This window comes from Caulobacter sp. BE254 (assembly GCF_031457295.1).
In the GTDB taxonomy this organism is placed as follows: Bacteria; Pseudomonadota; Alphaproteobacteria; order Caulobacterales; family Caulobacteraceae; genus Caulobacter.
Map to the genome: position 1 here is coordinate 56,116 of NZ_JAVDWJ010000013.1, position 57,671 is coordinate 113,786.

Genomic DNA, 57,671 nt, shown 5'->3' on the forward strand with positions numbered 1-57,671 from the left:
TTCGAACGGCAGCGCCCGCAGGAAATCCACGGCGTCGAAAACCTGGCCGGGCGCCAGCGCGCCGGCGATCTGACCGTCGCTGGCCAGCAGGCGCTGGACGGCTTCGCAGACCAGCGGCGCGGTGAACCCGTAGATGTCGCGCCCCGTCGCGATCGCCCGTCGCGTCTGGCCCGCGCGGCGCACGATCGCCTCGACGACGAACCTCTGGGCCGACCGTCCGCTGTCGTCTGCGGCTTCCGGCGGCGGGGTCGTGGCGTCCCGGACGTCCTTCAGGGCCGTCTCGCTGAGGAAGGTGTCTAGCTTGGCGGTCTTCAGGTGGCGGGCGATGACCACGACCTCGGAAAACGGGACCTCGACCATCGCCTGGGCGCCGAACGGCGCGGGAAAGGCCCAGTCCATGCGCGGGGCCGGATTGGCCAACGGCGTCAGGCGTCCCGAGGCGATCACCTGACGCGGCGCGGTGTTGCGAGCCCCCGTGACGCGCGTGCCCTCGGTCGGCCACCAGCGGTCCAGGCCGATGCCGATCTGGACGTCGTCGGCCTCGCCCCAATCGCCCAGGGCCGCCGTGACCAGGAGGTCGGCCAGCCCGCCGTAGAATCCCATCGCCGGCAGGGCGACCAGGCCCGCGACCCGGGCCGGTTCGTCGAACCGGTCGAACACCGCCTGGGCGCTGGGCTGCTCGGCCGAGACGTCGACATAGTGGGCGCCTGCCCTCAGCGCGGCCGCGGCGACCGCCTCCGCGGTGTCCAGGAACGGCCCCGCGCAGTTGATCACCGCCGCCACGCCGGCGAACGCGCGATCGAGGGCGGCGGCGTCCTCGACCGTCGCCGTCCGGATCTCCACGCCGCCAGGAAAGGCCGCCCGCAGCGCCTCGATCCGTCGCCCCACCGCCACCGGCGCCAGGCCCCGCCGCAGCAGGTCCTCGACCACGAACCGTCCGGTGTGACCCGACGCGCCGAACACCGCCACCCGACGGACGGAACTCTCGAAACCAGCCATTGCATTTTCCTCGCTACAGACCTGTCTGTTGCTAGAGCTACAAACAGGTCTGTAGCGTGTCAAGCCGCGATCTGCTAGGAACAGCGCACAGGAGGTTTCGTGATGCAGCAGGACTCGGGGCGTTCGACGCCCAACAGCAAGGCCGGCGAGGCGACAGACGTGCGCGAACGCATTCTCGAGACCGCCTCGGGGCTATTCTACCGCGAGGGCGTGCGCGCGGTCGGGGTCGACCTGGTGGTCGCGGCGGCCGGCGTGGCCAAGACCAGCCTCTACCGCTACTTCCGCACCAAGGACGACCTGATCGCCGCCTTCCTGCAGCGCGAGGACGAGGACTTCTGGCGCACCTGGGACGAGGTCGCCGGAAAGCATCGCGACGATCCGGCGGGCGAGCTTCAGGCCCATATGGACTGGATCGGCGAGCGGGTCGGGCGGCCGAACTATCGCGGCTGCCCGCAACTGAACGTCGCCGCCGAGTTTCCCCAGGCCGACCACCCGGCCCGCCAGGTCGCAACGGCCCACAAGCTGGAGCTGAGGCGTCGGCTCTTCGACATCGCCGAGCGGCTGGGCGTCGCGCGCGCCGAGATCCTGGCGGGACAGCTGGCGGTGCTGATCAATGGGGCCTTCGTCAGTTCGCCGATCCTGTCGGCCGCCGAGGCGAAGGACCTGCTGCAACAGGCGGCCCGCGCCCTGGTCCAGGCGGCGCGCTAAACCGGGGACGCCTCTCGCCGTCGGCCAGCGCCAGCGAGCCTTGACCGATGCGGGCGGCGGCCGGCGTTATCGTCGCCGTGGAACTCATCGGGAGCGGTGGGGTTCCACTTGCAACACCAGCGCTTCCGGGTATGTCCGACTTAATGCCTTCTCGTCGCGTGACCGACCTGGCGCAAGCCGACCGCTTCCAGTTGCTGGTCGACGCGGTCAAGGACTACGCGATCTATCTTCTCGACGTCGACGGCCGCGTCGCGACCTGGAACACGGGCGCGCAGCTGTTCAAGGGCTACACCGCCGAAGAGATCATCGGCCGGCATTTCTCGACCTTCTACACCGAGGAGGACCGCGCGGCCGGCCTGCCCGAGCGCGCCCTGCGGACCGCCGCCGAGACCGGCCGGTTCGAATCCGAGGGATGGCGCCTGCGCAAGGACGGCACGCGCTTCTGGACCCACGTGGTGATCGACCCGGTGATCGAGGCGGGCGAGGTGATCGGCTACGCCAAGATCACCCGCGATGTCTCCGAGCAGCGCGCGGCCGACCGGGCGCTGTATGAAAGCGAGCAGCGCTTTCGGCTCCTGGTGCAGGGCGTCAAGGACTACGCCATCTACATGCTCGACCCAGAGGGCAACATCACCAACTGGAACGCCGGCGCCGAAGCCATCAAAGGCTACGCCGCCGATGAGATCATCGGCCAACACTTTTCGCTGTTCTATACGCCGGAGGATCGTGAGGCCGGCGCACCGGCCAGGGCCCTGGCCACGGCGCTCCGCGAGGGCAAGTTCTCCGGCGAGGCCCAGCGGGTCCGCAAGAACGGCGAGCGGTTCTGGGCCAGCGTCCTGATCGATCCGATCTGCGACGACGCCGGCCAGTTGCTGGGCTTCGCCAAGGTGACCCGCGACATCACCGAGAAGCGCCGGGCCGAGGAGGAGCTGGAGCGCTCGCGCGAGGCGCTGGTCCAGGCCCAGAAGATGGAGGCGATCGGCCGGCTGACCGGCGGCGTCGCCCACGACTTCAACAACCTGCTGACGGTGATCCGCGCCTCGGCCGACTTCCTGCGGCGACCGAACATATCCGAGGAAAAGCGGGCTCGCTATGTCGAGGCGATCGCCGAGACCGCCGAGCGGGCCGCGACCTTGACCGGGCAGCTTCTGGCCTTCGCCCGTCGCCAGCCCCTGCAGCCGGAAATCTTCGACGTCTGCGTGCGCCTGAGGGGCCTGCACCGGATCATCGGCAGCATGATCGGCTCGTCGGTGACCATCCAGAACGACCTGCCCGAGACCGAACACCTGGTCGAGGCCGACCCCACCCAGTTCGACACCGCGGTCCTCAACATGGTCATCAACGCCCGGGATGCGATGCCGCGTGGCGGGACGATCCGGATCGGCGCGAGGATCGTCGACGGCGTTCCCGCCGTTCGAGGCCACGCCGCCGCCAGCGGGGCCTTCGTCGCCGTCGACATCTCCGACGACGGCAGCGGCATGTCGCCCGAGACGCTCCAGAAGATCTTCGAGCCGTTCTTCACCACCAAGCCGGTCGACAAGGGCACCGGCCTGGGCCTCAGCCAGGTCTACGGCTTCGCCAAGCAGTCGCGGGGCGAAATCGACGCCGCCAGCCAGTTGGATGTCGGCACGACCTTCACGCTGTACTTGCCCAGCGCCGCCGGACAGGTCACGACCGTCGCAGCCTCCGCCGCCCAGCCGGCGGACATGTCGAACGCCCCGCGTCGCCGGGTGCTGCTGGTCGAGGACAACGAGGGCGTCGGCAAGTTCGCGGCTGGTCTGCTCAAGGAGCTGGGCCAGGCGGTCACCTGGGTCGGCGACGGGCAGGCCGCGCTCAAGGCGCTGAACAACGATCCCGAAGGCTTCGACCTGGTGTTCACCGACGTGGTCATGCCCGGGATCAACGGGCTTGAGCTGGCCCAACTGATCCAGCAGCAGCGTCCCGACCTGCAGATCGTGCTGACCAGCGGCTACAGTCACGTGATCGCCGAACAGGGCGCCCAAGGCTTCCCCCTCGTGCGCAAGCCCTATTCGATCGACAGCCTGCTGGCGATCCTGGCTTCGGGGCGGGACTCAAGGAGGGTCGAACCCTACCGCGGATAGCCGCCGACCTCGTTCTCGTCGTCGATCACCCGGCCGGTCCCGCGGCGCACCTCCTGGACGATGCGGCGATCGACGGCGTCGCGGTCCCACGGCCGGGCGCCGGCGTTGGCCAGCACCCTGGCCTCGACGCGCCGGGCGTCGATCGCCTTCAGGCCTTCGGGCCAGATCGGCGGCTTATCGAGCAGCCGGATCTTCGGCAGGGGTTCGGTGGGCAACACCCGGGCCGGCGGCATCTCGCGGCCATCGGCATAGGTCGCCAGATTGTCGCGCGCATAGAGGTCGAGGTCGCCCTGCCCCTCGACGATCAGGAACGGCAGAGCCGGATCGGTCGAGGCCCCGCCCTTGACGACGTTGCCGACCAGGGCCAGCCGGCCGGTCCGCCAGTCATGGCCTGCCCACTCCGAGGCGTTCAGCGCATAGTGCATGGCCCGTGTGCCCGGATCGTAGACCAGGTTGTTGACCGACACGGCCTCGACCGCGCCCTTGAACAGCTGGTTGCGCTCGCGGTTGTGGGCGTAGAGGTTGCCGACGATCAGCACCTGGGTGGCGTTGTCGTGGATCAGGCTGCCCTTGGAGTGCTCGCCCTTCACGTGGCTTGCGTTCGACAGGCCTTCGGCGACGATGTTGTTGCTGAAGGTGATCCGGTGCGAGGTCCCTTCCTGCCAGCCCTCGGGATCCTCGCCACCGGTGAAGCGCGGGCCCGAGGCCGACAGGTTCTCGTCGGTGGCCCAGCTGATCGAGCAGTGGTCGACGATTACGTCGTGGGCCTTCCAGCAGGTGATGCCGTCGACCTCCCAGCCGCTGCGCGAGGCCGCGCCGTCACGACCGGCTCGCACCCGCAGGTGGCGGACGATGACGTCATGAGCCTCGATAGCCAGGCCGCCCTTGATCAGGGTGACGCCCGGCGAGGGCGCGGTTTCGCCGGCGATGGTCAGGAAGGGCTCGGTGACCTTGAGACTATGCCGGCCCAGGTCGATGACCCCGGCAACGTCGAAGACCACTGTGCGCGGCCCCTTGGCCGTCACCGCCGCACGGAAGGACCCTGGCCCGTCGCCGGCCAGGGTGGTCACGCGGATGACCCTGCCGCCGTCGCCGCCCGGCGTTCCGCCCGCCCAGCCCAGGCGTTCGAACACCCGGGGCTTGGGCGCGGCCACGGCGCCGAACACCGGAAGCGCCAGGGCGCCGCCTAGCAGGATCGCCCGCCGCCCGATCTTGCTTGCGTCGTCGGTCATTCCAGCCTCCCTCAAGATCCCCGCGCCAGCCAGTCGACGGCGTTGGCCAGCCAGCGTCGCTGCAGCGGACCGGCCATGTCCGGCAGCCGGTGGACCAACACCCGCATGCCGCCCCGGCGCGCGACGAAGCTGGCCGCGCCGTTCTTGCGGTCGTGGTCGCGGCTGTAGGCGGCGATAACCTCAAGTCCCCCACCATCGACGACCAGCCCATTGGACGGCTGCCCCTCGACCTGATGCAGCACGCTCAGGCCACGGTCGACCGGCAGGCCGGCGAAGGTGGAATGGGCGCGGACATAGTTCCAGTTGCCCATCCAGGGCGCGCGCAGGCCGCCGACCTGGCCGGCGTAGGTGAACAGGCCCAGGCCCGACAGCTGCCGGGCCACGCCCTCGGCCAGGCCGTCCTCCTGCACCATGGCCAGCAGCGGGACCCCCGCCTTGACCGCCGCCAGGACCTCGGGCGGCAGCTCGCCCAGCACGACGACGGACTTGTCGCCCTTCCTGGGCTGGGCCTCCAGGCCGGTCTGCTCGCCGACCTGCCGCCGGACGATCTCGTCGCTCTTCAGGCCCGAGGCGACGATCCCGTCGTAGCGACCGCCCGGCTTGAAATCCTCGATGACCACGCCCGGAACGGCCGCCAGTTGGTCGCGCAGGCTGCGAGCGATCCCCGAGAGGCCGAGACGCGCCGTCCCGGCTGGCGTCGGCGCCGGTCCCGTCACCCAGATCTCGCGATCCGAGACGATGTCGCCGAGGGCGACACGGATCCGGTTCAAGCCCTCGCGGCGCAGCGGCGGGGTGCGGACGGTCTCGGCCACCAGATAGCTGAAGCGGTCGGGCGACTGGGCCGGAACTGGCCAACGGCCGAGGGGCTCGACGCCGCCATCCGGCCCGCCCCGGCTGAGCACCAGCTCGCCCGTCACCGCCTTGCCGGTGTCGTTCAGCAGATAGAGGTCCAGCTCGGCGCTGTCGCCCGCTGCATAGGCGAGCGCCCGGGGCTTGGCGATGGCCAGCACCGGCCGCAGGCTCTGGCTCAGCAGGGCCGGATCGGCCTTGAAGCCGCGCAGGTTGTCGACGATCCCCGAATGGTTCTCGATCGCCGTGCTCTCCCAGCCGGAGATGGCGGCGACGTCGACGCTGTCGCCGATCCGGATGTTCTCCAGATACTCACGCCAAGCCTCGTAGGCCTTGCGGCCGATCGACAAGAACAGGTCCTCGCTGGTCGGAAAGGCCTTCTGGAAACCCCAGCGCTCCAGATAGCCGTTGGTCGCCGCGACCACCGCCCTGTGATCCTCCAGGTCGTAGCTCTTGCCGCCCTTGGCCAGGATCTCGACCAGCATGGCCGGATGATTGTCGGCGACCGCGCAGCCCTGCATCTCACCGAACTCGACGATGAACGGCTTGCCGGTCTGGCGATGGATGTAGTCGTCCTTGCCCTTGTAGAACCTGTCGTACCACTGGTCGCCGGCCCCCTGGTGGTTGACCCACCAGCCGCCCCACGCGTCCTTGTCCGAGCGCCAGTAGCGATCGTCATAGGGCAGGTACATGGCCTGGGCCGCGCCGCGCACCACGAAGCCGTCGTTGAGGATCACCGTGCGGCTGGGGTCGAGGTCGTGGATCGCCTTCAGCACCGCCTGGACGTCGGGATTGGCCAGGTTGGCGCCGATCTCGTTCTGCAGGGTGTACTGAACCAGCGAGGGGTGCGAGCGGAAGGCCCGGGCCATGGCCTTGCACTTCTCGACCATGAAGTCGCGGCTGAAGGTGTCGGCGGGCGACAGGGTCTCGCCGGGCTTGAGGTCCTTGCCGATCGCGTGGCGGCCGCCGCCGGGCTCCATCACCCGCAGCAGGCCCATCTCGTCCATGGCCGCGAACACCTCGGGCTTGCCGACATTGCGGTGGAAGTGGAGCGCGTTCAGACCGAGCGTCCTGGCCGCCGTCACCTCGCGCCGGGCCAGTTCCGGCGTCGGCCACAGGCCGTTGAAGCCCCAATAGCCCCAGGAGATCGCCGAATAGAGCCGTATCCGCCGGCCGTTCAGGCGCAGCATCGCGTCGGTCCCCAGCCCCTCGGGGGCGAACCAGCGGAAGCCGAAGCGGACTTCGCGCGTATCCACCGCGCCCCTGCCCTCGGTCCAGCAGAACCGCAGGCGATGCAGGTGGGGCGTGTCCAGGTCCCAGAGCCCGACGTCGGGCGCGTGGACGGCGAACCGGGCGCGCAGGCGATGGCCGTCCAACCGCTCCAGTCCTTCCAGCCGGATGTTGGCGGCGACCGGCCGGCCCGTGTCGTCGACCAGGCTCGCCGAGGCTTTCGCCTTGAGACGGTCGAGCCCGGCGTCGGTCACCCCCCGCTCCAGCGCGATCTCCATGAAGGCGGTCACCCGGCGCGGCTCGGGGGTGTTCAGCACCCAGGCGTCCTCGATGCGGGCCGCCAGTGGATGGACGCTCAGGGTCAGCCCACGGTCCAGCCCGCCGAAACCGTGCGAGGCGAACAGCTTGGCCTTGCCCCACATCATGGTGGTGCTGTCGCGCCAGTCGAACCGGCCGCCGGGATTGGTGATGCGGATCGCCAGGCGGTTGGCCTGGCCCGGCCGCATGGCGGCGGTCAGGTCGCAGACGATCGGCAGCTCCGACAGGATCGAATAGCCGACCAACTGCTCGTTCAGGAACACCTCGGCCCGCAGGCGCGCGCCGCGGATGTTCAGCATCACCCGCTTGCCGTTGGCGGACGCGGGGATGTCGATGGTCCTGGACCACCACGACACGCCCTTGTAGGCGCCGTAGCGCGGCACGTCGTCGTCCTCGGCGTAGCGGTACTCGTCGGCGCCGTACGGCCGCGTCCCGAACTTTCCCCAGAAGTGCTGCTCGACCGTGGTCGGCAAGGTCACCGTCACGGCGTCGGACGAGTCCAGGGCGTTCCAGCCGCCGGTCGGCGGATTGACCGGCAGCGTCGCCAGGTCGAACTGGCCCGGCAGGTGGATGGCGTCGTCCTTCCAGGGCGCGGCCTGGTCGATCCACAGGTTCCAGCCGTCGTCGGGAACGGCCAACGGATCGGCCTCGGCGGCGGTGGCCAGGGCCGGCGCGAGGCTGGCGGCCACGCCCAGGCCGCCGGCGGCCAGGAAGCTTCGTCGGTCCAGGGGCATCGTCCGGCTCATCGGGCTTGACCTTCGATCAGGCCGGGAAACGGATCGCTCATGGCCGCCACCCGTCGGCGCCGGTCAGGAAGGCGTCGCGGCGCCAGGCCTTGGCCTGGTCGGCGGTCAGCTGGCGGCTGCGAGGCTCGCGGGTCGTGGGGCTGGCCCCCTGCCCCGTCGAGGCGAACTCGGCATAGGTGGCCGTGCCCAGGGTGTCGGTCTTGCCGGGCGTCCATTCGCGCCAACCTTCCGGATGCAGGGCCGCGTCGATGCGGGTGCGCAGGAAGATGACTGTGGCGTAGGGCCGCCAGGCGCGGCCGAACCACAGCTCGCCCACCTTCAAGTCGGCGGTGATCCGACAGCGATCGAAGACATAGGCGCTGTCCTGGTCGGGCCTGGACTTGCTCTGGGCCGTGATCATCACCGTCTCGTGGGCGATCCCGTGGATGTGGCAGCGGTCGAAGAAGGCCTTGGCGTCGCCGAAGATGAAGTCGACATGGCCCTCTATGTAGCAGTCGCGGAAATACTGCCGACTGGGGGCGGCCTTCTTGCTGGCGGCGTAGAGGGTGTCCTGGGCGCCCAGCAGGCGCACCTTTTCCAGCACCGCCCGGTCGGAGGTGATCGCCAGGGCCACGGCCTGGGACGGGCGGGCGTCCTTCAGGTGATAGTCGTTCTGGATGGTCAGGTTGCGCGCCCGGAAGCCGTCGCCCGACACGTTGACCGAGGCAGACTTGAACGTGCCGCCGGCGGTGATCGCCCCGTCGCTCCAGACCAGCACCACGTCCTGCGGCCGCTTGCCCTTGCCGACCAGCCGGACGTTGGGCTTGGCGATCTCGAGCTTCTCGCGATACTCGCCGGGCGCCAGCTCCAGGGTCCCGCCGTCGGCCGGCAGGGCGTTCACGGCGGCCTGGACGCTGGCATAGGCGCCGCCCTCGCCCACCCGCAGGGTCGTGGCCCGCGCGTCCAGGCCGACCATCAGGGCGGCGAGCCCGCAGACGATGGCGATCAGTCGGCTCACGCTCAGGCTCTCCGCAGAACGCCGTCGCGTGCCGTCAGGCGAACGCGCTGGCCCTTCTTGACGTCGAGATCGATCGCCGAGGCGCCGTAGCGGACATGGTGGCGGCCATCGGCGGCGGCGGTCAGCACCGCCGACTCCAGCTTGCCCCGCGTCCAGCTCACGTCGACGCCGACCGCGCCGCGGGCTCGCAGGCCCGTGACATGGCCGCTCGGCCAGGCCGACGGCAGGGCCGGCAGCAGGTAGATCTGGTCGTTGCGGCTTTGCAGGATCATCTCGGTCATGCCCGAGGTTCCGCCGAAATTGCCGTCGATCTGGAACGGCGGGTGGGCATCGAACATGTTGGGGTAGGTCCGCTCAGGCCCCAGCAGCAGCGACAGGATCCTGTGGGCTCTGTCGCCGTCGCCCAGGCGCGACCACAGGTTCAGCCGCCAGGCGATGGCCCAGCCCGTCGAGATGTCGCCCCGGGTGTTCAGCGACACCTTGGCCGCGTCGGCCAGCTTCGGCGTGGTGTCGACGGCGATCTGGTCGCTGGGGAAGACACCGTACAGATGCGAGACGTGGCGGTGATGGATGTCGGTCGCGTCGGCGTCCCAGTCCTCCTGCCACTCCTGCAGCTGGCCGTCCTTGCCGATCTTGTAAGGCGCCAGCTTCTCCCGCGCGGCCGTCAGCTCGACGACGAAGTCGGTGTCGGTCTTCAGGATCGCGGCGGCCTTGATGCAGGCGGTGAACAGGTCGCGGATGATCGCCTGGTCCATGGTCGGGCCGGCGACCAGGGACGAGCCGTGGCCATGGCTGTTCTCCGGCGAGATCGACGGATTGGTCACCAGCTTGCCCGACCTGGGATCTACCACCAGGGCGTCGAGGAAGAACAGGGCCGCGCCGCGCATCAGCGGATAGACCTTGGCCAAGTAGGCACGGTCGCGGCCGTAGTCGTAGTGGTCCCACAGGTGCTTGCAGAGCCAGGCCCCGCCCGTCGGCCAGACCCCGAACTTGGCGCCGTCGATCGGGCCGCTGGCCCGTCACAGGTCGGCGTTGTGGTGGGTCACCCAGCCGCGAGCGCCATACATCACCCTGGCCGTCCGGGCGCCGGTCACCGACAGGTCGCGGACCATCGCGATCAGCGGCTCCACGCACTCGGCCAGGCCCGTCGGCTCGGCCGGCCAGTAGTTCATCTCGGTGTTGATGTTGATCGTGTATTTGCCGCCCCAGGGCGGCGAGGTCTTGTCGTTCCAGATCCCCTGCAGGTTGGCGGCCTGGCCGCCGGGACGCGAGCAGGCGATCAGCAGGTAGCGGCCGTACTGGTAGTACAGCGCCGCCAGGGCCGGGTCGTCGGTGGTCTGCGAGGCCCTGATCCGCTCGTCGGTCGGCTTCAGCGCCGCCGTGGTGGTCCCGAAATCGACGTCGACGCGCCGGAACAGGGCCCGGTGGTCGGCTTGGTGGGTCGCCAGCAGCGCCGACCAGGGCTTGGATGCGGCCTTGGCCAGCACCGCGCGATTGATGGCGACCGGATCGCCGCCGACGTCGTCGAAGCGGCGATAGCTGGTGGCGGCGGCGATCAGCAGCAGCACCTCGTCGGCGCCGGCGACCGACAGCCCCCCGTCCCTGGCGCTCAGGGTCCCGCCCTTGTTGAGCACCTGGACGCGGCACTCGAACTGCAGCTGGGCGGCGATTCCCTGCTGGGTGTCGTTGGATCCGGCCAGCACCAGGGTGTCGCCGCCTTCGACGCTGGACACCGGCCTGGACTTCAGCGGGCTCTCGAAGCTCAGGTCGACCGAGATCGCCCTGCCCTTGTCAGCGCTCAGCCGTACGGCGATCACCCGGTCCGGATAGCTGCCGATGACCTGCCGCGTGTAGCGGGCTCCACCGACCTTGAAGCGCGTGGTGGCGATGGCGCCGTCCAGGTCGAGGTCGCGGACGTAATCGGTCGACTGGCCGTCCAGACCCGGAAAGGTCAGCTTCAGGTCGCCGATCGTCTGGTACGACATCTGCCGCTTGGGCGTGGCCATGAAGCGGGCGTCGGCCACCTCGGTGGCCTTGGCGTAGTCGCCCGCGTCGATCAGCGCCCGGATCTCCGGCAGGGCCTTCAGCGCCTCGGGATTGGCCGGGTCGTAGGGCCCGCCCGCCCAAAGGGTGTCCTCGTTCAGCTGCAGCCGCTCGGCCGCCACGCCGCCGAACACCATCGCCCCCATCCGCCCCGAACCGACCGGCAGAGCCTCGACCCATTCCTTGGCCGGCTGGCGATACCAGAGGCGCAGGGGCGAGGCCGGGGCGGCCTTCGTCTTGGACGCCAGGCCACCGGTCGCGGCGCCGGCCGCCAGGGCCAGGGTGGTTCTACGGGTCAGCCGCATGGCGGGGTCCTTCGTCACGCGAAACTAGGGGATCAGGAACCGGCGCACGGCCGGCACGACCTTGGCCAGGTCGGCGGCGACCAGGGCCGCGAAATAGTCGGCGCCTGCCTCGCCCAGGTGGGTGTAGTCGAACGACAGCTTGGCCTGGCCCATGGGCTCGACGGCGGCGTTGTTCTGGGCGGTCGGCGGAGCGGTCCCGGTCGGTGCGCCGGCCACGCCGGGCGCGGGCGTGCTGGCCGCGATCGTCGTGCCCGTCCTGGCCGCTTCCAGCACATGGGCGGGCGGCGGGCTCTGGGCGAAGCGCGTGGCCTCCGCCGCCCCCATGGCCTGGACCGCCGCGGAGCTGTCGGCGTGCAGGTCGACCAGCGGGGTCGCCGTCTCGGCCGCGACCTTGCGCGTCGCCTCGGCCCACGGACCCAGGTCGTCGACCAGCTTGCCGTCCTTGAACTGCCGCCGGGTCAGCGGGGTCACCAGCACCGGCTTGGCCCCGGCGGCGCGGATCTCGGCGACATAGGCCTTCAGGTTGGCCGGGAACTCGGTGGCCAGGTCCGTGGACCGGCCCGGCTTGCCCGGCTGATCGTTGTGGCCGAACTGGACCAGGACATAGGTGTCGTTGAACCCGCCCGACTTGATCTCGTTCAGCGCCAGGGCCCACGACCCTTCCGTCCGGTAGTTGCCGCTGCTGCGGCCGCCGCGCGCCAGGTTGATGCAGGCGGCGAACGAGGTCACGTGCTTGGCGCAGAAGCTGGGCCCCCAGCCGCCCTGCACGGCCGTGGTCGAGTCGCCGACCAGCACGATCTTGATGGCGTTGAAATGCGGCGGCGGGTCGGGAACCGGTGTTTGCGCCCGCGCGCCGCCGGCGGCGGTCAGCGACCCGGCCGCCAGCCAGGTCGCGAGGAGAAGGGCCTTGAAACGCATCCGTCGTCTCCGGACTGCCGACTGAACAAAGGAGGCGGACGGCCGGGGAAGGCCGGCCATCCGCCGAAGTGGCCGCGGGAGGCGGCTTGGCGACCGCGGACGCCTGTTCTTCGCGCGAACGGGCGACCCGCGGGTCGGCTGGCGATCGCCAACCGAAAGGGGTCAGTACTTGTAACGGACGCCGATCCGGTAGTTCGGACCCGTGCCGCCGTAGGACTGGACGACCGGGTCCGCGTAGCTGAAGCGTTCGGCCATCTCGTTGGTGATGTTCAGCGCCTCGAAGGTGATGCTGACCTGTTTGAGCGGCTGGTAGCGCATCGAGAAATCGACGTTGGTGGTCGCCTTGGCGCCGCTGAACTCGTTGATCAGCGGACTGTCGCAGGCCGAGCCATTGGCCTGCAGGCCCGGATCGCAGTTGCCGGCCGTGATCGGATAGGTGGTGTAGTACCGGCTGCGATGGGCCACCGAGACCCGGGCGTTGAACTTGTCGGTCTCGTAGTAGAGCGTGAAGTTCACGCCCTTCGGCGACGCGCCCAGCCAAGGCCCCTTGCCATGGACCGGCGCCTTGGTCACCGCGCCGGTGGCGGCGTTCACCGAGCCCGGATCGAGGATGTAGGTCAGCTCGGTGTCCAGCTTGGTCATGTTGAACTGGACGCCCAGGTTCTTGAAGTACCAGGGCAGGAAGGTCAGGTCCTGCTGGTAGTTGAACTCCCAGCCCTGCAGGATCCCGCCGGGCGCGTCGCGGACCTGGCGGGCGAGCACCGGGTTGTTGGCGTCGATATAGGCGCGGCGGAACACGTCGCCGCCGGTCGCGCCCGGGAACTGCGCCTTCAGCTGTTCGATCGCCGCCGGGTCGAGGAAGTCCGACAGCGGCGCCTCGTAGAAGATCGTCTGCGGGTACGAGGCGATGTCCTTGCGGAAATAGGCCAGGCTGAGCAGGCCGCCGGGCGTGAAGTACCATTCTGCGGCGATGTCGTAGGCCTCGCCGCGGAACGGCGAGAGCTTGGGATTGCCCACGGTCAGCGTCGCCCCGGTGCTCGAGCCGTCGCTGGGGATGCTGATGCCGGTCACCGCCGGCGACAGGTTGCCCAGCAGCGGCCGGGCCATGACCTTGGCCGCCGCGGCCCGGACGTAGAAGTTATGGAAGGCCTCGAACGTCACGTTGCCGGCCGGCAGGGTGTCGTCATAGCTGTTCTTGCCATAGATCGCCCGGCCGGCGGTGGTTTCGCCCTGGGAGTCGACGGCCGTGTGGGCCTGGCGGATCCCGACGTTGCCCGATAGCCGGCGACCGTCCAGGACGTCGTAGCTGAAGTTGAACTGGGCGTAGTAGGCCAGGTTCTCCTCGGTCACGCCGAACGAGGCCGAGCGGTTGCGCTTCCGGGTGATGCGGAAGTCACCGTACTTGTTGATGCAGTTGCAGGTGAAGCCGAAGACGTTGTCGAAGGCTTCCAGGCTGGGCGCGAAGAAGCTGGTGGTCGTGCCCTCGGGAACCTCCAGGCCCTGGCCGAAATCGATGACCTGGCCCAGCGACGCGATACTGACGCCGGCCTCGCGCTCGGTCGGGTTCAGGAGGTCGCTATTCCTTTCGAACTGGTTGGTGGTGAACTTGAACCTGCGCCCCGTGCCGCCGAACTTGATCGTCCAGTGGTCGTCCACCTCGTAGGTGAAGTCGGCCTTCAGGCCCTTGTAGGTGTTGACCGTCTCGCGCTCGTAGTTGCGCATGGCTGAGAAGCCCTTGACGATCCCCCACTTGTTGGGATCCGCGGCGTTGAAGCCGGCGTCGAACCTGGGCATGCCGGCCGCGCCGCGCTCGTCGAAGATGAACGGCTCGGGCGCGTCCATGTAGTTGAACTCGACCAGGGTGCCCGTGTTCTTGTTGGTGGACTCCGACAGGCCGGCGCTGAACTGGCCGCTGAAGCGGTCGCTGAACTCGTGGGTCAGGTCCGCCGACACCTGACGGAAGTCGGTCGTGTAGGCGCCGCGGTCGGCGGCCGAGCGCCAGTCGACATTGCCCAGCTTCAGATATTCGGCGTTCTGGCCCACCACCTCGGCGTCGAGCAGCTTGACCGACGGGCGGCCGATCAGGTCGCCGCGGAACGGCAGGCTCGAGCCCGGGCCGGCGTAACCGGGCGAGGCGGGATTGGTATAGTACTCGTAAGGGTCCAGGTTGTTTGGATTATAGCTGAACGTGTAGCCGCTGACCGGCGCGGTTCCGTTGAGCGACTGGCCGCAATCCTGGCCGGGGTTCAGGTCGGTTTCCTCGGCGAAGGTGCAGCTGCCGGGATAAAGCCCGCGGCGCTGGGCCTCCGTCAGGGTCGAGCCGTTGCGGGCGGTCGCCGTGGGCACGTTGCCGCCATAGGCATAGCTGGCGTTGGTGTTGTTGCGGTTCAGGCCGACCGGCGACAGGCCGTAGTTCGTGGTCACGCTCTTAAAGCGCGAATAGAGCGCGTCGACCGTCAGGCGGGTGCGGTCGCTGATCTGCAACTGGAAGGCGCCGGTCAGGCCCAGGCGTTCGGTGTCGACGTCCTTCTGGTTCAGCGTCGGCAGGGCCGGGAAGCGGATCAGCGAGTCGTTGCAGCCCGCCGTGGTGGGGGTCAGCGACGCCACGGGCTGGGTCGCCGCCGCCGCGCAATTCGGATAGAGCTTGGCGTAGGCGGCCGGGTCTGAACCCGTCATCTCGGCATAGGCGGCCGGATTGGCCATTGGGTTGTAGTAGTTGGCCGGGTTGGCCTTGTAGGTGTCGAGCGCGGCCCCGGTCAGGGTGGTGGGGATCAGGGCGCGGAACACCGTGCCGGTGGGCGCGGCGAAGCCAGCGCGACCGGGCAGTTCGTCGCCGGTCCAGGTCGAGCCGCGATAGGTATAGTCGGACGAGCCGGCGCCCCGTCCGTAGTTGTCGTCGACCGACTTGCGCTTGGCGTAGGCGCCCGACAGCAGCAGGCCCACCTTGCCGTCGAACCAGCGGTCCGAAGCCAGCACCGTGAAGCGCGGGCTGTGGGTCTTGCCGTTCTCGTAATAGGAATCCTCGGCCGAGGCCGCGAAGGCGGTCTTCTTGTAGTCGAACGGCTTGCCGGTGATCAGGTCCACCGTGGCGCCCAGCGAGCCTTCGTCGGCTTCGGCCGACGACGACTTGCGCACCCGCACCGAGCTGAACAGCTCCGAGGCGAAGGCGTTGAAGTCGAAGGCCCGCGAGCGGTTGGGGCTGGCGCCGGCGTCGTTGTTGGCGCCCGTGGACAGCGCCTCCATGTTGTTGATCCGCACGCGGCTGAAGTCGCCGCTCAGGCCGCGGACGCTGATCGTGCGGCCTTCGCCGTTGTCGCGGTCGATCGAGATGCCCGGCAGGCGCTGCAGGGATTCGGCGAGGTTCGAATCCGGGAAGTCGGCGATGTCCTCGGCGTTGATGGCGTCGAGCATGACGTCCGAGGTCTTCTTGGTCTCCATGGCGCTGCGCAGCGAGGCGCGATAGCCGGTGACGACCACCTCCTCGACGACGCTGGCGTCCGAATTGGCCGCCGCCTGGGTCGTCTGGGCCTGGGCGGCCGCGGCCGCCAATCCGATCGAGAAGCCGGCCGTCAGCGCCGCCGTCAGCGCTCGGCGGGACGAATGGCGAAGCAGGGCGCGGGTGTGCGGATGCGTGGACGTGGTCATGGACTTTTCCTCCCCAGTCGGTCCCGGGCGGTTCGGACCGCCTTTCTCTTTCCGGCCTCTTTGTCACCGGTGTCATAAGCATAGACATGGCAATAACCGCGAGAAAAGAGGAAAAGTTAGCGGTATCACCCGGAAAATCATGAATATTATTCCCCTCAAAAGGCCGGCGCGAAACGACGATTTCCGCGCGTTGATCCGCACAAGAAAAGTTCGCCCGCCCCCATTTTTTTCGCTTTCGGTTGATCGCCGGCCCGTTCCCTCCCATCGTCGCCGCCTCAAGAAAAAGACCGACGTGACTGGGGAGCACCGGTGTTCGAGGCGAAGACGCCCAAGCTTCGAATCGTCAGGCCGAGCCATGTCGCGCCGAAGGTCGCCGGGCCAAGGGACGGTGAAGGCGGCCGGTGGCGTGATCGCCCGTCCTATTCGGCGACCTACGCCCGCGAATGGCGCGACGTGTGCGCGTTCCTGCGCGCGCGGTTCGGTCCCGGACCGCCCGACCCCGAGGATGTCGCCCAGCAGGCCTTCTTCAAGCTGGGCGAATTGCAAGGCGCCGAGCGGATCGAAAGCCCCCGGGCCTTCGTGTTCCGCGTGGCGATCAACCTGATGCTGGACGAGCGCCGCAGCCAAGCCCGCGCCAGCCGCACCCTGGACGCTTCGGCGCCGCTGCTGGCGATCGACAGCGACGAGGCGCCCGACCTGGAGCGCAGCCTGATCGCCAAGCAGCAGATGGGTCTGCTGGAGAAGGTGGTGCAGGGCCTGCCCGACCGGCATCGCCAGTACCTGCTGGCCAACCGGCTGGAGGGCCAGAGCTTCGTGGCGATCGCCGAGCGCTTCGGCGTTTCGCAGTCGCTCGTCCGCAAGACCGTCGAGGAGGCGCTGGCCGTCTGCCAGCGCGCCCTGATCCATGGAACCGCCGATTACCGAGGACTGTCGCGTGAACGAAGCCGTCGATCCTGACTCGCCGATCGGCCAGACCGCCCGCGCCTGGGCCTTGGCGGTCGTCGGCGAGGACTTCCCGCCCGAGCGCTCGCGGCAGTTCGGCGCCTGGCTGGACGCCGACCCGGCGCATCGCCGCGCCTATGAGCAGGCCGAGACCGTCGTCATGATGCTGGGCGGCCTGCGGGCGCCGGCGGCCGTCGCTCCTGCCCGACCTCCGACAGCGCGGTGGCGCGTCCCGGTCATGGCGGCGGCCGGCGGCCTGCTGGCGGCCTGCCTGGCTCTCGCGGTCCTCGCCCTCCCCGGCCCGACCTACGAGACGCAACCGGGCCAGAGCCGCCAAGTCGCGCTGAGCGACGGCAGCCAGGTCACCCTCGCCCCGGCCTCGCGGCTGCGCGCGGCCTCGCGCTGGCGGCCGCGCGCCCTGGCGCTGGAGCGCGGCGAGGCCTTCTTCGTCGTCGCCCACCAGCCGAGCGGCCAGCCGTTCACGGTCCAGGCCGCGGACGCCCTGGTCCGCGTGATCGGCACCCGCTTCGACGTCCATCGCGGCGTCGACCGCGCCGTGCGGGTCGAGGTCGAGCAGGGCGTGGTCCAGGTCTTCAACCGTCCGGACGGCCAGGAGCGCGCGGTCACCCTGCGCGCCGGCCAGACGGCGCTTGCTGACGCGCAGGGCCTGGCGGTGGGCGTGCTGGCCCCGTCGAGCCTGGCGGGCGGCTGGCGCCAGGGTCGCCTGGCCTATGACGACGCCCCCCTGTCCGAAGTGGTCGCCGACCTCAACCGCTACAGCCGGCGTCCGCTGACGATCGGATCTCCCGCCGCGGCCCGGCTGAAGGTGACCGCCGCCTTCGATATCGCCCAGGCCGACCGCTTCGTCGCCGAACTGCCCCGCGTGCTGCCCGTTCGCCTGGTCCCGGACGGTCGGGGCGGCCGGGTCCTGGTCGCCGCCGATCCGGGACGGGCGTCGGAGCCTCATGCCCCGTGATGTCCGCGCCGGCGGGCGTGGCCTGCGGCTGACCTGCCTTGGGGCGATGCTGGCCGGGGGCCTCGCGCCGACGGCGGCGCTGGCCGCCGAGGCGCGGCCCGTGGACATTCCCGCCCAGCCGTTGTCGACCGCCCTGCTGGCCCTGTCGCGCCAGACCGGGACGATCATCATCGCGCCGGCGGGCCTGGTCCGGGACCGCTCGGCGCCAGCCGTGCGCGGCCGTTTGGAACCGGCCGAGGCGGTGCGACGCCTCCTGGGCGGCTCGGGCCTGGGCCTGTCGGTCAGCGCCGACGGGGTGATCAGCATCCGGGCCGCCGCGCCGCTTCCCGCCATCGCCCCTTCCCGCCCCCGGCTGCTGCCGCCGGAGGACAGCGAACCCGCCGCCCTGAGCACCGTACAGGTCGTGGCCCGCGACGCCGGCGCCGAGGCCCTGCGGATGAAGCGCCTGTCGGCCGAGAGCAGCGACATCCTGCTGGGCGACGGCCTTCGCAGCCTGGCCGAGCCGGGCCTGGGCGGCGCCATGCAGCTGCTGCCCGGCGTGGCCGTCACCAACGACGGCGGCGAGGGCCGGCAGGTCAGCGTGCGCGGGGTGGGCAGCGAGTTCACCCGCGTGCGCATCAACGGCATGGAGACCCTGGCGACGTTCGGCGGGGCCAACGCGGGCGGCGGCACCAATCGCGGACGGGCCTTCGACTTCAACGTCTTCGCCGCCGACCTGTTCGACCAGATCCGCGTGCGCAAGACGCCGTCGGCCGACGTCGACGAGGGCTCGCTGGGGGCGACCGTCGACCTGCAGACCCGCTCGCCCCTCGACGGGCCAAGCTCCCGGATCCAGCTGACGGTCGAGGGCGCGTACAATTTCGGAGCCGACAAGGCGGTCCCGCGCCTGTCGGCCATCGTCTCGCGCCGCAGCCGGGACGACCGGTTCGGCGTCCTGGTCTCGGCGGCCTACGCCAAGCGGACCGTCGAGGACGTCGGCGCCAACGCCGGGCAATGGCAGGCCGGCGACACGGCCTATCCGGGCTTTGGCGAAGCCGCGCCGGGCGCGCCGGACCTGGCCTTGCTGAACGCCGCCCTGCATCCGCGTATTCCCCGCCTCGAGGCCTTCCGGATCGAGCAGGAACGCCTGGGCCTGACCGGCAGCTTCCAATGGCGGCCGTCCGACCGCACCCAGGTCGCGGTCGATGTCCTCTATTCCGAGCTGTCGTCGGAGCGTCGCGAGGACCTGCTGGAGACCTTCACGCTGCGCACGGCGGGCGCCTGCCGCGCGCCGCTAAATCCCGACTGCGGCATCGCCGCCGTCCGGGTGCGGGAGGCCACGGTCATCACCCCGCGACCGGGCTTGCCGGTGCTGATCGCCGGGACGTTCGACAACATCGACGTTCGCGCCGAGTCGCGGCTGGACCGGCTCAAAACCTTGTTCCGCCAAACCACCCTGTCGGTCAGCCATCGCCTCTCGGATCGGCTGACTCTGAACGCCCTCGCGGGCTACAGCCGCTCGGATTTCAGCAACCCGCTGCAGGCCACGGTCCAGCTCGACCAGTATGACGTCCAGGGCTTCGCCTACGATTTTCGCGACCGCCGCCGACCGCTGATCGCCTTCGGCTCGGCCGACCTGACGACGCCGGCGAACTGGACCCTGGCCGAGCTGCGGTCCGACCCCAACTGGGTCGACAACAGCTTCAAGACCCTCGGCGCCGACCTGGAATGGACGCTCCGCGAAAGCCTGACGCTGCGGGGCGGGCTGCAGCACAAGACCTACCGCACCGAGGCGACGGCCACGGGGCGATCGAACGGCACGATCGCCAACCTCAACGCCGACATCCCACCGGAACTCGCGGCAATCCCGCCGTCAGCCTACCTGCGGCAAGCCTGGTCTGACCGCTTCGCCACCGCCGCCGGCACGCCGGACGCCTGGCTGGCTCCGGACGTCGCCAAGGCCTTCGCGCTCTTCCAGGCCGCCTGCGCTTCCAGCGCCTGCGGTGCGCTGGCGCTGGGCCCCGAACCGCTCATGGGCCTGAACTATGGGGTCGAGGAGCACGACAGCTCCGCCTACCTGCAGGCCGGCTTCACGCTACCCTGGGCCTGGTCGCCGCGCGGCGACCTGGGCCTGCGCTACGCCCACACCCGCCAGACATCCCGCGGCTACACCATCGACGCCGACGCGGCCGGCTTCGTGGCCCCGGTCGCCGCGACGCGGGCCTATGACGACCTGCTGCCGTCGTTCAACCTGGCCCTCGAGCCGCGCGAGAACTTGTTGTTGCGGTTCGCCGCCGCCCGGGTGATGGCGCGGCCGGACCTGCGCAGCCTGCGCCCGGGGCTCAATGTCGCGACGGGCGGCCTGCGGTCGGTCTCGGCCGGCGCCCCGTCCCTGCGCCCCGTGCGGGCCGACACCCTCGACGCCGCCGCCGAGTGGTACTTCGCGCCCCGCGCAGTCCTGTCGGCGGCCTTCTTCCATAAGACCATCCGCTCCAACGTCCTGACCTCGGCCACCGCCCCGACAGTGTTCGCCGACAACCCGTTCGGCCTGCCCGACAGCCTGGCGGTGATCGCCTGCGGACGGCTGCCCGGTTGCGCGCCGGAACTGCCGATCTGGCAGTTCGTGACCCGGACCGACCGCGGCGGCGGCCATCTGGACGGGGTGGAACTGGCGCTTCAGGCCCCGCTCGACCTGGCCGCCCCACTCCTGCGCGGCTGGAGCGTCCGCGCCGGCCTAACCTATACCCGCGCGCGCATGCGGTTCTGGGGCCTCGACGGCGCGCCGTTCAACGCCCACGACAGCCTGGGCTCGCCGCGCCTGGTGGGGACGGTCACCACCGCCTACCGCCGCAAGGGTCTGGACCTGCGCGCCACCCTGTCCCACCGCGGCCGCTACCTGACCGCCATTCCCGCCCCGACCGGGGCCGATGTCGACGGGGTCAACGCCTATACCAGCCTGGATCTGTCCGCCCGTTACCGCATCGCGCCGGGCTGGTGGCTGACGGCGGCCGGCGGCAACCTGCTGAACGCGGCCCAGCGGCAGTTCTCCGACACCAGCGGCCTGGCCAACTACCAGCACCACACCGGCCGCGAGGTCCGCCTGGGGGTGGAGATGCGCTACTAGCTCGCCCGCTATCCCGCCGAGTTCAGCCGGGCGGGGTTGAAGCCCAGGGCCGTGCCGATCTCCAGGGCGGCGGCCTTCACCCGCGGCGTCAACTCGGCCATCCGCGCCTCGTCCATATATTGCGGCACGCTGGACAGGCTGACGGCGGCGACGATCGCGCCGCTGGCGTCGCGGATCGGGGCGGCGATGCAGCGGATGCTGTCCAGGCCGTCGTCCAGGTGCAGCGCGTGGCCGACCTGGCGCGCCGCCTCCATCTCGCGGAAGAACGCCGCCGCCGCCGGCGACTGCGGATCGTCGACAAACAGCCGCGACCAGCGCTCGGGCGGCGCGTCGATCAGCAGCGCCCGGCCCAGGGCGGTGTCGCGGACGCGGTTGCGATCGCCGACCCGGTGGCGGACCTCTAGCCGGCGGCGCCCCGGCGCCTGGCCGACATAGAGCACCTCGTCGCCGGCGATCGTGCCCAGGTTCGTGGCGTCCTGGGTCTCGGCGGACAGGGCGGCCAGGATGGGCCTGGCGACCTCGGCCAGGCCCAACCGCTCGCGAGCCTGGTGGCCCAACTGCACCAGCCGCCCGCCCAGCCGGTAGTCCCGTCCCACCGACGACAGCAGACCGCGATCGACCAGCGCCGAGGCCAGACGATGGGTGGTGCTGCGGGTCAGGCCGACCCGCGCCTCGAACGCCTTGAGACTATGGGCGCCCTCCGCGACCGCCTCCAGGATGTCCAGCGCCCGATGCAGGGTCTGGCTGGCCCGATCCGAGGCGGCGGAGGCTTGAGGCGCGACTGTATCTGACAAGGCGGCATCCTATCCCGAACACGCTCCTAGATAGCACCGGAACGCCGATTCCGAAGATGTTCGTGGAGGATGCGGGTCCGAAATCTTCGAGCCGCCGGGCAAGCTGGACGCTGGGAACGCCCGTCCCTCCGATCGGTTTGAAAAGGGCAGACATGGAGGAAACCAATGTCCAAAGCCCCGCCCATTCCATCCGAGCAGCGCGCCTTCAAGGGTCAGAAGCCGGCGATCGAAGGCCAAGGCGGTCGCGACGACCTGCAGTCTCCCGATCCGGGCAACGCCGACGTGAACCTCAAGGCGCAGGGTCGCCACGGCAATCTGACCCAGAACACTTCTCGCTCCGGCAACGTACAGGATCGCTGACCATGCCCGACAAGAACCCCGCCGCCGACCGCTGGGGCGGCCCCGGCGCCAGCCACGAGAACGCCAAGCAGCCGCGCCCCGACCCCGTCGTCAAGGATCCGGACGATCCCGACCGCTACAGCCGCCACAGCAAGGTGTCGGGCGGCGGCGGCGAGTCCGACGTCCATCACGCCCACGCCGCCAACCGCAAGGACGACTTCGAGGCCAACGACGCCCAGAAGAAGAAGCACTGAGTCTCGAGAAGCGCCGCCCGTCCCGGCGAACAGGGGATGAGCGGCGCGCTTCGGCCTAGGCCGCGCGGCTCATCTCCGGCGCGAATTCCGGATAGTACCCGGCCATCATCCGCTCGGCGTAGCCCACCAGGTTGGGCAGGCTCTCGGCGCGGCGGCGCAGGGGCGAGTCGAAGAACGGCGTCAAGATCTGGGCCAGCATGGCGAAGACGATGGCGTCGACGCTGGTGGGCCGGTGGCCCATCATGAACGACTTGTCGCCCAGCATCTCCGACAGGGCCGTCAGCGACCAGGCGCCCAACTCCACGATCTCGTCGGGCGAGTGGCGGCCGATGCCGACGGCCTTGAGGTTGGACTGCACCGCGCCCAGCAAGCCGTCGATGGCGTCGGCGCGCGCTTCGCCGGGCAGGCCGTCGAACCAGCGGGCCGCCCCCTTGGCGAAGTTATCGTCGTCGAAGAACCGGAAGTGGCAGCTGGCCCAGCCCAGGTGGTTCTCGACCATCCGCTCGATCGCCCAGGCCTGGCCCCGCTGGGCCTTGCTGAGGCCGGCGTCCAGGTCGACGCCGTAGCTGCGCTCGATATAGGCGCGGATGAAGGTGGAATCGGCGACCTTGACGCCGTCGTCGTCGATCCACGGCAGTTGCCCCTTCGGCGAGGTTTCCGGATGGGCCGGGACCTTCTGGTACCAGAGGCCGGCCATCTTCAGGTGGATCTCGGTCTTGGTGACATAGGGGCTGCCTTCGGGGAGGCCGTAGGCGGGTCCGGCGGCGTAGAGCGTGATCATGGTGGTCTCTCCCTGCTGAGCCGCCCGCGTGTCCCTTGAAGACGCCGTGTTGCGACAATCAGACGCTACCGCCATGCTGCTGCCAGCATGCTGTCAGCATCGGTCGAGCAGAGTGGCTTCATGAGACGCGCCGAACGCCTTTTCCAGATCATCCAGATCCTCCGCCGCAGCCGCCAGCCGGTGACGGCCGACGCCATGGCGGTGGAGCTGGAGACCTCCAAACGCAGCGTTTATCGCGACATCGCCGCCTTGATCGGCCAGAGGGCGCCCATCCGCGGCGAGGCGGGCGTCGGCTATGTGCTGGAGGCCGGATACGACATGCCGCCCCTGATGCTGACACCCGACGAGATCGAGGCCGCCGTGCTGGGGGCCCAGTGGGTCGCCGGGCGCGGCGATCCGGTGCTCGCCACCGCCGCCAACGACCTGATCGCCAAGATCGCCGCCGCCGTGCCCGAACAGCTGCGCCCCTATGTGCTGACCCCCGCCACGGGGACCGGCATGAACTGGAAGGCCCTGCCCGACGGCATCGACATCGCCCAGACCCGAGCCTGGATCCACGCCGGCCGCAAGATCCGCCTGGACTATCGCGACGAGAAGGGCGCGGTCAGCCAGCGCGTCGTCTGGCCGGTGACCGTGGGCTATCTGGAAACCGTGCGCCTGCTGATCGCCTGGTGCGAGTTGCGCAACGACTTCCGCAACTTCCGCACCGACCGGATCGAGGGAGCCGAATTCCTCGACGAACGCCACGGCCAGCGGCCGGGCGTGCTGCGGAGCCGCTGGCAACGAGCGCTGGAGGAGGAACGCAAGCGCTGGGCGGCGAAGGGCGAGGGCTGCGGGCCGTAGGATACGAATGTCCGCTTCCGACCCGAAGCGGACGTTGGTGGGTGGCGCCCTGCAGCTATGTCGATCGATTCCTCGACGACGTTTTCCGACAGCTAGGGGCAAGGGCCAATTCGATGGCCAGTCAACACAGATCGGATATGGGTAAGGCCGAAAAATTGAAGATCAATGTCGGCGACACCATCAAGCCGTCCATCTCTGACAAGCCCGACCACGTATTCCGTGCCCCGACCTGGTATTGCGAAGCCGCCAAAATAAGTATTTTTTGCGCTGAACCGTCCATGAGAGTCGATTTTGAACCGTGGCTGGTTGTGCGGGGACCAAGAATATAGAGATCTCAGAATAATGCTTTTGCTATTATTCGTTACGCAATTTCTCGAACCATATTTGTGTCCTATCCAACTCTTGACGTGTCTGCCTATATCTGAGTCGCTGGCTTGAGCATTGGATGCGTCAACAATTTCATATGTGATTTCCCAATAACCTTCGAGCGTTGACCCGGCGCTTCGTGCAGCCGCGGCGTCACCGGCCGTTGCCACGATGAACGCCGCTGCCAAGCCCATCCGTGCTCCGACGTGCCTCATTGAGATCTCCCACAGGAGACAGTTACAGCTGTAAACTCTCGCGTCCACCGAAATTGGAGGTTCTAGTTCCACACATAGCGGACGTCCGGAGCGTCGCCTCAGCAAGCGGCGTCGCCGTTCAAACCCCATGCCGCTTGGCGAAGGTCTCGAACAAGGTGGGCCACGCCGCCACCGGCTTGCCGTCGATCGAGCGCAGGCCGAAGCCGTGGCCGCCCTCCTCGAAGACGTGCAGCTCGGCCGGGACCGCCTTGGCCTTCAGGGCGGTGAACATCATCAGGCTGTTGACCACCGGCACGGTCGTGTCGTCGGCGGCGTGCACCAGGAACACCGGCGGGACGTGGTCGGTGACGTTCTGGTCGGGCGAATAGAGCGCTACCTGCTCGGGCGTCGGCGACGGGCCCAGCAGTTGCTTGCGCGAACCGGGGTGCGCGGCCCCCCCGGCCATCGACACCACCGGATAGATCAGGGCCGACAGGTCGGGTCGCGCCGACAGGTCGTCGGCGGCGTCGACGCGGTCATAGACCTTGGCGTCGAAGCGGGTGGTCAGGCTGGCGGCCAGGTGCCCGCCGGCCGAAAAGCCCATGATCGACACCCGGGCCGGGTCGAACCTCATCGCCGCCGCCTTCGAGCGGGCCAGGCGCACGGCGCGCTGGGCGTCCTGCAGCGGCGTATCGGGGCCCGCGCCCCAGCGGTCGCCGGGCAGGCGGTAGAGCAGGACGAAGCAGGTGTAGCCGCGGTCGGCCAGCCAGCGGGCCGTCTCGAAGCCCTCCTTGTCGCTGACCACGCGCTCGTAGCCGCCGCCGGGCATCAGCACCACCGCCGCGCCATTGGCCTTGGCCGGACGAAACACGGTCAGGGTCGGTTTGCGGGTGTGGGTCGTGGCGCGGTCGGGCAGGCCGCCGGCGACGGTGCGGTCGATCAGGGTCTCGACGCCGGTGACGCCGGCCGAGCCGGGCGGGTCGCCGGGCCACAGGGGCAGGACTTCGGTCGGATCCGTCGGGGCCTTCGCGGCTTGGGCGGGCTTTGGATCGGCCAGGGCGGCGCCGCCCAGCAGCGATGTCAGCAGGCCGCCCGTCAGGCTGGCCAGGGTTCCCCGGCGATTGAACATGCGACCTCCCTAAGCGACGCGGCGCGAGCCTAGGGCGAGGCCGGCCTTCCGGCAAGCCACCGGTGTCATCCCCGACGGCTCAGGCCTTCGCGAACCTCAGGTGATGCAGCACGATCCCGCTGGTGGTGGCCACGTTCAGCGAGTCGAAACCGTTGGCCATCGGGATGCCGACGGTCCGCACGCGATCCAGGACGGCGCGCGACAGCCCCGGCCCTTCGGCCCCCAGCAGCACCGCCGCCCGGGCCGGCGGGGTCAGCGCCGCCAGGGTCTCGCCGGCGGCCGGACTCAGGGCCAGGCCCTGGAAACCTTGGCGGGCCAGCAGGGCGACCACGTCCTCGCCGCGCGCCAGCCAGGCGGTCGGAACGCTGAGCGTCGCGCCGATCGAGACCCGGATGGCCTTGCGGTAGAAAGGATCGCAGCAGTCGCCGTCCAGGATCACGCCGTCGACGCCGAACGCGGCGGCGTTGCGGAAGATGCCGCCCAGATTGTCGTGGTTGGCGACGCCCATCAGCACCAGCACCACCGCGCGGGGCCCCGTTCGCGCCAGCAGGGCGTCGGCCGACGGCGGCTCGGGCTTGGCCCCGACCGCCAGGACGCCGCGATGCAGGTGGAAGCCGGCGATGGCGTCGATCACCGCCTGGCCGGCCACGTGCACCGGAACCTCGGGCGGCAGGCCCGCCAACACCTCGCCCAGCTTGTCGATCCGCTTGCCGTCGATCAGCAGCGACCGCACCCGCTGGGGCGCATCGCGCACGAAGGCCCGCAACACGGTCTCGCCCTCGGCGATGAACAGCCCCTGGCGGCCGACCAGGTCGCGCTCCTTGATGTCGCGATAGGCCGCGACGCGCGGATCGTTCGGATCGTCGATGGGGATCAGGTCGGGCACGAGGCTCTCGAAAAAGACTACCGCACGCCCCGTATCGGAAGGATGGCCAGACCGCCAGCCGCCGCCAGCCCCGCCGCCACCAGATAGAGGGCGTGATAGTTGACGTGGGCCGGGCCCAGCACCCACATCGCCAGGATCGGGGCCATGGCCTGGGGCAAGGTGTTGGCCAGGTTGATCACCCCCAGGTCCTTGCCGGCGTCCTTCTGCGAAGGCAGCACCTGGCTGACCAGGGCGATATCGACGGCGTAGTAGCAGCCCACCGCGCAGCCGAAGATCACGAAGCCCGCCACCACGATCGGCCAGCCCGGCACCAGCGAGAACACCAGCATCGCCGCCGCCAGGCCCATGGCCGCGCCGGCCGCGAACAGCTTGCGGCGTTTGAGGCGGTCCGACAGCATGCCGCCCAGCATGCCGCAGGCGATGTTGGCGCAGGTGGCCACGGTGGTCAGTAGGGCCATGCCCTGCTCGGCGCGCTGTCCGGGGAACAGCTGCGTGTAGTGCAGCGCGTCCTGCAGGTAGAACAGCATGTAGCACTGGGTCAGGGTGATCGCGACCAGCACCATGAATCGGCTGACCCAGGCCAGGGCGAAGTCGGGATGGGCGCGCGGATCGATCCAGAACCCGGCCAGGAAGCTGCGCCAGTCGAACGGCGGCCGCTCGCCCGGCGGCAGCGGCGGGTCGTTCAAACTCAGGGCGAACGGGGCGATGGCGACCAGCAGCACCACGCCGATGGCCACGTAGCGCGAGGCTTCGCCAACCAGCAGGCCGCCGACCAGGATCGCCCCGGCCATGGCGCCGATCGGGTGTCCCAGGCTGAGGAAGGCCGCCACCCTGCCCTTCTGGGCGTCGGGCACTCGATCGGGCAGCACCGCCAGCAGGGCCGCGAACAGCAGATTGAAGGCCAGCTGGAAGCAGACGACGCCCGCCATCAGCTGGATTGCGCTGTGGGCCATCATGATCAGGAAGTACGACGCCACCGTGCCCAGCGCGCCGACCACCATCCAGGGGCGACGGCGGCCGAAGCGGGAGGTGGTGCGGTCGCTGATCGCCCCGGCCAGCAGGTTGGCCAGGCTGGCGCTGATCGAGCCCAGGATGGCCACCTGGCTCAGCACCACCGCCTTGCCAGCCGAATCGATGGCCTCGGCCTTCAGCGGCAACAGCACCTGGAACAGGGGCATGAAGCTGACATAGGCCCCGATCTGGGCCAGGGTGAAGGCGGCGATGAAGCTGGGCTTCACCGGTAGCGTCGGCCTTGCCCTGTCGATTCCCACCGCCTCCGCCACTGTCATCATCATCCCCCGACGCGCGATCTCCGTCGCGATTGGCTCGGACACTGGCCTTCCGCGCCGGGCGACACAAGGCGCGAGCGGCGACAAAGCCGACATCGCGGCGCTCGACCGCGCTTTTTTGGATTCCGAACGTCGCCTTATGGCGCGCAGTTGCTCTAGGCTGGCGGCATGAAGATGAGTCCACCCCATCAGGACCTCGGCGAACGGGCAGGCCCATGGCGTCGGTGACGATCTACGACGTGGCGGCGCGCGCCGACGTGTCCATCAAGACCGTCTCGCGGGTCATGAACAACGAGCCCAATGTTCGGCCGCAGATGCGCGAGCGCGTGCTCGAGGCGGCCGGCGCCCTGGGCTACGCGCCCAACCTGTCGGCCCGCAGCCTGGCTGGCTCGCGCTCGTTCGTGATCGCCGTCTTCGTCGACGCCTCCCTGACCCTGGACCACTGGCGCAGCGAGCGCGGCTCGGACTACCTGCAGCGCATCCAGCTGGGGGCCACGGTCGAGACCCGAGGCGCGGGCTACCACCTGCTGGTCGAGCTGGTCGACCACGACGGCCCGCGCGTACGCCAGGAGGTCGGCGCCCTGCTGGCGGCCCTCAAGCCCGACGGGGTGATCCTGACTCCGCCGTCCTGCGACAACGCGGTGGTGCTGGAACTGCTGGACAAGGCCGGCACGCCCTATGTGCGGCTGGGTCCGGAAAAGCCCGAGGGGCTTGGCCCCCGCGTGCACATGGACGACGTCGCCGCCGCCCGCGAAATGACCGACCACCTGATCGGCCTGGGCCACACGCGGATCGGCTTCATCACCGGCGACCAACGCTACGGCGCCAGCCAGGCTCGGCGCGAGGGCTACGTCGCCGCCATGAAGGCGCGCGGCCTGAAGGTCGACAAGGCCTGGATCCAGCCCGGCGACTTCACCTTCGAGTCCGCCCACAAGGCCGCCGCCACCCTGCTGGCCCTCGACCAGCGGCCGACGGCGATCTTCGCCAGTTCCGACGAAATGGCTCTGGGCGCCCTGGCGGCGGCGGCCGAGGCCGAACTTTCGTGCCCGGGCGACCTTTCCGTGGCCGGCTTCGACGACAGCCCTGTCTCGCGCCTCAGCCGCCCGCAACTGACCACCATCCGCCAGCCGCTGGTGGAGATGTCGACCCTGGCCACCAAGATGCTGATCAACGGCGTGGCCCGCAACGCCGAGGCCGGAACTCGGCCCCGCGACGAGCTCCTGCCCTTCACCCTGATCCATCGGGCCTCGACCGCGCCGCCGAAGGGGTGAACCTCACGGCTTGGAGGTCGATCTTCCAGGTGTCGAGCGTCGCGCCCAGCTGCTGGTCCAGGGTGGTCAGGGCGTTGAGGTAGTTGATCGAGGCGCTTAGCGCCTGCAGGTCGGCCGAGCGCAGGTTGGCCTCGAAGGTCAGCAGCTCGAAATTCGAGGCCCGGCCGGCGCTCAGCTTCTCGCGTTCCAGCTCCAGGGTCTTGGCCGCCAGGTCGCGCGACAGGCGCGTGGCCTCCACCTGGCGCCAGGCCAGCTCCACGCCCTGGACGGCGTCGCGCACCTGGGCCTCGACGGCCTGGCGCAGGTCGTCGAGCCGAAGTTCCTGCGTCCGCACCAGAGTTTCGGCCTGGATCTCGGCCTGGCGCGGGCGGTAGTCGCCCAGCGGGATGCGGAACTGCACCCCCACGCCGCCGCTGGTGCGCGGCAGGCCGGTCCCGGCCAGCGGCGCGCCGGTGATCGGATCGTCGAACAGGTCGCCGCGCTCGGTCTGGCGCTGCACCGACCCGTAGACCGACACGTCCCACAGCCGGTTGTTGCGGGCCAGGATCAGGCCCTGGCGCGCCTGCTCGACCGCCCGCTTCTGCGACAGGAAGTCCGGGCGGTTGTCCAGGGCCGAGGCGATCGCCTGGTCCAGGTCGACCGCCAGGGGCTTGGCGTCCAGGGCGTCGGCGGCGACCACGTCGGTGTGCAGGTCGACGGCCAGCAGGGCCAGCAGCGCGATCTGGGCGCTGTTGCGCTGCTGCTCGGCCTGCAGCAGGGCCACCTGCTGGGCAGCGATGTCGGCCTGGGTCTGGACGATGTCGGCCGCCGCCATCCGCCCGGCGTCGATCAGCGCCTGGTTGGTGGCCAACTGGGCGCGGGAGCGCTCCAGCGACTGACGGGCGATCACCAGCTGCTGCTGGCTCTGGACCAGGTTGCGATAGGCCAGGATGATCCGGCTGACGGTGTCCGACACCGTCGCCTTCAAGGACAGTCGGTCGATGGCGTCCTGGAGCCGGGCCAGGCGCACGGGGGCGGCGTTGACGGCCAGGCCGGCGCCGCGCAGCAGGGGCTGGCTGACGCCGAGGGTCGCCACCTGCGTCGTCAGGTCGTTCCCGCCGCTGCGCACGGTCTGGCGCGCCCAGCCGAAGTCGAACTGCGCGCCCGTGGGGACCAGCCACGAGGCGCTCGGGTTCAGTTGCAGGGTCGAACCGCGCAGATCGCCGGCCCGCGTGGCCTCGGCCGAGCCGGTGATCGCCCCGATCGGGCGAAAGCGGGTCTCGGCGACGAACAGGTCGTACCTCTCGGCCGCCCGGACGACATAGGCCGACTTGATCGTGCGGTTGTCGCGCAGGCCCAGGAACACCGCGTCGGCCAGGCTGAGCGTCAGGCGCGGGCCGACCGCCGCGGGCGGCGGCCGAGCCGGCGAGGCGACGGGCGCCTGGGCCCAGGTCGGCGAGGCCAGGGCCAGGGCCAACGCGGCCGCGACCGGCGGCCATCCCGCGAGGCGCTGTGAGGAGCGAGGTTCGGCCACCCGATACGCAGACATCCTCGCGTCACCCGACGAACGATATTGACACTGAAGTCAACAAAACACGCCCTGGGCTCTTGTTCAAGTTGCGTGGCCGCGCGCAAGATGACCGGGTGCTGGAAGTCCTCGACCTGACCAAGACCTACGGCCCGCCCGACCAGGCCACGCCCGTGCTGCGCGGCGTCAGCTTCGCGGTCGAGGCGGGATCGTTCTGCGCGGTCGTCGGCCCGTCGGGTTCTGGCAAGAGCACCCTGATGAACATCATCGGCCTGCTGGACCGGCCCACCAGCGGCGTCCTGCGGCTGGACGGCCTCGACGTGGCGTTCGGCGACCGCGCGCGGGAGGCGCGCTTCCGCGGCGCGGCGATTGGCTTCGTCTTCCAGTCGTTCAATCTGCTGCCGCGCCTGAACGCCTGGGAGAACGTGGCCCTGCCCCTGGTCTATGCCGGCGTTTCGGCCCGCGAGCGCGAGCTGAGCGCCCTGGCCATGCTGGACCGGGTGGGCCTGTCGCATCGCGCCCAGGCCCGCCCGTCCGAGCTGTCCGGCGGCCAGCGCCAGCGCGTCGCCCTGGCCCGCGCCCTGATCCGCCAGCCCCGCCTGATCCTGGCCGACGAGCCGACCGGCAGCCTCGACAGCGTCACGGCCGGCGAGGTCATGGCCCTGCTGCGCGACCTGAACCAGCGCCTGGGCGTGACCGTGCTGATGGTCACCCACGACAAGGACCTGGCCGCGCGCTGCGAGCGGCGGATCGAGGTGCTGGACGGCCGGGTGGTCGCCGACACGGCGACGACGGCATGACCGCTCCGGCCTCCCCTTCGTCCCGTACGGCCCTCCGGATCTGGACCCAGTCGGGCGCCGAGGCCCTGGCCAACCTCCTGGCCCAGCGGCAGCGTTCGGCCCTGGCCCTGCTGGGCATCCTGATCGGCGCCGCCTCGATCGTGGCCATGCTGACCATCGGCCACATGGCGCAGCGCGAGACCCTGAAGCTGTTCGCGCACATGGGCGTGGACATCATGCAGATCCACGCCAATCCCGTCGGGCCCTTTCCCGCGACCATGGACCGGGCGGCGATCGAGGCCCTGCCCCGCACCGATCCGGACGTCGAGGCGGCCCTGCCGATGGCGATCGATCGGGCGACTGTGGCGATCGGTCCCGCCAGCCAGGACGCCGGAATCATCGCCGTCGCGCCCAATCTGCCCGACCTGGTCCGGCTGTCGCCGGCCCGCGGACGGCTGTTCGCCCCCGCCGACGAGGGCAATCTGGTGGCCGTGCTGGGCGCCGACACGGCCGCGGCCCTCTCCACCCCCGGCGCGCCGGCGGCGCCAGGCTCGAAGATCCGCATCCGAGGCTATGTGTTCACCGTGGTCGGCGTGCTCGACCGCGTGGCGTTCACGGCCATGGACCCGACGGACTATAACACCGCCGTGCTCGTGCCGCTGGGCGACGCGGCGCGGATCATGGCCACGCCGGAGCCGAGCACCGCGCTGCTGCGCGTGCGCCCGGGCGCGGACGCCAAGGCCGTGGGCGGGCGGCTGGTCGCCAGGCTGGCCAACCCGACCTCGGCCCCGCAGGCCGTGAGCGCCCAGGAGCTGATCCAGAGCCTGAACGCCCAGAAGGCCATCCATAGCCGCCTGCTGACGGCGATCGGCGCGATCTCGCTGCTGGTCGGCGGCATCGGGGTAATGAACGTCATGATGATGGGGGTGATGGAACGGCGGCGCGAGATCGGCCTGAGAGCGGCCCTGGGTGCGACCCCGCGCGACATCCAGGCGATGTTCCTGATCGAGGCGGGAATCCTGGCTTTGATGGGGGGCCTTGTCGGCCTGGCGTTCGGCCTGCTGGCCGCCTTCGCGGCGGCCAAGGCCTCGGGCTGGACCTTCAGCCTGTCGGCCTACGTCCTGCCCCTGGGACCAGGGCTGGCCGCGGTGGTGGGGATGATCTTCGGCTTCTATCCGGCCCTCAGGGCCTCGCGACTGGACCCGATCGTGGCGCTGCGCGAAGAGTAGACGGTCGGCGCTCGCCAACTACTGACATTGTTGTAGACGGCGACGCGACGTCGATCCTAAGGTTGAGCCATGGCGGCGCGCGTACAGGCCCTGGCGATCTGGCGGTCCCGAAGATGGACGGTCGTGGCGGCCGTGTCCGGGGTCGCGATCCTGGGGCTGTGCGTCGCCCTGGCCCCGCGTCGCCCCGCCGGCCCCGATCCCGGCGCGGCCCAGACCCAGACGCTTTCGCCCCGCCCCTTCGTCGCCACGCTCGGCCTGGTCGGTTCGGTGGTTCCCGGCGACAGCGTCGACGCGGTCGCCCCGTTCGACGGCATCGTGCGGCGCCTCGGCTTCGAGTACGGGACCGAGGTCGCGGCGGGCCAGATCCTGGTCGAGCTGGATCCCGCCGAGATCGGCCAGCGCCGCAACGAGGCCGAGGCGGCCTATCTGAAAGCGGCGAAAGCGTCCGAGACCCTGGCCGACTGGTCCAGCGGGACCGAGGTCGCGCGCGCCCGCCGGGCGGTGGACGCCGCGGTCCTCGACCTCGCGGACCTCGAGCGCAAGACGGCCGAGACGAAAGGCCTGCTGGACCGGGGACTGGTGGCGCGCGGCGAGTATGACGGCCTGGTCCAGCAAAGGCGGAGCCAAGAGATGGTGCTGGCGGGCGCGCGGCAGGACCTGGCGGCCGTGCTCGCCCAGGGCGCGGGCTCCGCTCGCCGCGTGGCGGCCCTGGAGCTCGACAACGCGCGCGCCCAACTGGCCCGCCTGGACGGCCAGGCGGCCGGGGCGCTCGTCCGGGCGCCCGAGGCGGGCGTCATCGTCAGGCCGGTCGGCAAGGGCGAGGATGCCGAACCCCTGCACGCCGGCCAGACGGTGACTCGGGGCCAGCTGATCGGCTCGATCGCCCGGGCCGGCGGCCTGGCCGTGGCCTTTCAGCTCAGCGAGACCGACGCCAACCGGGTGCAGCCGGGCATGGCCGTGACGGTCAGGGGTCCAGGGTTCGGCGGCCTGACGGTCGCCGGCCACGTGTCCTCCGTCGCTGGACAGGCCGCGGTCCCGGCGACGGCCGGCGGACCTCTGGCCAGCTTCCCGGCCGTGGCCCGCCTCGACGCCCTGACGCCCGAACAGGCCAAGGCCATCCGCATCGGCATGACGGCCAATGTCACGGTTGACCTCTATCGCAATCCGGCCGCCCTGGTGGCGCCGCCCGCCGCGATCCAGGGCGCGGCGCCGGCCGCCTGGGTCAAGGTCCAGGATCCGCGTGGCGGACCGCCGCGGACCGTTCCCGTCCAACTGGGGCGGATCGCGCCGGACGGGGTCGAGATCGTCTCGGGGGTGAAGGCCGGCGACGTGTTGGTGTGGTCGACGCCCACGGCCGGGGCCGCTTCCCCCGCACAGTGACCCCGCCCCGACCCTCGAGCAAAAAAAGCGCCCTGACGACGGAGTCGTCAGGGCAGGACCGGTCCTGCGTCGCTGGGGTAGGGGAAAGGCGACGTCTCCGGAGAGCGCGTGATTTAGGGGACGATGGTCAGGGGCGGGCTGGTCTGGACCGAGCCGTTGATCGCGCAGTCCGGGCTCAGGGTCTGGTTGTCGAAGGTGATCAGGCCCCCCGCGCTGACCGAGACGTTCACTGTGCTCGGACCACAGGTGCCGAACAGCGAAGCCGTCACCGCCACGCCGGTGATGGTGGCCGCGCCGGCGCCAGTGCCCGTCCCCGAAGTGGCGGTGGCGTTCCAGGTGCCGGTCTTGTGGATCAGCCCGCACAGGCCGCCGCCGCCGCTGAACGTGGCGGTGTCGATCACGCCGAGGCCGCCCGTGGTGTGGCCGGTGAAGTTGGCCGTGCAGGGGATGGTCAGCGAGCCCTTCTTCAGGCTGGTGGTGCCGGTGCCCGTGAACGTACCGTTTGCGGGGCTGAACGACGCGGCCGAGGCCGAGGCGGCGAAGGCTGCCGTGGCCAGCAAGGCGACGGCGGAAGCGAAGATTTTCATGGCGTTTCCCTAGTATTCTGAGGCGCTAAAGCACCGTTTTGACGATTATCTCGCCTATTGGATTAGACGTGTCAGAATAGAATTAGGGGGGTATGTCTCTCAAAAATATTCACCCATAGGTTACGAAATATATTTTCTGCACTTTAGCGAAATCAAGGCGCAGAAAAACACCGATAGGCTTGGAAAACCTTTCGGCATGAACTCACCATACTCCCCTCGCGAATATCGTTTTCCCGCGAACGACGCGGATCACGCCCCCTTCAAGGCCTGGTCGAGATGGGCGTGGGCGCGGCGCAGGAGCTCCTTGACGGAGTCCTTCGAGATTCCCATGCGTTCGGCGACCGCGCCGTAGCTGAGGTCCTCCATGCGGTTGAGGCGAAAGGCCATGCGGGTGCGCGGCGGCAGGCGCTCGATGACGGCCATGGCGCGGGCGTAGTCCTGCCGCGCGCCCACGATGCGCTCGGGCGACAGGTCCTCGGCGGCCTCGGACCATTCGGCGAACGAGCGCTGCAACTCGGCCGCCCGAACGCCCAGCCGCCGGATCCGGCTGACCAGGACGTTGTGGGCGACGGTGAACAGATAGCGCTCGACCTCGACGATCGGCGTTTCAAGCCGGGCCGCCTGGACGCGCAGGAACACGTCCTGCACCAGGTCCTCGGCGTCGGCGCGTGGAGCCCGGCGCGCGAAGTAGCGCCGAAGGCGGGGCCCGTGGACAGCCATCCAGGCGCCCAGGTCGGGCCTGGTCGGTGCGGGGTCCGCCGGGGGCGCGGACATGCGGGGTAAGGCCATCGTACGAACTCCGGCACAAGGGCGGCGCCCGCCCCGCGGCCGGGACGGGCGCCGCGGGGTTTGGATCAGAATCGCTTGCGGATGCTGGCGCCGATCATTCGCGGATCCAGCGTGAAGACGTTGGTGGTCAGGGCGGTGTCGTCGCTGTTGATGAAGGCCCCGGTGATGGGCGTGTCGTTCAGCAGGTTCTTGGCGTAGAGCTCGAACTCCAGACCGTCGTCCGGCTTGGCCAGGGTCAGGCGCAGGTTGACGTTGTACCAGCCGTGCAGCTTGTCGATCGCATCCTCGTAGACGCGGGCCCAGGATTGCGACTGGTGGTAGACGTCGCCGTGCACCCCGCCGACCCAGCCGCCCGACAGCGGCAGGGCGTAGTCGACGCTGATCGACTGGGTCCACTTGGGCTGGTTGGGCAGGCTGTGGCCCGACACGTCGGCATAGAAGCCGCGGCCGCCGTTGGGCAGGTCGGCCTCGGTCGGGGCCGGGAACAGGAACAGGCCCAGGATCGAGCCGGGGCAGACGGCGCTGAGGCTGGCGTAGTCGGGCAGGCCGAAGGCGGCGTTGGTGGCCAGCAGGCTGGCGACATAGCTCTTGGAAACGACGCAGTTGGACGGCAGGAACGGGCTGCCCTTCATCACCGTGAAGTCGGTGTTGCCCTGGGTGCGGTTCTCGACGTCGATCGACCTGGAGCCGTCGGCCAGCTTGCTGCCCTGGTAGCCCAGGTTGACGGTCAGGCGCAGGTCGCGGGTCGGCCGCCAGGCGGATTCCAGCTCCAGCCCCCAGATCCGGGCGTCGAAATTCTCGTTGATCGCGGTGCGGTCCTGGATCTGCGAGACCTGGTAGCCCTTGTAGTCATAGTAGAAGGCCGCGCCGTTCAGCGTCAGGGCGCCGCCCAGCAGGGTGTTCTTCGCGCCCAGTTCGAAGGCGTTGACATATTCGGGCTTGAAGGTGTCGGGGTAAGAGGTCAGCTGCACCAGCGGCGGCAGGCCGGGCAGGAACGGCTCGTCGCTGTAGCCGATGGCCGGCGGGTTGGCGCCGCCGCCCTTGTAGCCGCGGTTGTAGAACGCATAGACCAGGGTCTGGTCGGTGAACGACAGCTTCGGCGACCAGTCCAGGCCCAGCCGCCCGGTCACCGCGCCCCACTTCTGCTTGATGTCCTCGCCGATCGGATAGCCGCCGTCGACCGTGCCGCCGTTCGAGGACGACAGCAGCACCTGGGTCGGCACCGGCGTGAAGGTCTTGCGGTCGCGAGTGTAGCGCAGGCCGGCCGTCAGCTTCAGGTCGTGGGCGAACTCGTAATAGAGCTCGCCGAACACCGCGGCCGACTTGACCTTGTAGATGTTCTTGCTGCGGAAATAGTTGTGGCCCAGGCCGTCGATCTGGTCCAGCGGATGGGGGTCGATATAGATGCAGCCGGTCGTGCCGTCCGGCGCGATCGTCGGCGTTGAGCCGTCGAACGCGGTTCCGCACTTGGTCGGGTCGAGGCTGTTGTTGCCGTAGCCGCTGCTCTGGGCGATGGCCGAGACGATGTTGAAGAAGACGTAGTAGTCCTCGGTCGTGCGATAGTCGGTGTAGTTGCCGCCGAGGCTGAAATTGACCGGCCCGTCGAAGGCCGACGACAGGCGCAGTTCCTGCGAGACCTGGCGGCTCTTGGCGCGTACCTGGTCCAGACCGGCGATCGTGCTGGAACAGCCCAGCTGCGGATCGCAGTAGACGCCGCCCGGCGTCAGGTTGGGGGCCGGAGCGCCGGGCACGATGCTGTTGTCCAGGCCGGTGGAGTCGTTGAACACCCCGGGTAGGGTGTTGAAGCGGTTGTAGTCCTCGCTGGAGAAGTAGTGGTCGCGGTTGTAGGCCGTCTGCGAGGTCAGGGTCAGGTTCGGCGCCAGGTCGATGTCGACGTTCAGCTCCAGCACGTCGGCCTTGGCTCGGTACTTCGGGTCGAAGATCGACGAGATGCGCCGCAGGTCCTTGGACTGCATCATGCCGCCATAGGGGTCGGCCACCTTCATCAGGTTGACGGGACCCGACACGCCGTCGGGATTGAGCCCCAGCACGGCGGTGTTGGTGACCGAGGCCAGGACGAACGGGATCGACAGGCCATTGGGCGTGCCATAGGCGGCGTCATCATAGAGCGAGGCGTTCTGGCAGCCCTGGCTGAAGAAGGCGCTGGCCTGCGGGCTGAGCGTGAAGCCGCCCATGGTCTGCGGGCCCGGATCGCGGGTGCACAGCTGCTTGGTGCTGCGGGCCCGGCTGTCGTTCTCGCTGAAATGCTCCCAGATCAGGGCGCCGCGCACCGCCTCGACCGGCTTGAAGCCCAGGGTGACGCGGGTGGAATAGAGGTCGCGACCGTCGATCTTGTTGCCCGTGACATCGTTCTCGGCGAAGCCGTCGCGCTGGGTCGAGGCGCCGGCCAGGCGCAGGTCCAGCTTGTCGCCGGCCAGCGGAATGTTGACGAAGCCGCTGAGCCGGCGGCTGTCATAGTCGCCGACCTCGCCCTTGATCTCGCCTTCGAAGACGTCGGTGGGCCGGGCCGAGATGATGTTGACCGCGCCGGCGGTGGCGTTGCGCCCGTACAGCGTGCCCTGCGGGCCGCGCAGCACCTCCACCCGCTCGACGTCGAAGAATTCCTGCTCGAAGAAGCGGTTGCGGATGAAGGCCGTGCCGTTGAAGTTGATCGACACGCCAGGGTCGGTCGAAACCGACACGGCCTGGGTGCCGATGCCGCGGATCGTCAGGTTCACGCCGCTGAAGTTGGTCTTGGTGAAGCTGACGTTGGGGATCGCCTTCAGCAGGTCGGGCCCGCCCTCGATCTTCGCCGCGTTGAGCGCCTCCTGCGAGAAGGCCGAAATGGCGATCGGCACGTCCTGCGCGGCCTCTTCCTTGCGCTGGGCGGTGACGACCACCTCGTCGACAAGGTTGGACCTGGCCGACGCCGCCGCCGGTCCCTGGGCCTGAGCCTGGGCCAACCCGGCCGACAGGATGACGGCCACGGTGGAGACCCCGGCGATCCAACAGACGCGCGCACGGATGCGTTGAGACATATCCCCTCCCAAGGGTCCTCTCCCCCGACGGGGCGGACATCAAAAGCGTTTCCTCGCCGCGCTTTTTTACCGGAGTCGCCTGCGGCGGGGCGCTCCTCACCCTAAGGATGCGTCTATTCACCTAGGTGTCAATACTTATTGACGCTGGTGTTGATTATTCGATCAGGGCCGGGAGCAAGTTGGCGGCCAAGCGGCGCACGGCGTCGCGGTCGCGACCGAGCATTTCACGCAAGGGTCCCCCGATCACCGCGTCGCCGAAGGCGCACAGGGTGATCAGCAGCAGGGCCGAGGGGATGTGCCGGGGCGGATCGTCGCCGGAGGTCAGGACCTTCTCGTTCAGCGCCGCGACCAGGTCGACGACCGCTTCGCGCACGGGCTCCAGATGCTCGTAACGGTTGGACAGGGCGATCCACGCCGCCAGGTGTCCCGCCCCGCCTTCGTCGAAGGCCGCGAACACGATGTCCACAACGGTTCTGGGCGCTCGCTCGTCGGAACGGACATGGGCCACGGCCGACTCCAGCGCCACGGCCAGGTCGCGGACCATCGCGCCCATCAGGGCCGATTGCAGCTCGGCCGCCGAGCCGAAATGATGGATCAGGGTGCCGTGGGTGACGCCAATGTCCTGGGCCACGGCCTGCAGGGTCAGGCTGTTGGGACCGCCGGCGATCAACAGCTTGCGGGCGCTGACCAGGGCCTGGGCGCGGGCCTCGTCGGGGGATCGCCTCCGCCGAACGGCCTGCTCGTCCTTCGCCTTGCCCGCCTCCGCCATGACCGTCACTATTTATATTGAAGTCAACGACAGCATGGGCGACATCCGCATAGGATGTAAACCCGTCGCGGTTGACCCCGCGTCAGGCGTCTCTCGACCGGGCCAAAACAGGCCGGATCAGAACAGGAAAGTCGGCAGCAGCCGGGCCACGATCTTGCGGCCGGCGTCATCCTCGCGATCGAGCATGTCGCGCAGGGGCGCGCCGATCACCGCGTCGCCAAACGCGTATAGCGCGATGAACAGCACCGCCGAGGTGACGCGGTGATGGGTCTGCTCGCCCTCGGCGGCGAAGGTCTCGCAGATGGCGTCGACCAGGTCGCGCACGGCGGCCCGGACCGGTTCCAGGTGCTGGAGGTCGCCGGACAGAGCGATCCAGGCGGCCAGGCGCCCCGCCCCGCCCTGGTCGAAGGCGTCGAACACCGCGTCGACCAGCGCCCGGGGCGCGCCGGGGTTCGAGCGCAGCTGCTCCACGGCCGCGCCCAGGGCGTCGGTCAGGTCGCGGACCATCGATTCCATCAGCGCCGACTGCAGGCCGGCCGCCGACCCGAAGTGATGGATCAGGTTGGCGTGGGTCACGCCGATCTCGTCGCCCACCGCCTTCAAGGTGACGGCCGTCGGCCCCGAGGTGATCAGCAACCGCCGCGCCGACACCAGCGCCTCGCGGCGCGCGACCTCGGGCACCCGGCGCCGACGCTTGGCGGTCGTCCCGATTTCAGGACCTTCTATTGACATCAATGTAACTTACATGCATGTAGATATCGTCGGGCGTCGATATATTCCGCGGTCCGACGGCGATCTGGGCGGTCCAGAATCGTCGCCTTATTGACAGGCAGTTTAGGAGAAGTTGCCGCCATGGCCCAGGCCTTTCCATGCCATGCCGCCGCGACGACCGGGATGTGGCCGGGAAACCGGGCGGTCCCCGACGCGCTCCGCGGCCGCCTGACCCATCCCTTTCATCCCGTGCGGAGCCCGGTCGCGCCCGGCGCGTGACGCTCCCCGCCTCCCAAACCCCCGCCGCCGTCGACGACGGCGCGCCAGGAGCCCCCTTCATGAGCAAGCTGGACAAGACCCCGTCGGACCTCGACATCCGCGCCCGCGACATGGCCTTCGGCCGCGACACGCACGCGGGCCGCTGGTGGCTGGGCGGCGACCCGGTGGGCACGGCCTTCTACAACGCCCTGTCGGTGACCTTCCCCCAGGGCGAACGGTTCTTCATGGACGCGGTCCGCCACTATCGCAACGTGGCGCCGCCCGAACTGCGCCAGCAGATCGCCGGCTTCCTGGCCCAGGAGGCGATGCACACCCGCGAGCACCTGTTCTTCAACAAGCAGGTCGCCGACCACGGCTTCGACGTCGCGGCGATGGAGCAGCGCACCCGCGACCGCCTGGCCTTCGCCCGCAGCCGGCCGCCGCTGCAACAGCTGGGCGCGACCGTGGCGCTGGAGCACTTCACCGCCATCCTGGCCCACGCCCTGCTGGCCGATCCGCGCCACCTGGACGGCGCTTCCGACGAAGCCAAGGCCATGTGGCGCTGGCACGCCATCGAGGAGGTCGAGCACAAGGCCGTCGCCTACGACACCTTCATGCTGGCCGCCGCGCGGCTGCCGGCCTGGCGGCGCTGGACCCTGCGGACCATGACCATGATCGCCGCCACCCGCCTGCTGTTCGCGACAGTCGGCAGCAATATCGGCGACATCTTCACCGCCGACGGGATCAACAACACCCGCAGCTGGCGACGGCTGTTGCGCTTCATGCTGGTCAAGCCGGGCATGCTGAGACAGGTGCTGTGGGCCTACCTCGCCTACTTCCGGCCGGGCTTCCACCCGTGGCAGCACGACGACCGGGCGCTGATGCGCCAGGCCGAGCAGGACCTGTCGGCCTCCTATGCGCCGGCCGAGGCGGTGGCGTGATCGCCGCCCTGGCCCTCGCCGCAGGGCTGAGCCCGCAGGCGGCCGACGTGACGGGGCTGTGGAACGCCCCCGGCGACGGCGGCTCGACCGTGCGGTTGGAGCGCTGCGACGACGGCCTGTGCGGCTATATCGTCATCTCGCCGCACATCCGGGCCGACCCCGGACAGAAGGACATCCGCAACCGCGATGCGACCCAGCGGGGACGGCTCCTGCGCAACCTGATGTTCATGAAGGTCCGGCCGACCGGACCGGGCCGCTGGGGCGACGGCTGGGTCTACAACCCCGAGGACGGCGGCACCTACAAGGGCGTCATGACCTTGCGCCCGGACGGCCTGCTCAGCCTGAAGGGCTGCGTCGTCGCGCCCTTCTGCAAGACCCAGACCTGGCGCCGCGCGAGCTGAGCCTGAGCGACGCGCCCGCCGCCCGCTCGCCGGCTGTGTAATCATGTAACGCGTTCTCAAGTCGGGCGGCCGAAGCTATAGGACGGCCATGCGGCGAACGATGACATGGTGGCGGAACCTGGGGGGCCTGATGGCCGCCTGCGTCCTGGCGCTGCTCGTCGTCGCGCCCTCGGTCAGCCTGGCGGCGTGCATCTACGACGACGCCGCGCCCGTCGCCGAGACGAGCCTGACCGGCGCCCAGGCCGTCCAGGGCGACCTGCAGGACCACGGCGCGCCCTGTGAGTCGGCGTGCTGCGTGGGCGGCCATTGCCACCATGGCGGGGCCATGCTCGACGCGCTGGTCGCGACGATTTCCGCACCCATGCTCGCCGCCTCCGCGCACCTCGGGATGTCCGCCCCGGCGCTCGCCTCGCGCACCCTCTCCGGCCCCGACCGACCGCCTCGCGGCTGACGGCCCGCGCGCCTTCCGCGCGCCGTCGTCCATCCATCGCGAGGAATTCTCATGCCGTCGAACCGATGGCCGCTACATGCGGCCTTGGCCTGCGTCGCGTCCGGGGTGCTCTGCACGTCGGTCGCGGCCCAGACCGCCCCGCCCTTCCCGATCCTGCTGAAGCAGGCCCAGACCTCGGCGCCCTGCCTGGCGCTGGGCGTCGCCGAGACCCGCGCGGCCGAGGGCCTGGCGGTCCAAGCCGCCGCCCGTCCCAACCCGACCCTCGGCCTGGTGGTCGAGAACGCCGCCGGCTCGGGCCCCTACAAGGACTTCGGCCGCGCCGAGACCACCCTGTCGATCGAGCAGCCGCTGGAGCTGGGCGGCAAGCGCGCGGCGCGAACCTCGGCGGCCCAGGCCGACCTCGCCGCCGCCCAAGCGCGCGCCGCCCTGGGACAAATAGACTTCGCCCGCGACCTCATGCTGGCCTACGCCAACGCCGAGGCGGCGCAGCAGCGCCTGGCCATCGCCCGCGACAGCGTCGACCTGGCCCAGGCCGACGCCAGGGCCGCCCGGCTGCTGGTCGACAACGGCAAGGAGGCCCAGGTCCGGGCGGTCCAGGCCGACGCCGGCCTGGCCACCGCCCGCGCCGAACTGGGCACGGCCGGGGCCGAGGCCGAGACCGCCCTGGCCCGCCTGAGCGCCCTGACCGGCTCGCCAGAGCGCTACGCCGCCGTGGCGGGCGGCTTACTGGACGCCGTTCCGCCGCCCGCGCCGCCGGAGCCGGCCTTCAGCCCGGCCATCGCCGCCGCGCGGGCCGAACGCGACGCCGCCGAGCGCCGCGTCGCCGTGGAGCGCGCCCGCCGCGCGTCCGATCTCGCCCTCAGCTTCGGCGTGCGCCGGTTTCAGGACGAGGACGCCACGGCCGCGGTCTTCGGGATCTCGGCGCCCCTGCCGCTGTTTGACCGCAACCGTGGCGCGGTCGCGGCGGCCACGGCCAACGCCCAGGCCGCCCAGGCCCGGCTGGCCATGACCCAGGCCGAGCAGGATGGCGATCGCCGCGCGGCCGCCGCCCAGGCCGCGGCCGCCGACCAGACGCTGGACGCGTCGTGGCAGGCGGAAACCGCCGCCGCCGAGGCCCATCGCCTGGCCAGGATCGGCTATGACGCCGGCCGGCTGCCGCTGTCCGAACTGCTGGCCGCCCGCCGCGACCTGATCGCCGCGCGAGGACGCGCCGTCGACACCAAGCTGGCCCGCGTCAAGGCGCTGGCCGACCTCGCCCGCGCCCAAGGTCATGTTCCGTTCGGAGATCAGCCGTGATCGCTCGTCGCTCCCTCATCGCCTCGGCGGTCGCTCTGATCGTCGCCGCCGGGCTCGGCTTCGGCGCCGCCCAAGTGTTCCAGGACCGTCCGGCCGCGCCCGCCCCTGCTCCCGAGGAGGAAGGCGCCGAGCATGGCGGCCATGGCGAGACCGGCCTGGTGCCGCTCAAGCCCGCCGACGCGGCGGCGGCCGGCGTTTCGGTCGTCACGCCGGGGCGCGGCGGCGGGGCCGACATCCTGCTGCCCGGCCGCGTGACCCTGGCCGCCAACGCCCTGGCCGCCCTGGCCGCGCCGGTGTCGGGGGCGGTGGAGCGCGTGCACGTCTCGGCCGGCGCGGCGGTCGCCGTCGGCTCGCCGATCGCCACCTTGCGCAGCGCCGACGCCGCCTCGGGCCGCGCCAGCCTGGACGCCGCCGCGGCCGGCGCCCGGGCCGCCCAGGCCGCAGCGAGCCGCGACCGCCGCCTGTTCGAGGCCGGCGTGGTCGCGCGCCAGGACTGGGAAGCCAGCCAGGCCGCCGCCGAAAAGGCCCAGGCCGACCACCGCGCCGCCCAAGCCCAGGTCCGCGCCATGGGCGGGCCCGGCGCCAACGGCGTCGCGATCCTGCGCAGCCCGATCGAGGGCGTGGTGACGCGGATCGAGACCCAGGTCGGCGGCTTCCTGACCCAGGGCGCCCTGGTCGCCGAGATCGCCGACGCGAGCCGCGCCGAATACGTCTTCGACGCGCCCGCCGCCGCCGCCGACGCGATCCGGCTTGGCCAGGTGATCCATGTGCAGACCCCGGACGGCCAGGAGGCCGCGGCCACGATCAGCGCGGTGGCGCCCGGCGCGTCCGGGGGCAACATCGCCGTCGTTCGCGCCACGCCCTGGGGCAAGACCGCCCCCGTCGGGTCCGTCGTCTCGGCGCGGGTGATGACGGGCGCTAACGCCGGCGGCGCGATCATCGTGCCCAGCGAGGCGATCCAGACCGTCGAGGGCCGCCCGGTCGTCTTCGTGGTCGAGGCCGGCGGCTTCCGCGCCACGCCGGTGACCCCCGGACGGGTCGCCGCCGGCTCCACCGAGATCCTGCGCGGCCTGGGCGGAACCGAACGCATCGCCGGCAAGGGCGCCTTCCTGCTCAAGGCCGAACTCGGCAAGGGCGAAGCCGGACATGAGGACTAAGCCATGCTCGCGCGCCTGATCGACCTTTCCGTCCGCTTCCGCTGGATCGTCGCCCTGCTGGCCATGGCCCTGCTGGCCTATGGCGGAAGCCAGCTGGCCGGCCTGCCCATCGACGCGGTCCCCGACGTCACCAACCGCCAGGTGCAGATCAACACCATCGCCCCGGCCCTCGGCCCGGAAGAGGTCGAGCGCCAGGTCACCTTCCCGGTCGAGACGGCCCTGGCCGGCATACCGGGCCTGGTCGAGACCCGCTCGCTGTCGCGGCACGGCTTCTCGCAGATCACCGCCGTCTTCACCGACGCCACCGATCTCTATTTCGCCCGTAACCTGATCAACGAGCGGCTGCAGGCCGCCCGTGCCGACCTGCCCGATGGGCTGGAGCCCGCCATGGGACCGCCGGTCACCGGGCTGGGCGAGGTCTATATCTGGACGGTCGAGCTGTCGGGCCCGGCGGCGCGGCCCGGCGCGGTCTATGTCACCCCTGAGGGCGACCGCCTGACCACCGACGTCCAGAAGGCCACCTACCTGCGCACGGTCCAGGACTGGATCGTCGCCCCGCAGCTCAAGACGCTGAAGGGCGTGGCCGGCGTCGACGTGCTGGGCGGCTACGTCAAGCAGTACGTCGTCCAGCCCGACCCGGCCAAGCTGGCGGCGTTCGGCATCGGCCTGCCGCAACTGATCGAGGCCCTGGAGCACGCCAACCGGGTCGAGGGCGCGGGCTATGTCCAGCGGGGCGGCGAGGCCTATATCGTGCGCGCAGACGCCCGGGTGAAGACCCTGGCCGAACTGGCCGAAACCCCTGTTGGGCGGCGCGGCTCGGCGGTGGTCCGCGTCTCGGACGTCGCCACCGTCGTGGTCGGCCAGGCTCCGCGCCTAGGCTCGGCCAGCGAGGCGGGACGCGAGGTCGTCATCGGCACCGCCCTGATGCTGGCGGGCGAGAACAGCCGGACCGTCGCCGCGCGGGTCGGCGAGCGCCTGAAGGAGATCCAGGCCAGCCTGCCGGCCGGCGTCGTGGTCAAGCCGGTGCTGGACCGCACCGACCTGGTCGACGCCACCATCGCCACGGTCGAGCACAACCTGGCCTTCGGCGCCCTGCTGGTCATCGCCGTGCTGTTCGTCGCCCTGGGTAACATCCGGGCGGCGATCATCACCGCCCTGGTCATCCCGCTGTCGTTCCTGTTCGCGGCCATCGCCATGCGGCGCTTCGGGATCAGCGGCAACCTGATGAGCCTGGGGGCGCTGGACTTCGGCCTGATCGTCGATGGGGCGGTGGTGGTGATCGAGAACACCCTGGGCCGGCTGGCGCTGCGACGGAAGGCGCTGGGCCGGCCGCTGGACGCCGGCGAGCGGATCGCGATCGCCGCGTCCTCGGCCCGCGAGATGGCGCGGCCCGCCGCCTTCGGCCAGGCCATCATCCTGATGGTCTATGCGCCGCTGCTGGCGTTCGAGGGCGTGGAAGGCAAGATGTTCGGCCCGATGGCGGCGACCGTGATGTTCGCCCTGGCCGGGGCCTTCCTGCTGTCCTTGACCTTCGTGCCGGCCATGGCCGCCCTGCTGATCGGCGAACCCAAGGGGCACGGCGAGACCCGGGTCATGACCGCCGCCCGCGCGCGGTTCGAGCCCGTGCTGCGCGGCCTCGTCGCCCGGCCGGTCGCGGTGGCGGCGGGCGCCGGGGTGGCCCTGCTGGTCGGCGTCGTCGCCTTCCTGAGCCTGGGCCGCGAGTTCATCCCGACGCTCGACGAGGGCGACCTGATGGTCCAGGCCTCGCGCGTGCCGTCGATCTCGCTGGAACAGAGCCAGGCCATGCAGTTCCGGGTCGAGAAGACCCTGGCGGCCATGCCGGAGGTCGCCCTGGTGTTCACCCGTACGGGCACCGCGGAGATCGCCTCCGACCCCATGCCGCCCAGCGCCTCGGACACCTTCGTCATCCTCAAGCCGCGCAAGGACTGGCCCGATCCGCGCCTGCCCAAGGCCGAACTGGTCGCGCGCATGGAGACAGCGCTGAGCAAGCATCTGGGCAACGCCTACGAGTTCACCCAGCCGATCCAGATGCGGTTCAACGAGCTGATCGCCGGGGTCCGCTCGGACGTCGCCGTCAGCGTTTATGGCGACGACTTCGCGGTCATGGACCAGACCGCCCAGAAGGTCGCCAAGGCGCTGCGCGGCGTGCGGGGCGCGGCCGACGTCAAGGTCGAGCAGGTCTCGGGCCAGCCGACGATCACCGCCACGGTGGACCGCACGGCGGCCGCCGCCCTGGGCGTCCACGCCAGCGACGCCGCCGACGCCCTGGCCATCGGCCTGGGCGGACGCGAGGCGGGCCATATCCTCGAAGGCGACCGGCGGTTCGACGTGGTCGTGCGCCTGGACGAGCAGCGCCGCAACGATCCGGCCGTGATGGGGCAGCTGCCGGTGATGCCCGAAGGCGCCGCGCCCGGCACGGCGGCGATCCCGCTGTCGACCCTGGCCCGCTTCGACGCCGCCGAGGGACCCAACCAGATCAGCCGCGAGAACGGCAAGCGCCGGATCATCGTCCAGGCCAATGTCCGGGGCCGCGACCTGGGCGGCTTCGTCGCCGAGGCAAAGGCCGCGGTCCGCGACCAGGTTCCCCTGCCGGCCGGCTCGTGGCTCGACTGGGGCGGCCAGTTCGAGAACCTGGAGCGGGCCTCGGCGCGCCTGACCGTGATCGTGCCGGCGGTCTTCCTGGTGATCGCGGTCCTGCTGTACTTCGCCCTGGGCTCGGCGACGGAGGCGGCGCTGGTCTTCGCCTGCGTGCCCCTGGCCCTGGTCGGCGGCGCGATAGCCCTGGCGTTGCGCGGCACGCCGTTCTCGATCTCGGCCGCCATCGGCTTCATCGCCGTGTCGGGCGTGGCGACGCTGAACGGGCTAGTGCTGATGCAGAGCATCAAGCAGCAGCTGGCCGCCGGGCTTGAGCCGGTCGAGGCGGTGGTCATCGGCACGGCGGGCCGCCTTCGGGCGGTCTTGACCACCGCCCTGGTCGCCATGCTGGGCTTTCTGCCCATGGCCGTCGCCATCGGTCCGGGAGCGGAGGTGCAGAAGCCGCTGGCCACCGTCGTCATCGGCGGCCTGCTGACCTCCACCGCCCTGACCCTGCTGGCCCTGCCCGTCTTCGCGGCCTGGCTGGCCGCGCGGCGTGACCTGACCGGGCTGTCCCACAAAAAAGCGCCGCCCCGAAGGGCGGCGCAGCAGGGGGAGGATGGGTGATCGGGTTAGCCGCCGAACTTGTAGCGGAGGCTCACCCCATAGATGCGGCCGTTGGCGTAGGACTGGCGCAGGATGTCAGTGTCGTTGCCGTTGTCGGGCTCGCCCACATAGCGCTGGGGCGCCTTGTTGGTGAGGTTCGACGCGGTCAGCGACAGGGTCATGTCCCTGCGCAGGTTGAAGTTCACCGAGGCGTCGAGCAGGCCGTAGCCCTTCAGGTAGCGGCCATCGATCGGGTTGGCCGAAACCCCAAAGAGAACGTAGTCGGAGCGGTAGGTGTAGACGATCCGCGCCGACATAAAGCCGCTCTCATAGAGGCCGGCGATGCTGTAGTTGTCGTCCGACTGGAAGGGCTGGCGCACGACCGTCGTCGATTTCGCCGCGCCGTTCAACTTCACTGGCAGCTCGGTCTTGACGTGGGTATAGGAGCCCTGAACGCCGAAGTTCTTCAGCACATGCGGCAAGAAGTCGTAGTCGAAGAAGGTCTGGAAGGCCAGTTCAACGCCCTTGGCCGTGCCGGGATTGGCGTTGACCGGCGTGGTGACGCGGTACTGGCCGGTCGGGCAGCTGTTCGAGGTCGCCCCGCTATAGGCCGGAGCGGTCGCGACGGCCTGGCAATTCTCTACGCCAAGAACGAAACCATCGATCTTCTTGTAGAATACCGCCGCCGAAACATAGCTCGTGCCGTTGAAGTATTTCTCGAACGACACATCGTAGCTGTCGGCATGCAGCGGCGCCAGGTCGGCGTTACCTTGCGATCCCGTGCCGTTGGCGGTGTTGACCGAAATGGTCGGGTTGATGTCGCCGACGCTGGGCCGGGTCAGGCCTTGGCCATAGCCGAAGCGCAGCAGGGTGTCGGGGGTGATGTAGCCGGTGACATTAAAGGTTGGCAGGACGTCAGTATAGGCGTTGCTGCTCTTGTTGGGGATCACGAGCGGCGTGCCGGTGCTGGAGTCGGTGATCCGCGCCTCGGCGTCGAGGTTGGTGCGCACGACCCGCACGCCGAGATTCCCGCGGATCTTGTCGTCCAGGAAGCTGAAGTCGGCGACGCCGTAGCCGGCGAAGGTCTCTTCGGTCGCCAATCGGCGCGACAGAAGGGTTTCGGGCAGGGAGTCCTCGGCGGGGGCTCCGGCCAGCGGGAAGCGGTTGCGGACGTTGTCGCCCAGCAGCGCGTCAGGGTCGAAGGTCAGGAAACCGCCGCCGTAGCCAGCGTCACCGTCGAGCCAGTTGTTGTGGGACGCTTTGACGAGGTCCTGGGCGCTGGTGACATAGACCGCATTCGAATAATCGGCCGCCAACGCCGCACCATTGGTCGTCAGGAACTTGTCGAAGAACGAATAATTGTAAAATCTTGATTTCTTTCGATAGTAGCGCGCGCCGAACTTGATGTCGTCGATGAAGTTGTCATGCAGCTTATATTTGCCGTCGAACTGAGCGGCGAGGCCCTCGTCGTCGTAAATGTTATTGGTGCCGTTGGAGTATTTCTGGAACGCCCAGGTGCCGGGGCTGGCCAGATCGGGCCCCGAGATCGAAACCTGCTGCTGCGCGCCGATCGCGCGGGTGGTGTTCCAGGCTAGGCCCGACCGCGGCACCATGATGACCGAGCGGTTGTCCTGGTGCTGGTCGGCCTTGACGTAGGACAGGTCGAATTTCAGGTCCAGGTCGTCGGTCGGGCTCCACTTGGCGCCGCCGGCCAGGATCCAGGTCTTGTAGAGCCGGTGCTCGTCGCCGCCGGTGCTGGTGAAGGTTGAGCCGAGGAAGGTGCCGCTGGCGAAGCGCTGGCCAGCCAGGACAACGTCCTCGCCGCCGTTGGCGTTGCGGCTGGTCAGGCCCTCGGTGGTGCTGAACGGGGTGGTGGTCAGGGTCTGGGCGTAGCGGCTGTCGCTCGAATTCAGGAACTGATAATTCTGGTGATAGAGATACGAGTTGTAGTTGCCGTCGACATAGAATTCGAGATTCGACTTCGGCTTCCACTGGAAGGCGCCGTTGACGCCCTTGCGGGTGCGCTTGATGTCTTCTTCGTTCTCATTGATCTGCACGCCGGCGAAATTGATCAGGTTGGCGCGTTCGGCCGCGGTCAGGGCCAGGGGATCGGCAACGTCGGCCAGATAGGTCACGTCGCTGCGGCCGACAAACGCGCGATTCAGGCTGGTGTTGGCCAGGTATTCGGCGCTGTCGGCGCGGACCGCCCGGCGCAGCTGGGCGCCGCCGGGGCCGGGGCCGTTGTCGGAACGGTTCCAGCTCTTCTGGTAGTTGGCGGCCAGCAGCAGGCCCATCTCGCCCTCGCCGACGTTCCAGCGATTGGCGACCAAGCCGAAATATTCCGGCTGCAGGCTCTTGACCATGTCGTTGTACTTGCCGGAAATCGCGGCGCTGGCGGTGAAGCCCTTCAGGTCCAGCGGGCGGCGCGTGCGCACGTCGACCAGGCCGCCGATGCCGCCCTCGATGTGCTCGGCCGACGGGTTCTTGTAGACGTCCAGCCCGGCGATCATGCCCGGAATGGCGGCCTCGATGTTGAACTCGCTGCCACCGGCGGTGAAGTAGGCGCGGCCGTCGACCTGCGACGCCGTCTGGCCCGACAGGCCGCGGATGGTCAGGCCCGAGCCGACGCCCACCGGCGAGGCGCCTTCGCCGCCATAGCGGTAACCTTGCACGCCCGGCACCCGGGTCAGGGTCTCGGCGACGTTGGGGTCGGGCAGCTTGCCGATGTCCTCGGCTCGGATGGAGTCGACCACCTCCATGGTGTTCTTCTTCATCGCCACCGACGACTGCAGGCTTTGGCGGATGCCGGTGACGACCACTTCGGCGACGGCGGTGTCGTTGGCGGGCGCTGCGGCCGTCTGGGCGTTGGCCGCCGTCCAGCCGGCCGCCAGCAGGGCGGTCATCGACGCGGTGGCCAGGAGTCGCCCGTTGGCCGAACGCTTGTGGGCCGAGCGGTTGTGGGTTGGCTTCGACATGGTGTCCCCTCCGGATGATCTCGTTGCGCCGCCCGGTCAGGGCGACGGTAGCGCACGACGCGCCCGGCTTTGCCGTGACGCTCCGACGCAGTTGCGGTTGGCCTCTTCGTTTCGCTCCTGAACGACCCGCGGCGACGCCGAGGCCATTTCATTTTCGTCTTGGCGGTCGTATCCGCCGCTGACGTACTGTTATCGATATCAAGATAAATGGCAATACGCCAATTGTCCTACTATTGCAGATTATCGACCCAAATGAGGTCCCTGGCCCCTGAAAACCGGCTCGGCACACGCGAGAGTAGTTATCGATATCATTCCCGCCGCAGGTCCGCCTCGTGGGCTCTAGGGCGCGACCTCGAACGACTCGACGTCGGTCCAGCCGACCCGCGTGGCGGCATAGGCCGGCCGGCCCGAGGCCGCCTGGCTGAAGACGCCCATCTGCGCGCCGACCCATCGCCCCGGCTTGCTGACGAACGGATCGCCGAGCGGCGTGTAGGTCACCCCGTCCAGGCTGTAGCTGAACACCACCCGGGCATGGGTCGAGCGCAGCATCGACGGCGCGTAGTGGGCGAAGCTCGGCGGCGGGTCGGCGACGGTGATCGGCGAGGCGCTGAGCCTGAGGTAGACGCCGGCCGGCGCCGAGGTCAGGCCCACAGTGATCCGTTCGGGCTGGAAGGCGTCGGCGCCGACCCGATCCACGCGCACCAGGCGCACGCCGTCGGCCGTCTTTTCCAGGCCGATCCAGGCGTAGTCGGCGCCGAACATCACCAGACCGGCGCGCTCGCCGACGGCCTTGGGCGCGAAATCGATCCTGGTGGTCGCGCTGAAGCTCGGCCCCGGCAGCTTCTGGGTCAGCAGCGCCCCGGCTTCCCATAGGTTCTCCGGCGAGGAGATGGACTTCAGGCGCAGCGCCCCAGGCCGGGCCGTCAGGCTGCTCCAGTCCTCGCCCGGATTGGCGTTCCATTGCCACGCCAGGGACAGCGCGCCGTCGAAGGTGTCGCTGGCCTGGACCGCGGTCGGGACCGCTCGCCGATCGACCTTGGGCTTGCGCCATTTCAGCACCGGCTCGCCGCGGCCGTCGCCGTCGAGGTCCTGGCCGATCACCGGCCAGCCGCCCTTCCAGGCCATGGGCTCCAGCCAGACCCGCCGGCCGTAGGAGTCGGTGTCCTGGAAATGCAGGAACCAGTCCTCGCCCTTCGGCGTGGTCACCCAGGCGCCCTGGTGGGGCCCGTTGATCTCCGTCATGCCCTGGTCGAGGACGTTGCGGCCTTCGTAGGGGCCCAGCAGGGCGCGGGACCGGAACACCCCCTGCCAGCCGCCCTTCACGCTGCCGGCCGGGGCGAAGAGGTAGTACCAGCCGCCGCGCTTGTAGAGCTTGGGCCCCTCGGTGGTGAACCAGGGCGACGGGCCGAAACTGGTGGCGACCTCCGGCAGCTTGGCGCCGTCGATCAGGGTCACCGGCTCTCCCACCGTCCGGTCGCCCGTCGCGTTCAGGCGCCGCGCGGTGATGACGTTGCTGAACCCCGCCCGGCTGCCGGCCCAGGCGTGCACCAGCCAGCCCTGGCCCTCGTCGTCCCAGAACGGCGCCGGGTCGATGGCGCCCTTGCTGTCATCGACCAGCACCGGCGCGCTCCAGGGCCCGGCCGGATCGGTGGCCGTGACCCGGAAGATCCCGAAGTCCGGATCGGGATAGTAGATCATGAACTTGCCGTCGCGGTGGCGGATGGCCGGCGCCCAGACGCCGCCGCCGCGCCGCGGCGTCGCATGGTGGGCCACCGGCGTGATCCGCGGCAGGGCGTGGCCGATCAGCGTCCAGTTGACCAGGTCGGTCGACTTCAGAATCGGCAGGCCCGGCACGTTGGTGAACGACGAGGCGGTCAGGTAGTAGGCCTCGCCCACCCGGACCACGTCCGGATCGGAATAGTCGCCGGCCAGCACCGGATTGCGGTAGGTCCCGTCCCCCTGGTCGGCGGCGAACGGCGGCGGCGGTCCGGCCTGGGCCAGGACCGAGGTGCTCGCGGCGCAGGCCAGGAGCGCGCCCAGGATCGTTTTGGCCAAGGGCACGGGCGTCTCCGCTACAGGGGCTCGAACAGGATGGCCTGGCCGCCGCCGGGCGCCAACGCCAGCGACAGCACCGTGGCGGCGGTGACCGGGACCTTGCGGATGACCACGGGCGTCTCGAACGCCTTGGCCGCGGCGGGACCGTCGGCGAACACGGTCGCCATCCATCGTCCCCGGCCCAGGAAGACCAGCGGCGCCTTCAGGACGCGCGGCGACTCGTTGGTCATCGCCCCCAGGAACCAGCGCTGGCCATGACGCCGCGCGACCATGACGTGCTCCCCGATCGCGCCCGACAGGGCCCGGGTCTCGTCCCAGGTGGTCGGGCATTCGTCGAACCACTGAAGGTCGGGCCACGCCCGGCCGGCGTACTTATCCGGGGTGTCGTACCAATAGAGGAAGGTCAGCGGATTGTAGTAGACCGCCGCCATCGCCAGTTGGTGGGCGTTGGTCGTCTGGTTCTTCGGGTTGGCGTAGCAGATCGTGTAGTCGATCGGCCCGGCCGCGGCGCGCGTGAACGGCAGGGTGACGTTGTGGCGGGCGGTCGGGAACTGCTCGTTGCCGCGCACCCCTTCCAGGGCGACATAGTTGGGCAGGGTCCGCTCCAGACCGGCCGGACGCAGGTTGTCGTGCAGATTGACCAGCAGGCGGTGCTCGCCGCAGGCCTTGACCAGGTCGAAGATGAAGTCGTTGTCGGCCTGGCGGCCTTCCCAGACAAAGCCGAACTTGATCCCCGCCACGCCCCAGCGTCGATAGGTCTCCAGGATCGCGTCTCGCTGGCGCATGGCCGGCACGCGATCGACATAGAGGATCATGCCGATCCCCTGGGCGCGCGCCGCGTCGATGATGCGTTGCAGGTCCAGACCGGCGATGGGGACGGTGGCGTCGCCGGGATCGGTGCCGTCGCCGTACCAGTGGGCGTCGAACTCGACATAGTCGAGCTTCCGCGCCGCCGCGAACGCGACGACCTTCAGGGCCGCTTCGGTGCTGTAGGGTTTGCGGATCCGTACCGCCCTGCCCGGCTTCACCCAGCCGACGTCGCCCAGCATATTGGGCGTGGCCAGGGTCGGGATCAGGTCGGCGCGCTCGATCAGGCCGGCGACATTGTCGGCGAGGATCAGGACCCGCCACGGCGTGGCCTGGCCCGCGTCGACCGTGAAGGTCGGAGCTGGCGGCGTGTCGCCGGGGCCCGACCAGCCGGTGGCGCGGCCGGGATAGTGCATCAGGTGGACCGCCAGCCCCTCGGCCGGGTCTGCCGCCGGCCGCAGCATGGCGCGGGGATAATGCAGGCTGTCGGACTCGGCGATCAGCACGGCGCCGCCGTTCGCCAGGACAGCGGTCACCGGCAGGTCGGCCAGCGGACCGACGTCGGAACTGCCCGTCAGGTCCGGATGGGCGACCGGAGCCAGGGCCGCCGGCGTCGAGCGCTGGTACTCGCCCTCGTCGCGGCTGGAATAGACCTCGACGCCGGGCGGCAGGTTGAACCCCGTGGCCTCGCCGGCCAGGGTCACGCCCTGGCGGAGGACGTAGCGGACCGCGCAGCCGGCGTCGTAGGCCCGGGCCACGACGGCGAAAGCGATGCCGGTCGCGGGGTCGCGCAGGTCGACGGTGATCTCCTCGCAGGCCTGGTCATAGGCGTCCCTGATCCCGAAGGTCGGCGACCAGGTTCCCGTCAGCCGGCGGCGCGACACCGAGACGACGACCGCCCCCGCGCCCAACGGGCGGCCGTCGGCCAGGACCAGCCCCAGCCGGCTGGGACCAAGCACTGCGCGACCGTCGCGAAGGACGCTCCAGGCCAGGGCGCCATTCCGCGGGTCCAGGTCCAGCCGCACTCGGCCGTCGGGCGAGACCACCCGCAGCGGCGCTGCGGCCGGTTTCGGCTTGGCCAGGGCGGCGCTCGCCACGCCGAGCGGCGCGGTCGCGGCGGCGGCCAGCAGTACGAAGCGGCGGCGGTCGACGGGTGGGCGGAGCATCACCGCGCTCCGGCCCGACGCGGTACGGGGGCGCGAACGCGCTTGCGGAGCGGGCTGATCATCGACGCCTCCCAGACACCTCTAGCCTTCGGCGCTCGAGCCGTGGCCTGTTTTCTCATGATCGACGCCCGAAGGCGCGACGATTGATATCGATATCATCGCTCCTTCCAAGCCGTCAATCAGGGGTGGACGTTCAGGTCGATCAGGTTCTCCCCCGGCGCGTCAGCCGGCGGGCGCCGCCGTCGATTGGCGGACCACCAGGGTCAGTTCGGCCAGGACGTGCTTGCGCGCCTGGTCCTCGTCGGCGTCGCGCCGCGCCAGGCCGGCGGCGAGCTCCACGGCGGTGGCGGCCATGTCGGCGATCGGCTGATGGATGGTCGTCAGCTGCGGCCAGATGGTCGAGGCCACCGGCGTATCGTCGAAGCCCGCGATGCTCAGCTCGGTCGGCACGGCGATTCCCATGCCGTGGGCGACGGCGCTGACGGCGGCGGCCATGTCGTCGTTGCTGGCGAAGATCGCCGACGGCCGGCGGCGCAGGCCCAGCAACTGGCTGGCCGCCGTCAGGCCCGAGCGATAGGTGTAGAGGCCCTGGACGACGTGGGCGTCGGGCACGGCCAGGCCAGCCTCGGCCATGGTCGCCCGAAAGCCCTCCTCGCGCCGCGAGGCCGTGGAGTGCGACGGATCGCCCTGGATGAAGGCGATGTCGACATGGCCCAACGCGATCAGGTGCCGGGTCATCATCGCCGCGCCCTCGAAGTCGTCGATCGCCACCGAGGTCACGTCCGGCGAGGGTTTGGCCGTGGCGAAGCTGACGGGCCCGACACCGGCGGCGGCCAGCAGCTTGAGAATCTTGGCGTCGTCGCACAACGGCGGCGGCAGGACCACCGCCCCGACCCCGGCCTCGATCAGCTTGACCACCGCCCTGGCCGGGGTGGGATGGGCCGCCGAGGGTTCGATCAGCAGCTGGCAGCCGATCTCGCCGGCCTTGCGGAAGGCCCCCATCAGGAAGGCGCTCAGGTTGGACGAGTTGGGATTGGAATAGAGCACCCCGACCTGGGCCACGCCGGTGCGCGTGGCGCGCGCCACGGCGTTGGGCCGGTAGCCGAGTTCCTCGATCGACTTCAGCACCTTGGCCCGCGCTGCATCGCTGATGAAGGCGTAGTCGTTGATCACCCGCGAAACGGTCATCGAGGAGACGCCAGCGTGCCTGGCCACGTCGTGCAGGGTCACGCTGGGGCGTCGTTTTCCGCTCAAGAGGCTCTCCCACCCGTCGCCGCGCCCGCGCACGGTTCCTGGCCGGCATTCTAGCCAAGATTTGCCGTCGCCCGGCTAGGCTAAATCGACGAGAGGCAGAGACGATGGACTACTTGAACGAAAGCCCGCTGACATGGGGACCGACCTCGAGAACCTCCGGCGCCGGGCCCGTCAGCTTGCGGCCGGCAATCGTGACATTGTCGAAGGTGACGTTGCGCACCGGCCGGTCCGGCGCGTAGCCGCCGATGATCGACGGCCCAGCCCAGCCCGATCCGGAATAGCTGACGTTCCGGAAGTGGACGCCGTCGATCAGCAGGCCCGGGCTGGTGTTGTACTTGGCGTTATAGACCACCCGCAGATTGATCAGCTTGCCCTCTTCGACATGGTCCACGCGGATGTTGCTGAACGTGACGTCGCGGACGGTGTTGGTGTCGCCGGCGCTGATGGCCATCGCGCCCTCGTATTCCGGATCGTCCTCGTCGAGGTTGAGCACGTCGATGTCATCGAAGACGATGTCCTCCAGCGTATTCGGTTTGACGCTGTCGCCGTGCAGGCCGACGAACATGGCGTGGGCCACGTCGGGCCAGAAGATCGAGCGGCTGACCCGCACGCGCCGGGTGTCGCCGACACCGTTCTTGCGGGTGGCGTAGATCGCGACGCTGTCGTCCGAGGTGCGGATGAAGGCCCTGTCGATGTCGACGTCCTGGCAGGCGAAGACGTTGATCCCGTCGGACCAGGCGCCCTTGCCGAACGCCTTGACGTCGTGGAACCGCACCTGGCGCGACGAACTGCACGCCATCGACCCGTGCACGGGATTGAGGAAGGTCGGCCCCTCGATCAGGACGTTGGCGGAATCCTGGACCACCAGCTGGTCGGATTCCAGGAACATCCCGTGGCCAATGATCTTGAGGTTCTCGACCTTGGTCGGCTGGAACACGCCCTGCATCAGCGCGCCGCCGGCGATGTAGAGGGTCTGGTTCGACGCGGCCGGGAAGGCGGTCGCGCCGTCGGGCGGAAGGTGCAGGCCGGGGCCGTAGACGACGACGCCGGGCCCCGGGGCCGGCGGCGCGATCGGCGTCCCCGCCAGGATGTGCAGGTTGCCCAGGCGGTCGCCGTCGAACTCCACCGAAAGGTTCTGCGGCCGATCCAGGGTGAAGTAGACGACCCCGCCCTTCACCGTCGTCTTGACGGCGTCACGCCGAGGCCGGACCTCGACCCTGCGGAAGTCGCCATTGTTCTTCTGGACGGCGACCTCGACGGTCCCGCGGAAATCGAACTGGACCAGCGAGGCGTCGTGCGGACGGTCCTGGTCGACCTTGATGGCGTATTCGTAGAGATCGCGCCACGGGCCGCCCGGACGCCGCACCCGCACGGTAAAGTCGTCATTGTGCAGACTGTAGACCAGCTTCGCCGGAGGCGCGGGGTAGATCTGCAGGTCCGGATCGACCTGGGCCGCGCCGCTCGGGTCGGTGTCGCTCTGGGCGACGGCCGCGCTCGACAGCCCCAGGATCAGGGACCCTAGAAGCGCCCCGGCCGCCGTCGATCGGAAAATCCCGTGTCTGCGCATGACGTCTCTCCCCGGGGGACGGCTGGAACGCCGTCACGTGATATCGATATCACACAGTCATAGCCCAACTCGCCAGCGCGTGTCACTACCCGCC

General features: G+C 69.9%; 42 protein-coding genes and 1 pseudogene (1 of these 43 running past the window's edge). 19 read left to right on the forward strand and 24 right to left on the reverse strand.

Going from position 1 to position 57,671, the window contains the following annotated elements:
* Positions 1-999, reverse strand: the 5' portion of a protein-coding gene (locus J2X41_RS20045; RefSeq protein ID WP_310084889.1) for a saccharopine dehydrogenase NADP-binding domain-containing protein. The gene continues 21 nt to the left of window position 1, outside the view; only the first 999 of its 1,020 coding nucleotides appear in the window; the start codon lies at positions 997-999; its stop codon lies beyond the left edge, outside the window.
* 102 nt (positions 1,000-1,101) lie between these two features.
* On the opposite strand from J2X41_RS20045, the gene J2X41_RS20050 reads away from it, so the two are divergent.
* A complete protein-coding gene (locus J2X41_RS20050) occupies positions 1,102-1,707 on the forward strand; it encodes a TetR/AcrR family transcriptional regulator (protein ID WP_310084892.1) in 606 nt (201 codons plus the stop codon).
* A gap of 143 nt (positions 1,708-1,850) precedes the next feature.
* Positions 1,851-3,809 (forward strand): PAS domain S-box protein, encoded by a 1,959-nt coding sequence (locus tag J2X41_RS20055; RefSeq protein ID WP_310084895.1) that lies wholly within the window; start codon positions 1,851-1,853, stop codon positions 3,807-3,809.
* Here the strand turns inward: J2X41_RS20055 and J2X41_RS20060 are convergent.
* From J2X41_RS20060 to J2X41_RS20090, 7 genes and pseudogenes are all read right to left on the reverse strand, one after another.
* Entirely contained in the window at positions 3,797-5,041 is a 1,245-nt protein-coding gene (locus tag J2X41_RS20060) for a pectate lyase (RefSeq protein ID WP_310084896.1), read from the reverse strand. The genes J2X41_RS20055 and J2X41_RS20060 overlap by 13 nt on opposite strands.
* Positions 5,042-5,052: 11 nt before the next feature.
* Positions 5,053-8,172 (reverse strand): sugar-binding domain-containing protein, encoded by a 3,120-nt coding sequence (locus J2X41_RS20065; protein ID WP_310084899.1) that lies wholly within the window; start codon positions 8,170-8,172, stop codon positions 5,053-5,055.
* A gap of 49 nt (positions 8,173-8,221) precedes the next feature.
* The gene (locus J2X41_RS20070) at positions 8,222-9,181 is read right to left on the reverse strand and encodes a pectinesterase family protein (RefSeq protein WP_310084901.1); all 960 of its coding nucleotides are present in this window, start codon (positions 9,179-9,181) and stop codon (positions 8,222-8,224) included.
* 2 nt (positions 9,182-9,183) lie between these two features.
* A complete protein-coding gene (locus tag J2X41_RS25360) occupies positions 9,184-9,462 on the reverse strand; it encodes a glycoside hydrolase family 95-like protein (RefSeq protein WP_404979962.1) in 279 nt (92 codons plus the stop codon).
* Positions 9,460-11,529 (reverse strand): annotated as a pseudogene (locus J2X41_RS25365) (glycosyl hydrolase family 95 catalytic domain-containing protein); the annotation flags it as partial. The pseudogene J2X41_RS25365 and the gene J2X41_RS25360, both read right to left, overlap by 3 nt.
* Before the next feature lie 24 nt (positions 11,530-11,553).
* Positions 11,554-12,447 (reverse strand): rhamnogalacturonan acetylesterase, encoded by an 894-nt coding sequence (locus J2X41_RS20085; RefSeq protein ID WP_310084909.1) that lies wholly within the window; start codon positions 12,445-12,447, stop codon positions 11,554-11,556.
* 162 nt (positions 12,448-12,609) lie between these two features.
* Entirely contained in the window at positions 12,610-16,092 is a 3,483-nt protein-coding gene (locus J2X41_RS20090; RefSeq protein ID WP_310084912.1) for a TonB-dependent receptor domain-containing protein, read from the reverse strand.
* A gap of 309 nt (positions 16,093-16,401) precedes the next feature.
* On the opposite strand from J2X41_RS20090, the gene J2X41_RS20095 reads away from it, so the two are divergent.
* From J2X41_RS20095 to J2X41_RS20105, 3 genes are read left to right on the forward strand one after another with little or no spacing between them, the layout of a single operon-like run.
* Entirely contained in the window at positions 16,402-17,049 is a 648-nt protein-coding gene (locus J2X41_RS20095) for a sigma-70 family RNA polymerase sigma factor (protein ID WP_310084915.1), read from the forward strand.
* Complete coding sequence (locus tag J2X41_RS20100; protein ID WP_310084917.1) at positions 17,027-18,010, forward strand: FecR domain-containing protein; 984 nt, start codon at positions 17,027-17,029, stop codon at positions 18,008-18,010. The genes J2X41_RS20095 and J2X41_RS20100 overlap by 23 nt, the downstream gene beginning before the upstream one ends.
* A complete protein-coding gene (locus J2X41_RS20105; RefSeq protein WP_310084920.1) occupies positions 18,000-21,113 on the forward strand; it encodes a TonB-dependent receptor in 3,114 nt (1,037 codons plus the stop codon). The genes J2X41_RS20100 and J2X41_RS20105 overlap by 11 nt, the downstream gene beginning before the upstream one ends.
* Positions 21,114-21,121: 8 nt before the next feature.
* Here J2X41_RS20105 and J2X41_RS20110 read toward each other — a convergent pair whose 3' ends face one another.
* Positions 21,122-21,907: an IclR family transcriptional regulator gene (locus J2X41_RS20110; RefSeq protein WP_310084923.1), complete on the reverse strand. Its 786-nt coding sequence runs from the start codon at positions 21,905-21,907 to the stop codon at positions 21,122-21,124.
* Between the two features lie 165 nt (positions 21,908-22,072).
* Here J2X41_RS20110 and J2X41_RS20115 point away from each other — a divergent pair, with 165 nt between their 5' ends.
* The gene (locus tag J2X41_RS20115) at positions 22,073-22,267 is read left to right on the forward strand and encodes a hypothetical protein (RefSeq protein ID WP_310084926.1); all 195 of its coding nucleotides are present in this window, start codon (positions 22,073-22,075) and stop codon (positions 22,265-22,267) included.
* Positions 22,268-22,269: 2 nt separating this feature from the next.
* The gene (locus J2X41_RS20120; RefSeq protein WP_310084929.1) at positions 22,270-22,500 is read left to right on the forward strand and encodes a hypothetical protein; all 231 of its coding nucleotides are present in this window, start codon (positions 22,270-22,272) and stop codon (positions 22,498-22,500) included.
* Positions 22,501-22,555: 55 nt separating this feature from the next.
* On the opposite strand, the gene J2X41_RS20125 is transcribed toward J2X41_RS20120, so the two are convergent.
* A complete protein-coding gene (locus tag J2X41_RS20125) occupies positions 22,556-23,281 on the reverse strand; it encodes a glutathione S-transferase family protein (protein ID WP_310084932.1) in 726 nt (241 codons plus the stop codon).
* A 120-nt stretch (positions 23,282-23,401) separates the two neighbouring features.
* Between J2X41_RS20125 and J2X41_RS20130 the strand changes: the two genes are divergently transcribed.
* Complete coding sequence (locus tag J2X41_RS20130; protein WP_310084934.1) at positions 23,402-24,124, forward strand: YafY family protein; 723 nt, start codon at positions 23,402-23,404, stop codon at positions 24,122-24,124.
* A 699-nt stretch (positions 24,125-24,823) separates the two neighbouring features.
* Here the strand turns inward: J2X41_RS20130 and J2X41_RS20135 are convergent.
* From J2X41_RS20135 to J2X41_RS20145, 3 genes are all read right to left on the reverse strand, one after another.
* Entirely contained in the window at positions 24,824-25,813 is a 990-nt protein-coding gene (locus J2X41_RS20135; RefSeq protein ID WP_310084937.1) for an alpha/beta hydrolase, read from the reverse strand.
* 79 nt (positions 25,814-25,892) lie between these two features.
* Positions 25,893-26,699, reverse strand: coding sequence for an RNA methyltransferase (locus J2X41_RS20140; RefSeq protein WP_310084939.1), 807 nt, complete (start codon positions 26,697-26,699; stop codon positions 25,893-25,895).
* A gap of 17 nt (positions 26,700-26,716) precedes the next feature.
* The gene (locus J2X41_RS20145) at positions 26,717-27,988 is read right to left on the reverse strand and encodes an MFS transporter (protein ID WP_310085065.1); all 1,272 of its coding nucleotides are present in this window, start codon (positions 27,986-27,988) and stop codon (positions 26,717-26,719) included.
* On the opposite strand from J2X41_RS20145, the gene J2X41_RS20150 reads away from it, so the two are divergent.
* On the forward strand, positions 27,921-28,160 hold the full coding sequence (locus J2X41_RS20150; RefSeq protein WP_310085074.1) for a hypothetical protein: 240 nt from the start codon (positions 27,921-27,923) through the stop codon (positions 28,158-28,160). The two genes, J2X41_RS20145 and J2X41_RS20150, sit on opposite strands and share 68 nt — an antisense overlap.
* A gap of 43 nt (positions 28,161-28,203) precedes the next feature.
* Positions 28,204-29,259, forward strand: coding sequence for a LacI family DNA-binding transcriptional regulator (locus J2X41_RS20155; RefSeq protein WP_310084942.1), 1,056 nt, complete (start codon positions 28,204-28,206; stop codon positions 29,257-29,259).
* Here the strand turns inward: J2X41_RS20155 and J2X41_RS20160 are convergent.
* Positions 29,216-30,772 (reverse strand): TolC family protein, encoded by a 1,557-nt coding sequence (locus J2X41_RS20160; protein ID WP_310084945.1) that lies wholly within the window; start codon positions 30,770-30,772, stop codon positions 29,216-29,218. The two genes, J2X41_RS20155 and J2X41_RS20160, sit on opposite strands and share 44 nt — an antisense overlap.
* A 110-nt stretch (positions 30,773-30,882) precedes the next feature.
* Between J2X41_RS20160 and J2X41_RS20165 the strand changes: the two genes are divergently transcribed.
* The 3 genes from J2X41_RS20165 to J2X41_RS20175 all read left to right on the forward strand — a co-directional run bounded on the left by J2X41_RS20165 (position 30,883) and on the right by J2X41_RS20175 (position 34,154).
* Positions 30,883-31,566 carry an ABC transporter ATP-binding protein gene (locus J2X41_RS20165; RefSeq protein WP_310084948.1) on the forward strand — a complete coding sequence of 228 codons (684 nt, stop codon included), beginning with the start codon at positions 30,883-30,885 and terminating at the stop codon, positions 31,564-31,566.
* Positions 31,563-32,774: an ABC transporter permease gene (locus J2X41_RS20170; protein ID WP_310084951.1), complete on the forward strand. Its 1,212-nt coding sequence runs from the start codon at positions 31,563-31,565 to the stop codon at positions 32,772-32,774. The genes J2X41_RS20165 and J2X41_RS20170 overlap by 4 nt, the downstream gene beginning before the upstream one ends.
* A gap of 69 nt (positions 32,775-32,843) precedes the next feature.
* The gene (locus J2X41_RS20175; protein WP_310084954.1) at positions 32,844-34,154 is read left to right on the forward strand and encodes an efflux RND transporter periplasmic adaptor subunit; all 1,311 of its coding nucleotides are present in this window, start codon (positions 32,844-32,846) and stop codon (positions 34,152-34,154) included.
* 113 nt (positions 34,155-34,267) lie between these two features.
* On the opposite strand, the gene J2X41_RS20180 is transcribed toward J2X41_RS20175, so the two are convergent.
* From J2X41_RS20180 to J2X41_RS20200, 5 genes are all read right to left on the reverse strand, one after another.
* Positions 34,268-34,741 carry an activator of alkane oxidation gene (locus J2X41_RS20180; protein ID WP_310084959.1) on the reverse strand — a complete coding sequence of 158 codons (474 nt, stop codon included), beginning with the start codon at positions 34,739-34,741 and terminating at the stop codon, positions 34,268-34,270.
* Positions 34,742-34,990: 249 nt separating this feature from the next.
* The gene (locus J2X41_RS20185) at positions 34,991-35,515 is read right to left on the reverse strand and encodes an RNA polymerase sigma factor (RefSeq protein WP_310084962.1); all 525 of its coding nucleotides are present in this window, start codon (positions 35,513-35,515) and stop codon (positions 34,991-34,993) included.
* Positions 35,516-35,595: 80 nt separating this feature from the next.
* On the reverse strand, positions 35,596-38,568 hold the full coding sequence (locus J2X41_RS20190; RefSeq protein ID WP_310084964.1) for a TonB-dependent receptor: 2,973 nt from the start codon (positions 38,566-38,568) through the stop codon (positions 35,596-35,598).
* Between the two features lie 154 nt (positions 38,569-38,722).
* On the reverse strand, positions 38,723-39,337 hold the full coding sequence (locus J2X41_RS20195; RefSeq protein WP_310085068.1) for a TetR/AcrR family transcriptional regulator: 615 nt from the start codon (positions 39,335-39,337) through the stop codon (positions 38,723-38,725).
* Between the two features lie 117 nt (positions 39,338-39,454).
* Positions 39,455-40,069: a TetR/AcrR family transcriptional regulator gene (locus tag J2X41_RS20200; RefSeq protein ID WP_310084967.1), complete on the reverse strand. Its 615-nt coding sequence runs from the start codon at positions 40,067-40,069 to the stop codon at positions 39,455-39,457.
* Between the two features lie 317 nt (positions 40,070-40,386).
* Here J2X41_RS20200 and J2X41_RS20205 point away from each other — a divergent pair, with 317 nt between their 5' ends.
* The 6 genes from J2X41_RS20205 (at position 40,387) to J2X41_RS20230 (ending at position 47,774) form a co-directional block, all read left to right on the forward strand.
* Positions 40,387-41,247: a metal-dependent hydrolase gene (locus J2X41_RS20205; RefSeq protein WP_310084970.1), complete on the forward strand. Its 861-nt coding sequence runs from the start codon at positions 40,387-40,389 to the stop codon at positions 41,245-41,247.
* On the forward strand, positions 41,244-41,648 hold the full coding sequence (locus tag J2X41_RS20210) for a DUF2147 domain-containing protein (RefSeq protein WP_310084973.1): 405 nt from the start codon (positions 41,244-41,246) through the stop codon (positions 41,646-41,648). The genes J2X41_RS20205 and J2X41_RS20210 overlap by 4 nt, the downstream gene beginning before the upstream one ends.
* A 130-nt stretch (positions 41,649-41,778) precedes the next feature.
* Complete coding sequence (locus tag J2X41_RS20215; RefSeq protein WP_310084974.1) at positions 41,779-42,099, forward strand: hypothetical protein; 321 nt, start codon at positions 41,779-41,781, stop codon at positions 42,097-42,099.
* A 51-nt stretch (positions 42,100-42,150) separates the two neighbouring features.
* A complete protein-coding gene (locus tag J2X41_RS20220) occupies positions 42,151-43,395 on the forward strand; it encodes a TolC family protein (RefSeq protein ID WP_310084977.1) in 1,245 nt (414 codons plus the stop codon).
* Entirely contained in the window at positions 43,392-44,552 is a 1,161-nt protein-coding gene (locus J2X41_RS20225; RefSeq protein WP_310084979.1) for an efflux RND transporter periplasmic adaptor subunit, read from the forward strand. Before J2X41_RS20220 ends, J2X41_RS20225 begins: the two co-directional genes overlap by 4 nt.
* A 3-nt stretch (positions 44,553-44,555) precedes the next feature.
* A complete protein-coding gene (locus tag J2X41_RS20230) occupies positions 44,556-47,774 on the forward strand; it encodes a CusA/CzcA family heavy metal efflux RND transporter (protein WP_310084981.1) in 3,219 nt (1,072 codons plus the stop codon).
* Positions 47,775-47,779: 5 nt separating this feature from the next.
* On the opposite strand, the gene J2X41_RS20235 is transcribed toward J2X41_RS20230, so the two are convergent.
* The 5 genes from J2X41_RS20235 to J2X41_RS20255 all read right to left on the reverse strand — a co-directional run bounded on the left by J2X41_RS20235 (position 47,780) and on the right by J2X41_RS20255 (position 57,577).
* Entirely contained in the window at positions 47,780-50,728 is a 2,949-nt protein-coding gene (locus tag J2X41_RS20235; RefSeq protein ID WP_310084984.1) for a TonB-dependent receptor, read from the reverse strand.
* Positions 50,729-51,067: 339 nt separating this feature from the next.
* Positions 51,068-52,789, reverse strand: coding sequence for a glycoside hydrolase 43 family protein (locus J2X41_RS20240; protein ID WP_310084987.1), 1,722 nt, complete (start codon positions 52,787-52,789; stop codon positions 51,068-51,070).
* An 11-nt stretch (positions 52,790-52,800) separates the two neighbouring features.
* Entirely contained in the window at positions 52,801-54,756 is a 1,956-nt protein-coding gene (locus J2X41_RS20245) for a glycoside hydrolase family 97 catalytic domain-containing protein (protein ID WP_310084993.1), read from the reverse strand.
* A gap of 222 nt (positions 54,757-54,978) precedes the next feature.
* The gene (locus J2X41_RS20250) at positions 54,979-56,010 is read right to left on the reverse strand and encodes a LacI family DNA-binding transcriptional regulator (protein WP_310084995.1); all 1,032 of its coding nucleotides are present in this window, start codon (positions 56,008-56,010) and stop codon (positions 54,979-54,981) included.
* Positions 56,011-56,119: 109 nt separating this feature from the next.
* Positions 56,120-57,577 (reverse strand): glycosyl hydrolase family 28 protein, encoded by a 1,458-nt coding sequence (locus J2X41_RS20255; protein ID WP_310084997.1) that lies wholly within the window; start codon positions 57,575-57,577, stop codon positions 56,120-56,122.
* Between the last annotated feature and the right edge of the window lie 94 nt (positions 57,578-57,671).

What these genes read in the sequence shown, in the direction of transcription:
- J2X41_RS20050 (WP_310084892.1), top strand. Translation starts at nt 1,102, where the DNA reads ATGCAGCAGGACTCGGGGCGTTCGACGCCCAACAGCAAGGCCGGCGAG.
- J2X41_RS20055 (WP_310084895.1), top strand. Translation starts at nt 1,851, where the DNA reads ATGCCTTCTCGTCGCGTGACCGACCTGGCGCAAGCCGACCGCTTCCAG.
- J2X41_RS20060 (WP_310084896.1), bottom strand. Translation starts at nt 5,041, where the DNA reads ATGACCGACGACGCAAGCAAGATCGGGCGGCGGGCGATCCTGCTAGGC.
- J2X41_RS20065 (WP_310084899.1), bottom strand. Translation starts at nt 8,172, where the DNA reads ATGCCCCTGGACCGACGAAGCTTCCTGGCCGCCGGCGGCCTGGGCGTG.
- J2X41_RS25360 (WP_404979962.1), bottom strand. Translation starts at nt 9,462, where the DNA reads ATGACCGAGATGATCCTGCAAAGCCGCAACGACCAGATCTACCTGCTG.
- J2X41_RS20085 (WP_310084909.1), bottom strand. Translation starts at nt 12,447, where the DNA reads ATGCGTTTCAAGGCCCTTCTCCTCGCGACCTGGCTGGCGGCCGGGTCG.
- J2X41_RS20090 (WP_310084912.1), bottom strand. Translation starts at nt 16,092, where the DNA reads ATGACCACGTCCACGCATCCGCACACCCGCGCCCTGCTTCGCCATTCG.
- J2X41_RS20105 (WP_310084920.1), top strand. Translation starts at nt 18,000, where the DNA reads ATGCCCCGTGATGTCCGCGCCGGCGGGCGTGGCCTGCGGCTGACCTGC.
- J2X41_RS20115 (WP_310084926.1), top strand. Translation starts at nt 22,073, where the DNA reads ATGTCCAAAGCCCCGCCCATTCCATCCGAGCAGCGCGCCTTCAAGGGT.
- J2X41_RS20120 (WP_310084929.1), top strand. Translation starts at nt 22,270, where the DNA reads ATGCCCGACAAGAACCCCGCCGCCGACCGCTGGGGCGGCCCCGGCGCC.
- J2X41_RS20125 (WP_310084932.1), bottom strand. Translation starts at nt 23,281, where the DNA reads ATGATCACGCTCTACGCCGCCGGACCCGCCTACGGCCTCCCCGAAGGC.
- J2X41_RS20130 (WP_310084934.1), top strand. Translation starts at nt 23,402, where the DNA reads ATGAGACGCGCCGAACGCCTTTTCCAGATCATCCAGATCCTCCGCCGC.
- J2X41_RS20135 (WP_310084937.1), bottom strand. Translation starts at nt 25,813, where the DNA reads ATGTTCAATCGCCGGGGAACCCTGGCCAGCCTGACGGGCGGCCTGCTG.
- J2X41_RS20150 (WP_310085074.1), top strand. Translation starts at nt 27,921, where the DNA reads ATGAAGCTGGGCTTCACCGGTAGCGTCGGCCTTGCCCTGTCGATTCCC.
- J2X41_RS20145 (WP_310085065.1), bottom strand. Translation starts at nt 27,988, where the DNA reads ATGACAGTGGCGGAGGCGGTGGGAATCGACAGGGCAAGGCCGACGCTA.
- J2X41_RS20155 (WP_310084942.1), top strand. Translation starts at nt 28,204, where the DNA reads ATGGCGTCGGTGACGATCTACGACGTGGCGGCGCGCGCCGACGTGTCC.
- J2X41_RS20170 (WP_310084951.1), top strand. Translation starts at nt 31,563, where the DNA reads ATGACCGCTCCGGCCTCCCCTTCGTCCCGTACGGCCCTCCGGATCTGG.
- J2X41_RS20175 (WP_310084954.1), top strand. Translation starts at nt 32,844, where the DNA reads ATGGCGGCGCGCGTACAGGCCCTGGCGATCTGGCGGTCCCGAAGATGG.
- J2X41_RS20180 (WP_310084959.1), bottom strand. Translation starts at nt 34,741, where the DNA reads ATGAAAATCTTCGCTTCCGCCGTCGCCTTGCTGGCCACGGCAGCCTTC.
- J2X41_RS20185 (WP_310084962.1), bottom strand. Translation starts at nt 35,515, where the DNA reads ATGTCCGCGCCCCCGGCGGACCCCGCACCGACCAGGCCCGACCTGGGC.
- J2X41_RS20190 (WP_310084964.1), bottom strand. Translation starts at nt 38,568, where the DNA reads ATGTCTCAACGCATCCGTGCGCGCGTCTGTTGGATCGCCGGGGTCTCC.
- J2X41_RS20195 (WP_310085068.1), bottom strand. Translation starts at nt 39,337, where the DNA reads ATGGCGGAGGCGGGCAAGGCGAAGGACGAGCAGGCCGTTCGGCGGAGG.
- J2X41_RS20200 (WP_310084967.1), bottom strand. Translation starts at nt 40,069, where the DNA reads ATGTCAATAGAAGGTCCTGAAATCGGGACGACCGCCAAGCGTCGGCGC.
- J2X41_RS20205 (WP_310084970.1), top strand. Translation starts at nt 40,387, where the DNA reads ATGAGCAAGCTGGACAAGACCCCGTCGGACCTCGACATCCGCGCCCGC.
- J2X41_RS20215 (WP_310084974.1), top strand. Translation starts at nt 41,779, where the DNA reads ATGGCCGCCTGCGTCCTGGCGCTGCTCGTCGTCGCGCCCTCGGTCAGC.
- J2X41_RS20220 (WP_310084977.1), top strand. Translation starts at nt 42,151, where the DNA reads ATGCCGTCGAACCGATGGCCGCTACATGCGGCCTTGGCCTGCGTCGCG.
- J2X41_RS20230 (WP_310084981.1), top strand. Translation starts at nt 44,556, where the DNA reads ATGCTCGCGCGCCTGATCGACCTTTCCGTCCGCTTCCGCTGGATCGTC.
- J2X41_RS20235 (WP_310084984.1), bottom strand. Translation starts at nt 50,728, where the DNA reads ATGTCGAAGCCAACCCACAACCGCTCGGCCCACAAGCGTTCGGCCAAC.
- J2X41_RS20245 (WP_310084993.1), bottom strand. Translation starts at nt 54,756, where the DNA reads ATGCTCCGCCCACCCGTCGACCGCCGCCGCTTCGTACTGCTGGCCGCC.
- J2X41_RS20255 (WP_310084997.1), bottom strand. Translation starts at nt 57,577, where the DNA reads ATGCGCAGACACGGGATTTTCCGATCGACGGCGGCCGGGGCGCTTCTA.